General features: G+C 41.4%; 61 protein-coding genes and 1 pseudogene (2 of these 62 running past the window's edge). 23 read left to right on the forward strand and 39 right to left on the reverse strand.

Annotation, left to right across the window (positions count from 1 at the left end):
- The 6 genes in view from recA to OFN67_RS04435 are tightly spaced (at most 10 nt apart) and all read left to right on the forward strand, a layout consistent with a single transcriptional unit that may run on beyond the window.
- Window positions 1-783 carry the 3' portion of a recombinase RecA gene (gene recA, locus OFN67_RS04410; RefSeq protein ID WP_270858502.1) on the forward strand. The gene continues 255 nt to the left of window position 1, outside the view, so only the last 783 of its 1,038 coding nucleotides appear in the window; its start codon lies off the left edge, out of view; it ends in the stop codon at window positions 781-783.
- Window positions 783-2,033, forward strand: a complete 1,251-nt coding sequence (eno, locus tag OFN67_RS04415) for a phosphopyruvate hydratase (protein WP_270862959.1) — start codon at window positions 783-785, stop codon at window positions 2,031-2,033. The genes recA and eno overlap by 1 nt, the downstream gene beginning before the upstream one ends.
- Window positions 2,033-2,599 carry an FtsB family cell division protein gene (locus tag OFN67_RS04420; RefSeq protein ID WP_270868531.1) on the forward strand — a complete coding sequence of 189 codons (567 nt, stop codon included), beginning with the start codon at window positions 2,033-2,035 and terminating at the stop codon, window positions 2,597-2,599. Before eno ends, OFN67_RS04420 begins: the two co-directional genes overlap by 1 nt.
- Window positions 2,596-3,330: a hypothetical protein gene (locus OFN67_RS04425; RefSeq protein WP_270868532.1), complete on the forward strand. Its 735-nt coding sequence runs from the start codon at window positions 2,596-2,598 to the stop codon at window positions 3,328-3,330. The genes OFN67_RS04420 and OFN67_RS04425 overlap by 4 nt, the downstream gene beginning before the upstream one ends.
- Before the next feature lie 9 nt (window positions 3,331-3,339).
- Window positions 3,340-3,972, forward strand: a complete 633-nt coding sequence (locus OFN67_RS04430) for an NAD(P)H-dependent oxidoreductase (protein WP_270865815.1) — start codon at window positions 3,340-3,342, stop codon at window positions 3,970-3,972.
- Between the two features lie 10 nt (window positions 3,973-3,982).
- Entirely contained in the window at window positions 3,983-4,600 is a 618-nt protein-coding gene (locus tag OFN67_RS04435) for a hypothetical protein (protein WP_270865816.1), read from the forward strand.
- Window positions 4,601-4,675: 75 nt separating this feature from the next.
- Here OFN67_RS04435 and OFN67_RS04440 read toward each other — a convergent pair whose 3' ends face one another.
- The 7 genes from OFN67_RS04440 to rpmJ all read right to left on the reverse strand — a co-directional run bounded on the left by OFN67_RS04440 (window position 4,676) and on the right by rpmJ (window position 9,565).
- Window positions 4,676-6,481, reverse strand: coding sequence for a Na/Pi cotransporter family protein (locus tag OFN67_RS04440; RefSeq protein ID WP_270868533.1), 1,806 nt, complete (start codon window positions 6,479-6,481; stop codon window positions 4,676-4,678).
- 154 nt (window positions 6,482-6,635) lie between these two features.
- Window positions 6,636-6,992 carry a 50S ribosomal protein L17 gene (gene rplQ, locus OFN67_RS04445; protein ID WP_270858509.1) on the reverse strand — a complete coding sequence of 119 codons (357 nt, stop codon included), beginning with the start codon at window positions 6,990-6,992 and terminating at the stop codon, window positions 6,636-6,638.
- A 9-nt stretch (window positions 6,993-7,001) separates the two neighbouring features.
- Window positions 7,002-8,021, reverse strand: coding sequence for a DNA-directed RNA polymerase subunit alpha (locus tag OFN67_RS04450; RefSeq protein WP_270858510.1), 1,020 nt, complete (start codon window positions 8,019-8,021; stop codon window positions 7,002-7,004).
- 10 nt (window positions 8,022-8,031) lie between these two features.
- Window positions 8,032-8,658 carry a 30S ribosomal protein S4 gene (rpsD, locus tag OFN67_RS04455; RefSeq protein ID WP_270858511.1) on the reverse strand — a complete coding sequence of 209 codons (627 nt, stop codon included), beginning with the start codon at window positions 8,656-8,658 and terminating at the stop codon, window positions 8,032-8,034.
- Between the two features lie 18 nt (window positions 8,659-8,676).
- Window positions 8,677-9,069, reverse strand: coding sequence for a 30S ribosomal protein S11 (rpsK, locus tag OFN67_RS04460; RefSeq protein ID WP_270858512.1), 393 nt, complete (start codon window positions 9,067-9,069; stop codon window positions 8,677-8,679).
- A gap of 10 nt (window positions 9,070-9,079) precedes the next feature.
- On the reverse strand, window positions 9,080-9,448 hold the full coding sequence (rpsM, locus tag OFN67_RS04465) for a 30S ribosomal protein S13 (protein WP_270858513.1): 369 nt from the start codon (window positions 9,446-9,448) through the stop codon (window positions 9,080-9,082).
- A 3-nt stretch (window positions 9,449-9,451) separates the two neighbouring features.
- Window positions 9,452-9,565, reverse strand: coding sequence for a 50S ribosomal protein L36 (gene rpmJ, locus OFN67_RS04470; RefSeq protein ID WP_270858514.1), 114 nt, complete (start codon window positions 9,563-9,565; stop codon window positions 9,452-9,454).
- 250 nt (window positions 9,566-9,815) lie between these two features.
- Between rpmJ and OFN67_RS04475 the strand changes: the two genes are divergently transcribed.
- The gene (locus tag OFN67_RS04475) at window positions 9,816-10,421 is read left to right on the forward strand and encodes a lactate utilization protein (protein ID WP_270868534.1); all 606 of its coding nucleotides are present in this window, start codon (window positions 9,816-9,818) and stop codon (window positions 10,419-10,421) included.
- Window positions 10,422-10,578: 157 nt separating this feature from the next.
- Here OFN67_RS04475 and hisIE read toward each other — a convergent pair whose 3' ends face one another.
- The 6 genes from hisIE to OFN67_RS04505 all read right to left on the reverse strand — a co-directional run bounded on the left by hisIE (window position 10,579) and on the right by OFN67_RS04505 (window position 16,314).
- Entirely contained in the window at window positions 10,579-11,379 is an 801-nt protein-coding gene (gene hisIE / locus OFN67_RS04480; protein WP_270868535.1) for a bifunctional phosphoribosyl-AMP cyclohydrolase/phosphoribosyl-ATP diphosphatase HisIE, read from the reverse strand.
- A gap of 63 nt (window positions 11,380-11,442) precedes the next feature.
- Window positions 11,443-12,525, reverse strand: coding sequence for an SPFH domain-containing protein (locus tag OFN67_RS04485; protein WP_270862946.1), 1,083 nt, complete (start codon window positions 12,523-12,525; stop codon window positions 11,443-11,445).
- 8 nt (window positions 12,526-12,533) lie between these two features.
- A complete protein-coding gene (locus tag OFN67_RS04490) occupies window positions 12,534-13,460 on the reverse strand; it encodes a branched-chain amino acid transaminase (RefSeq protein ID WP_270868536.1) in 927 nt (308 codons plus the stop codon).
- Between the two features lie 547 nt (window positions 13,461-14,007).
- Entirely contained in the window at window positions 14,008-14,994 is a 987-nt protein-coding gene (locus OFN67_RS04495) for a phospholipase A (RefSeq protein WP_270867916.1), read from the reverse strand.
- On the reverse strand, window positions 14,984-15,535 hold the full coding sequence (mobA, locus tag OFN67_RS04500) for a molybdenum cofactor guanylyltransferase (RefSeq protein WP_270867915.1): 552 nt from the start codon (window positions 15,533-15,535) through the stop codon (window positions 14,984-14,986). The genes OFN67_RS04495 and mobA overlap by 11 nt, the downstream gene beginning before the upstream one ends.
- 2 nt (window positions 15,536-15,537) lie before the next feature.
- On the reverse strand, window positions 15,538-16,314 hold the full coding sequence (locus OFN67_RS04505) for a hypothetical protein (protein ID WP_270867914.1): 777 nt from the start codon (window positions 16,312-16,314) through the stop codon (window positions 15,538-15,540).
- 161 nt (window positions 16,315-16,475) lie between these two features.
- On the opposite strand from OFN67_RS04505, the gene OFN67_RS04510 reads away from it, so the two are divergent.
- From OFN67_RS04510 to OFN67_RS04575, 14 genes and pseudogenes are all read left to right on the forward strand, one after another.
- Complete coding sequence (locus OFN67_RS04510; RefSeq protein ID WP_270867913.1) at window positions 16,476-16,817, forward strand: formate hydrogenlyase maturation HycH family protein; 342 nt, start codon at window positions 16,476-16,478, stop codon at window positions 16,815-16,817.
- Complete coding sequence (locus tag OFN67_RS04515) at window positions 16,814-17,272, forward strand: hydrogenase maturation protease (RefSeq protein ID WP_270867912.1); 459 nt, start codon at window positions 16,814-16,816, stop codon at window positions 17,270-17,272. The genes OFN67_RS04510 and OFN67_RS04515 overlap by 4 nt, the downstream gene beginning before the upstream one ends.
- A gap of 87 nt (window positions 17,273-17,359) precedes the next feature.
- A complete protein-coding gene (locus OFN67_RS04520) occupies window positions 17,360-18,247 on the forward strand; it encodes an aldo/keto reductase (protein WP_270867911.1) in 888 nt (295 codons plus the stop codon).
- A gap of 10 nt (window positions 18,248-18,257) precedes the next feature.
- The gene (locus OFN67_RS04525) at window positions 18,258-19,367 is read left to right on the forward strand and encodes a carboxymuconolactone decarboxylase family protein (RefSeq protein WP_270867910.1); all 1,110 of its coding nucleotides are present in this window, start codon (window positions 18,258-18,260) and stop codon (window positions 19,365-19,367) included.
- 10 nt (window positions 19,368-19,377) lie between these two features.
- Window positions 19,378-19,929, forward strand: a complete 552-nt coding sequence (locus OFN67_RS04530) for a flavin reductase family protein (protein WP_270867909.1) — start codon at window positions 19,378-19,380, stop codon at window positions 19,927-19,929.
- 24 nt (window positions 19,930-19,953) lie between these two features.
- Window positions 19,954-20,016 (forward strand): annotated as a pseudogene (locus tag OFN67_RS04535) (twin-arginine translocation signal domain-containing protein); the annotation flags it as partial.
- A 90-nt stretch (window positions 20,017-20,106) separates the two neighbouring features.
- Window positions 20,107-20,688 (forward strand): NAD(P)H-dependent oxidoreductase, encoded by a 582-nt coding sequence (locus OFN67_RS04540; RefSeq protein WP_270868175.1) that lies wholly within the window; start codon window positions 20,107-20,109, stop codon window positions 20,686-20,688.
- Between the two features lie 72 nt (window positions 20,689-20,760).
- The gene (locus OFN67_RS04545) at window positions 20,761-22,050 is read left to right on the forward strand and encodes an NTP/NDP exchange transporter (protein ID WP_270867908.1); all 1,290 of its coding nucleotides are present in this window, start codon (window positions 20,761-20,763) and stop codon (window positions 22,048-22,050) included.
- Window positions 22,051-22,089: 39 nt separating this feature from the next.
- A complete protein-coding gene (locus tag OFN67_RS04550; RefSeq protein ID WP_270867907.1) occupies window positions 22,090-23,076 on the forward strand; it encodes an alpha/beta hydrolase in 987 nt (328 codons plus the stop codon).
- Between the two features lie 11 nt (window positions 23,077-23,087).
- Window positions 23,088-24,089 (forward strand): aldo/keto reductase, encoded by a 1,002-nt coding sequence (locus OFN67_RS04555; protein ID WP_270871384.1) that lies wholly within the window; start codon window positions 23,088-23,090, stop codon window positions 24,087-24,089.
- Between the two features lie 96 nt (window positions 24,090-24,185).
- Entirely contained in the window at window positions 24,186-25,157 is a 972-nt protein-coding gene (locus OFN67_RS04560) for an aldo/keto reductase (RefSeq protein WP_333720332.1), read from the forward strand.
- A gap of 20 nt (window positions 25,158-25,177) precedes the next feature.
- Window positions 25,178-25,825, forward strand: a complete 648-nt coding sequence (locus tag OFN67_RS04565) for a DUF4405 domain-containing protein (protein ID WP_270867905.1) — start codon at window positions 25,178-25,180, stop codon at window positions 25,823-25,825.
- The gene (locus OFN67_RS04570) at window positions 25,822-27,351 is read left to right on the forward strand and encodes a flavodoxin (protein WP_270867904.1); all 1,530 of its coding nucleotides are present in this window, start codon (window positions 25,822-25,824) and stop codon (window positions 27,349-27,351) included. Before OFN67_RS04565 ends, OFN67_RS04570 begins: the two co-directional genes overlap by 4 nt.
- 37 nt (window positions 27,352-27,388) lie before the next feature.
- Window positions 27,389-27,784 carry a cyclophilin-like fold protein gene (locus OFN67_RS04575; RefSeq protein ID WP_270867903.1) on the forward strand — a complete coding sequence of 132 codons (396 nt, stop codon included), beginning with the start codon at window positions 27,389-27,391 and terminating at the stop codon, window positions 27,782-27,784.
- Between the two features lies 1 nt (window position 27,785).
- Here OFN67_RS04575 and OFN67_RS04580 read toward each other — a convergent pair whose 3' ends face one another.
- From OFN67_RS04580 to OFN67_RS04650, 15 genes are all read right to left on the reverse strand, one after another.
- Window positions 27,786-28,277, reverse strand: coding sequence for a methylated-DNA--[protein]-cysteine S-methyltransferase (locus tag OFN67_RS04580; RefSeq protein WP_270867902.1), 492 nt, complete (start codon window positions 28,275-28,277; stop codon window positions 27,786-27,788).
- Window positions 28,274-29,437, reverse strand: coding sequence for an MFS transporter (locus OFN67_RS04585; RefSeq protein ID WP_270867901.1), 1,164 nt, complete (start codon window positions 29,435-29,437; stop codon window positions 28,274-28,276). The genes OFN67_RS04580 and OFN67_RS04585 overlap by 4 nt, the downstream gene beginning before the upstream one ends.
- A gap of 41 nt (window positions 29,438-29,478) precedes the next feature.
- Window positions 29,479-30,333 (reverse strand): universal stress protein, encoded by an 855-nt coding sequence (locus tag OFN67_RS04590; RefSeq protein ID WP_270867900.1) that lies wholly within the window; start codon window positions 30,331-30,333, stop codon window positions 29,479-29,481.
- 12 nt (window positions 30,334-30,345) lie between these two features.
- The gene (locus OFN67_RS04595; RefSeq protein WP_270867899.1) at window positions 30,346-32,478 is read right to left on the reverse strand and encodes a polyribonucleotide nucleotidyltransferase; all 2,133 of its coding nucleotides are present in this window, start codon (window positions 32,476-32,478) and stop codon (window positions 30,346-30,348) included.
- Window positions 32,462-33,196, reverse strand: a complete 735-nt coding sequence (locus tag OFN67_RS04600) for a phosphoribosyltransferase family protein (protein WP_270867898.1) — start codon at window positions 33,194-33,196, stop codon at window positions 32,462-32,464. Before OFN67_RS04600 ends, OFN67_RS04595 begins: the two co-directional genes overlap by 17 nt.
- Window positions 33,193-35,400 carry an LPS-assembly protein LptD gene (locus OFN67_RS04605; RefSeq protein ID WP_270867897.1) on the reverse strand — a complete coding sequence of 736 codons (2,208 nt, stop codon included), beginning with the start codon at window positions 35,398-35,400 and terminating at the stop codon, window positions 33,193-33,195. Before OFN67_RS04605 ends, OFN67_RS04600 begins: the two co-directional genes overlap by 4 nt.
- Window positions 35,401-35,428: 28 nt before the next feature.
- Entirely contained in the window at window positions 35,429-35,875 is a 447-nt protein-coding gene (locus OFN67_RS04610; protein WP_270867896.1) for an RDD family protein, read from the reverse strand.
- Between the two features lie 4 nt (window positions 35,876-35,879).
- Complete coding sequence (gene purD / locus OFN67_RS04615; RefSeq protein WP_270867895.1) at window positions 35,880-37,127, reverse strand: phosphoribosylamine--glycine ligase; 1,248 nt, start codon at window positions 37,125-37,127, stop codon at window positions 35,880-35,882.
- A gap of 218 nt (window positions 37,128-37,345) precedes the next feature.
- Window positions 37,346-38,017: a uroporphyrinogen-III synthase gene (locus OFN67_RS04620; RefSeq protein WP_270867894.1), complete on the reverse strand. Its 672-nt coding sequence runs from the start codon at window positions 38,015-38,017 to the stop codon at window positions 37,346-37,348.
- Window positions 37,987-39,384, reverse strand: a complete 1,398-nt coding sequence (gene argH, locus OFN67_RS04625) for an argininosuccinate lyase (RefSeq protein WP_270867893.1) — start codon at window positions 39,382-39,384, stop codon at window positions 37,987-37,989. The genes OFN67_RS04620 and argH overlap by 31 nt, the downstream gene beginning before the upstream one ends.
- 9 nt (window positions 39,385-39,393) lie before the next feature.
- Window positions 39,394-40,695 carry a CAP domain-containing protein gene (locus tag OFN67_RS04630; RefSeq protein ID WP_270867892.1) on the reverse strand — a complete coding sequence of 434 codons (1,302 nt, stop codon included), beginning with the start codon at window positions 40,693-40,695 and terminating at the stop codon, window positions 39,394-39,396.
- On the reverse strand, window positions 40,670-42,253 hold the full coding sequence (gene pckA, locus OFN67_RS04635) for a phosphoenolpyruvate carboxykinase (ATP) (protein WP_270867891.1): 1,584 nt from the start codon (window positions 42,251-42,253) through the stop codon (window positions 40,670-40,672). Before pckA ends, OFN67_RS04630 begins: the two co-directional genes overlap by 26 nt.
- A gap of 159 nt (window positions 42,254-42,412) precedes the next feature.
- The gene (locus tag OFN67_RS04640; protein WP_270873974.1) at window positions 42,413-44,218 is read right to left on the reverse strand and encodes a biotin/lipoyl-containing protein; all 1,806 of its coding nucleotides are present in this window, start codon (window positions 44,216-44,218) and stop codon (window positions 42,413-42,415) included.
- 37 nt (window positions 44,219-44,255) lie between these two features.
- A complete protein-coding gene (locus OFN67_RS04645) occupies window positions 44,256-45,617 on the reverse strand; it encodes a TRAP transporter large permease (protein WP_270873975.1) in 1,362 nt (453 codons plus the stop codon).
- Window positions 45,617-46,174, reverse strand: coding sequence for a TRAP transporter small permease subunit (locus OFN67_RS04650; RefSeq protein WP_270867888.1), 558 nt, complete (start codon window positions 46,172-46,174; stop codon window positions 45,617-45,619). Before OFN67_RS04650 ends, OFN67_RS04645 begins: the two co-directional genes overlap by 1 nt.
- A 96-nt stretch (window positions 46,175-46,270) precedes the next feature.
- Here OFN67_RS04650 and OFN67_RS04655 point away from each other — a divergent pair, with 96 nt between their 5' ends.
- The gene (locus OFN67_RS04655) at window positions 46,271-46,873 is read left to right on the forward strand and encodes a hypothetical protein (protein ID WP_270864706.1); all 603 of its coding nucleotides are present in this window, start codon (window positions 46,271-46,273) and stop codon (window positions 46,871-46,873) included.
- Window positions 46,874-46,886: 13 nt separating this feature from the next.
- Here OFN67_RS04655 and OFN67_RS04660 read toward each other — a convergent pair whose 3' ends face one another.
- Together OFN67_RS04660 and OFN67_RS04665 are read right to left on the reverse strand one after the other, a co-directional pair.
- Entirely contained in the window at window positions 46,887-47,273 is a 387-nt protein-coding gene (locus tag OFN67_RS04660; RefSeq protein WP_270867887.1) for a type II secretion system protein, read from the reverse strand.
- 45 nt (window positions 47,274-47,318) lie between these two features.
- The gene (locus tag OFN67_RS04665; protein WP_270873976.1) at window positions 47,319-48,095 is read right to left on the reverse strand and encodes a 3'(2'),5'-bisphosphate nucleotidase CysQ family protein; all 777 of its coding nucleotides are present in this window, start codon (window positions 48,093-48,095) and stop codon (window positions 47,319-47,321) included.
- A 145-nt stretch (window positions 48,096-48,240) separates the two neighbouring features.
- On the opposite strand from OFN67_RS04665, the gene OFN67_RS04670 reads away from it, so the two are divergent.
- Complete coding sequence (locus OFN67_RS04670; protein WP_270873977.1) at window positions 48,241-48,918, forward strand: DNA alkylation repair protein; 678 nt, start codon at window positions 48,241-48,243, stop codon at window positions 48,916-48,918.
- 28 nt (window positions 48,919-48,946) lie between these two features.
- Here OFN67_RS04670 and OFN67_RS04675 read toward each other — a convergent pair whose 3' ends face one another.
- The 9 genes from OFN67_RS04675 to rpsH all read right to left on the reverse strand — a co-directional run.
- Window positions 48,947-50,662, reverse strand: coding sequence for a DUF262 domain-containing protein (locus OFN67_RS04675; RefSeq protein ID WP_270873978.1), 1,716 nt, complete (start codon window positions 50,660-50,662; stop codon window positions 48,947-48,949).
- Window positions 50,663-50,922: 260 nt separating this feature from the next.
- A complete protein-coding gene (gene infA / locus OFN67_RS04680; protein WP_005869854.1) occupies window positions 50,923-51,141 on the reverse strand; it encodes a translation initiation factor IF-1 in 219 nt (72 codons plus the stop codon).
- Between the two features lie 14 nt (window positions 51,142-51,155).
- Window positions 51,156-51,923, reverse strand: coding sequence for a type I methionyl aminopeptidase (gene map / locus OFN67_RS04685; protein WP_270858558.1), 768 nt, complete (start codon window positions 51,921-51,923; stop codon window positions 51,156-51,158).
- Window position 51,924: 1 nt separating this feature from the next.
- Window positions 51,925-53,190 carry a preprotein translocase subunit SecY gene (secY, locus tag OFN67_RS04690; RefSeq protein WP_270858559.1) on the reverse strand — a complete coding sequence of 422 codons (1,266 nt, stop codon included), beginning with the start codon at window positions 53,188-53,190 and terminating at the stop codon, window positions 51,925-51,927.
- Entirely contained in the window at window positions 53,190-53,591 is a 402-nt protein-coding gene (rplO, locus tag OFN67_RS04695; RefSeq protein ID WP_270867883.1) for a 50S ribosomal protein L15, read from the reverse strand. The genes secY and rplO overlap by 1 nt, the downstream gene beginning before the upstream one ends.
- Before the next feature lie 12 nt (window positions 53,592-53,603).
- Window positions 53,604-54,047, reverse strand: a complete 444-nt coding sequence (rpsE, locus tag OFN67_RS04700) for a 30S ribosomal protein S5 (RefSeq protein ID WP_270858561.1) — start codon at window positions 54,045-54,047, stop codon at window positions 53,604-53,606.
- A 15-nt stretch (window positions 54,048-54,062) separates the two neighbouring features.
- Complete coding sequence (rplR, locus tag OFN67_RS04705) at window positions 54,063-54,419, reverse strand: 50S ribosomal protein L18 (protein ID WP_270858562.1); 357 nt, start codon at window positions 54,417-54,419, stop codon at window positions 54,063-54,065.
- A 10-nt stretch (window positions 54,420-54,429) separates the two neighbouring features.
- Window positions 54,430-54,966: a 50S ribosomal protein L6 gene (gene rplF, locus OFN67_RS04710; protein WP_270867882.1), complete on the reverse strand. Its 537-nt coding sequence runs from the start codon at window positions 54,964-54,966 to the stop codon at window positions 54,430-54,432.
- A gap of 76 nt (window positions 54,967-55,042) precedes the next feature.
- Window positions 55,043-55,229, reverse strand: partial view of a 30S ribosomal protein S8 gene (rpsH, locus tag OFN67_RS04715; protein WP_270858564.1) — the final stretch only. It continues 209 nt past the right edge of the window; 187 of the gene's 396 nt are visible here — the last part of the coding sequence; its start codon lies beyond the right edge, outside the window — the gene reads right to left on this strand; its stop codon occupies window positions 55,043-55,045.

Below are 55,229 nucleotides of genomic sequence, written 5' to 3' on the forward strand. Positions count from 1 at the left end.
GGCGGAATTTGCGCATTTGTCGATGCCGAGCACGCGCTAGATGTCAAATACGCCGCAAATTTGGGCGTAGATACAGACAATTTGTATGTGAGCCAACCTGATTTTGGCGAGCAGGCCCTTGATATCGTCGAAACCCTAGCCAAAAGTGGTGCAATTGATTTAATAATTGTAGATAGCGTCGCAGCACTTACGCCAAAGAGCGAAATCGACGGCGATATGGGCGATCAGCATGTAGGACTTCAAGCAAGGTTAATGAGCCAAGCGCTTCGCAAACTCACAGGCGTCGTGCATAAAATGGGAACAACGGTGATTTTCATCAACCAAATTCGTATGAAAATCGGTATGACAGGATACGGCTCGCCAGAGACCACCACAGGCGGAAATGCGCTGAAATTTTACTCATCAGTGCGTATTGATATCCGCAAAATCGCCACACTCAAACAAAACGAGGAGCCAATCGGCAACCGCGCGAAGGTAAAAGTGGTCAAAAACAAGGTCGCTCCGCCGTTTAAAGTGGCAGAATTTGACATTATGTTTGGCAAGGGCGTTTCCAAAGTCGGCGAGTTAATAGATTATGGCGTCAAACTCGACATTGTCGATAAAAGTGGCGCGTGGTTTAGCTATGGCGATACGAAGCTTGGTCAAGGTAGAGAAAATGCCAAAATTTACCTAGAAAATAACCCGAGCGTAGCCGATGAAATTCTAGGCAAAATAAAAGAACAAATGGGAAGCGAAGGCGTGAATTTAAGCGATTCTAGCGATGATGATAAAGGAGAAGAATAATGGTATTCGTAGAAAATGTGTATGCAATCGAGGTTTTAGATAGCAGAGGTAATCCGACAGTCAAAGCCACAGTCGAGCTAAGCGACGGCACGGTAGCGAGCGCAGTAGTGCCAAGTGGGGCAAGCACTGGCAAAAGAGAGGCTTTGGAGCTTAGAGATAAAGACGCGAGATTTGGCGGAAAAGGCGTGCTAAAAGCAGTCGCTAATGTAAATGAAGCAATCGCTGAGGCAATCGTGGGAGCCGATGCGTATAATCAAAAATTTATCGATGATACTATGTTAGAGCTTGACGGCACCGAGAATTACTCAAATTTAGGCGCAAATGCTGTTTTGGGCGTCTCTATGGCGGTTGCAAGAGCGGCTGCAAAAAGCCTAAATATGCCACTATATCGCTATTTGGGTGGGGCAAACGCTAGCATTTTGCCTGTGCCGATGTTTAATATCATCAATGGTGGCGCACACGCAAACAACAGCGTGGATTTCCAAGAATTTATGATTATGCCGTTTGGTTTCGATAATTTCAGCGACGCTTTGCGCGCAGCAGCCGAGATTTATCAAACTTTAAAGAAAATTCTAAATGACGCAGGTCATAGCACGGCCGTGGGCGATGAGGGCGGTTTTGCGCCAAATTTAAAAGACAACGAAGAGCCGATTAAAATCATTATGAGCGCGATTGAAAAGGCTGGATACAAACCAGGCGAGCAGATTAAAATCGCCCTAGATGTCGCTTCTAGCGAGCTTTACGAGGACGGAAAATACAAATTAGAAGGCAGAGAATTCACAAGCGAAGAGCTAATCGAATACTACGCGAATTTGTGCGAAAAATACCCGATTTTCTCTATCGAAGATGGCCTAAGCGAAGACGACTGGGACGGCTGGAAAAAGCTAACCGAGCGCCTTGGCAAAAAAGTGCAACTCGTGGGCGATGATTTGTTTGTAACAAATGAGAAAATTTTGCTAGAAGGTATCAAAAAAGGCGTGGCAAATGCGATTTTGATTAAACCAAATCAAATAGGCTCTGTTAGCCAAACCATGCAAACTGTCCGCCTAGCGCAACGCAACGGCTATCGCTGTATTATGAGCCACAGAAGTGGTGAGAGCGAGGATGCGTTTATCGCTGATTTCGCGGTCGCGCTAAATACTGGCGAAATCAAAACTGGTGCTACTTCAAGAAGCGAACGCAACGCAAAATACAACCGCTTGCTTGAAATCGAGTGCGAAAGCGACGAATTTTTGGGCAACAAACTATAATGCTTTTTAAAAAAAAGGGTAGTGGTGCGCGCGAGCTTGGCTCTTACGCCCAGCGCGCACAATTTGGCGATGATAGCGAAATTTTAAGCCAAATCGGGGCTAAATTTTACGATGAGCAAGAGGGCAAAAGTGAAAATTTAGCCGGGAATTTCTACGAACAAGAATTTGGCGCGAATAGCGCAAATTCGGCGCAAAAGCCAAATTCGGGCGCAAATTTTACGCCAAATTCTAACCAAAATTCAGGCGCGAAAACGCGCGCCCCGCAAAGCCCAAATTCGCAAAATTCTCAAAATTCGCCAAAATTTAGCAAACCTAGAAATTTCAGAAAAATCGAATCGCCATTTAAAAAGATCGCCATTGCGCTTTGCGGGCTAGTGGCTATCGCTTATGCTGGATTTTTCTTATACGATGTGCTTTTTGGCAAGCGTTCGTTGGAGGTTTTGCGCGATTTGCAAAAGCAAAAGGCATTTTTGTTTTCGGATATCGAGAGGCTAAAAAGCGAAAACGCCGAGCTTCAAAAGACATATTTGGAGCGCAGATTCCTAGATCCGGATTTGGTTGAATGAAAATTTTACTACCCTTTTTATGCGCAGTTTTACTGCTAGCTGATACAAATTCTAGCGCGAATTTAGACGCAAATTCCACAAACAAAGACAAAAATTCAAGCGCAGAACAAAATTTAAGCGCGCCTAAATTTCAGGTCATAAAACCCATAATCCCGCCAGATGACTTTACCTCGCAGCTGTTTTCGCTCCCCTCAAACGCCAAGGTAATCGAGCAAATCGTGGTGCGTTATAGCGACGAAAACGGCGCAACACAGGAAAAAATCATCGACATAAATCGCTCTGTGGATTGGCGAGATGATTTTATGCTAAGTGCGCGAGCTAAACCTGCGCTTTCTAAAATTTTAGATGTTTCTGTTACTTCAAATGACCCAAATTTGGAGCAAAACGGCGGTATTTCTATGCCTAAGCCATACTTTACGCCACGCCTTGATTTGCCGTTAGAGACGATTAAATTTGACGATAAATTGCAGTTCGTTATTAAAAATCATAGTCTTGAAATCATCACAAAAGATGAGCTCAAATCCCTCGACACAAACAAAAGCAAATTTGCAAAAATCGAGCTTTTTAGGGACGAAATGAAGCTTAGTCAGGCCGGATTTATGGTAAATGTGGGCGGGTTTTATGACATTAATATCACCAGAGATGAGGGTTTTTACACCCTCGAAATCAGTGGCGAATCAAACGCTAGCTTTGAAAATTTCGCCAATGGCTACATAATCAAACTAAAATAAGGAGAGAGTATGACACATACAGAAATTTTAAATTTTCGCCACGCATGCAAAATTTTTGACGAAAACAAAAAAATATCAGACGAGGATTTCAGAGCAATCCTAGAAGCTGGAATTTTAGCTCCAAGCTCGACTGGGCTTGAACAATGGGATTTTTTGGTTATACAAAATGATGAAATGAAGCAAAAAATTTGCAATCTTTGCTGGAAACAGCCTCAAATCACCACCTCAGCGCGCCTTGTCGTAATCATGGCGAAAATTTCTGAGCTCAAAAACGGTAGCGAATACATCGCCAAAATGATTTCTCGCCGTGAGGACAAAAGCGCAGAAGAGCGCGAAGCGAGGGTGAAATTCTACGATGAATTTTTAAATGCAAATTTCAAAAATGACGATGAATTGCTATTTGGCTGGTCGCACGCTCAGTGTATGTTCGCAGCGATGACTATGATGAACGAGGCCGCAAGTCGTGGGATCGATAGCTGTGCAATCGAGGGGATTGATGATAGGGCTGAGCTTACAAGAGTGCTAGGATACGAGCCAAACGACCGCCGCGTGGCACTCGTGCTTCCGTTTGGATACCGCGTAAATCCACAGCCTAAAAAACTGCGCCGTGCATTTGACGATGTCGTAAAAGTGATAAAATAAAGGAAATTTCGTGAAAAAGCTTTTTTCTTTTGCCCTTGTTTGCGCGCTTTTTGCTGGTTGTGCGCACAAGGCCGAGTTCAAAAACGGCGCAGATGTCGCCCCGTATGATGAAAATATCCTAGTCGCAAACGCCATGCAGGAAGCCCAAATTTATATCCCGGCTGAGATTATGAGCGAGCAAACTTTCGTCTCTTCAACTAGCCTTGGTAAGAAAAAGGATCTAACCCTTAGCCTTGGCGAGTTTGTCGGAGGCGAGACAAAGCGATTTATCGGCTCGTATTTGGTGCGAGCAAATACGATAAGCGATGAAAAACTTATAAGCCCTAGCGCGCTTTTAGTCGTCCCGCAAATCAACGATTTTAAATTTGGCTTTTATAGCGCAGACGGCTTTGATGTGACGGCAAAACCATTTATCAGCTACGATTTGAAGCTTAAAATTCTAAAAAACGGCAAGCCGATTTATAATAAAACAATCTCTACAAACGAGAGAAATTTCGGTGATAGCGAGTTTTTCGGCGGTGGAGATGGCTCGTATGAGCAACTAGCTGAAATTTTCCAAAAAGCCCTTGCTAACGACTATGCAATCCATGCCAGAGAGATTATCGATACGATAAATTTGGCAGATTAATCCAAATGCCCCTTTACCAAAAGGGGCTAAATTTGGTGCGAATTTACTACTTAAATTTGACACAAAAGCGAAATTTCACGCCTCTTTTGGGCGCAGATTATCGCGAATAATTTCAAAATCATCATTTTCTTTGCCGTAATTAAATGTAATTTCCACGATTTTTAAAAGCCTAGAAGTGATTTCATTGACGATTTCCATATCGTTCATCAGCGAGGTCGCCATTTTGTTTGAAATGAGCTTTTCGGCTAGAAGTTTATCGGGTGCAAGCGCACTTTTGCGGTATTCTTCAAAAAGCGCCCTAAGCTCCTTCATACCCTCTTTGCTATCAATTTCGAAATCGCGCAAACTCTCCATAATGCGAAGCATTTTTACGATTTTTGCGCGCAGTTTGTCGTATTCGGCGCGGATATGTTCGTTCGATGAGCTCATAAATTTAAAGATATTTGGCTGGATTAGTTTGACATCTTTTAGCGTTTCGGCTAGAAGCAAGCTTGCCCTGCGGATATTCATAAAGCGCGCCAAATCGCTGTCTTTGGCGTTTGCGCTAGCGCCGATGAGGTAGTCTGTGATTTGCGAATAAAGCTCTTTGAAGCGGTTTTCGTAAAGCTCGTCGAAATTTATCTCCTTTGGCTTCGAGCGTTTGGCGATAATCTCAGCCGAGCCAAGCTCCGAGCTAAGGTCATTTTTGCTAATGCTGATTGATTTTGCCACGATTGAGACGGTGTTAGAATACAGCCTGCCCATTTCTTTGATAAGCAGGATAAATGCCGTATTTGGCACCTTTTGCGCGTTTTCATCGAGAAATTTTGCCTTGATGATTTTGGCGCGTTTGACCTTGCCGGTAATGATTTTATTTAGTAAAATTTCTAGTTTCGAGATCAGCGGATAAAAAATCATGCACCCAAAAGTATTAAAAATCGTGTGAAAAACAGCGAGTTTGATTGCGTAATCATCGCTTTTTATCCCCACATACGCGCTTAGTAAATCCGTAGCTAGCACGAAGTATTTTATCAGCGCGATTACCAAAATAGCCGTGGCGACATTGAAAATCACATGGCCAAGCATTAGCTTTTTTCCGTCGAAATTCGCAGAAAGTGAGCCAATTACTGCCACGATTGTGCTTCCGATATTTGAGCCAATGGCGATTGCGATTGCGTTTTCATAGCTTATCTGCGACGCACCAAGAGCTGCGATGACAAGGGCGAGTGTGGCGTGCGAGCTCTGGGTCAGTATCGTAATGACAATACCCACAAATGTGTAAATCAAAAGCCCGCCAAACCCGCTCATTGCGTATTTTGCTAGATCGACCGTCTCTTTGATCTCCTCAAATCCGCCTTTCATATAGTGGATTCCTAAAAACAAAAGCCCTAAACTAAATAAAAAATAGCCAAAACTTTTGGAATTTTGGTTTTTGGTGAATAAAAACAGCGAGCCTAGGATTATCAGAGGCATTGCGTAGTATGCAATTTGCGTTTTTAGCCCCAGGGCAAAGAGCCAACCACCAGAAACCGTGCCTAAATTTGCCCCGCAAATGATAGCTAGCCCAGCACTAAGCCCGATTAGCCCCGCGCTTAAAAACGATATCGCAAGCACGCTAACTAGGCCACTTGATTGCATGATAAAGGTCGTGATAAACCCAAAAAGGAAGCTTTTAAATTTGCTAGAAGTTACGCTGTGCAAGAAATTTTCGATTATGCTTAGACCGCTTAGGGCTTGATTTAGCAAATTTATCGCAAAGATAAAAATGCAAATTCCAAAGGCGATTGTCATAAAGCTCTTTGAATACGCCATTAGCGCACAAGCGATTATAAGGATAAGGCCAAAGGCGATTTTGCGCCTTAAATCAATTAGTTTTTTTAAAAAATCATTTTGGATTTGCAACTTTTTCCTTTTTTTATTTTAAGGCTTTTAAAAGTCGAAATATTACAATATTTTGCGTAAATTTGGGATTAAAATCTAAATTTAAAGGTTGAAATTTAAAGGGAAATTTGAAGAATTTTAAAATTTAAAATTCGGGATTTCTCCCGAATTTCGATTATTTGCTAATTAGCTCGATGTATGCCATCTCAGCTGCGTCGCCACGGCGAACGCGAGTTTTGATGATACGAGTATAGCCACCATTTACACCCTCGTATTTTGGAGCGATTTCGGTAACTAGTTTGTTTGTTGCGCCTTTGTCTTGTAATGCAGCGAAAACAAATCTATGAGCTTCGCTATCGCCTTTTCTAGCTCTTGTGATTAGTTTTTCAGCATAACTTCTAAGCTCTTTTGCCTTAGGAAGCGTTGTCTCGATTTTGCCGCTATTTACTAGTGCGATAGTTAAATTTTTTAGCAGTGCAGCACGATGAGACGAAGTGCGACCTAGCTTTCTATATCCGTGATTGTGTCTCATTTATTATCCTTAATTTTTTGATTGTGCTTTAAGCTCTTCAAGCTTTTGTTTAAGGCTATCTTTTTTGCTTAAAAATTCTGGTTTATCATTACTCAATGGATAACCGATTTCTTCCATAATGCCTTTAATCTCTTCAAGAGATTTTTTACCTAAATTTTTAAGGTCTTTTAGCTCTGATTCGCTCATAATAGCGATTTCACCGACAAATTTAATATCGGCTTTTTCTAAGCAGTTAAAGCTTCTTGCACTTAAATTCAAACTATTAATGCTTTCAAATAATTTAGCAAATTCTGAATTTGTAGGGATTTGTTTTCCCAAAGTATCAGAAATATTGATATTTACTATGCCTTTGAAAACGCTTAGTTGTTGATACATAGCCTCTAACGCATTTTTAAATGCGTCGATTGCGCTTACTTGTCCGTCAGTTGTGATCGTAAATACTACTCTTTCGAAGTCTGGGTTATCCTCGACTAGGATATTTTCGATATCATACACTGCTTTTGTAACAGGCGTAAAGAAAGCGTCAAGCGCGATATAATCGCTATCAAGAGTGTCTCTTATCTCTTCGCTTGGAACATAACCAATGCCCTTTTCTACGATTAGAGTAAATTTCAAATCGGCATCTTCGTTAATAGTAGCCAAATATGCGCTAGGATTTACTACATCGACCAAATCGTTAGCAAGATCGCTTCCGCAAATCTCTTTTGGTCCTTTGAAGCTGTATTCTACAACCTCTCTTTTTGAATCGCCTTTGATTTTAAATCTTAGGCTTTTCAAATTTATAATAAATGCAGCAACATCTTCGAGCATACCTCTCATACTATCAAATTCGTGGGTTACGCCCTCGATTTTGACAGCAGTCGGAGCGAATCCGACGGTGCTAGTATATAGCAATCTTCTTAAAGGGTGAGCCAGAGTGACGCCGTATCCTGTCTCAAAAGGATATGCTACGATTTTAGCAACATTTTCGCTGACATTTTCAACCTTTAATTCAGTTGGCATATGAGCTGATGTTGTAATTTTTCTCATGTTTCACCTACTATTTAGAGTAAAGCTCTACGATAAATCTTTCCTCGACAGGAATAACTATTTCATCTCTTTCTGGAACGCGTGAGAAAATTCCATATCTTTTCTCTTTCTCTACATCGACCCAAGCAACGATACCTGTTTGAGCTGTCAAATCAACCGCTCTTGAAATTTGAGGATTGTTTTTGCTTTTTTCGATAACTTCGATTTTTTGTCCAGCTTTTACATTGTATGATGGGATATCTAGTCTTTTTCCATCGACTAAAATATGTCCGTGAGTTACAAGTTGTCTTGCAAAACGGCGAGTTGTAGCAAAGCCCATTCTATAAACTACATTATCAAGTCTTTGCTCTAATAGTTGGATTAAAATCGCACCTGTGTTTCCATCGCGACGAGCAGCTTCTGCGAATAGTTTGCGGAATTGTTTCTCGCTAACGCCATACATAAATTTAGCTTTTTGTTTTTCTCTTAGTTGTGAGCCGTATTCGCTAAGTTTAGCGCGTCTTTGTCCGTGTTGGCCTGGCGCATAAGGTCTTTTTAGAAGAGCGCTTTTTCCAGCTAGTCTTCTTTCGCCTTTCATAAATAAATCAACGCCTAGTCTTCTTTCTAATTTTTCAACTGGTCCTGTATATCTAGCCATTATATTCTCCTAAATTTATTATACGCGGCGGCGTTTTGGTGGTCTGCAACCATTGTGAGCCAAAGGAGTAATGTCTTTGAAATATGTAACTTTAATACCCTCAATAGCACCCACGCTCTTTACAGCAGTTTCTCTACCGCTACCTGGACCTTGAACTTTGATACCAACTTCTTTAATGCCATGCTCTTTTGCTTTGCCAAGCGCATCTTCTACTGCTTGTTGAGCTGCGTATGGAGTTGATTTTTTGCTGCCTTTAAATCCTAGTCCGCCAGCACTGCTCCATGCGATAGCATTTCCCATTTCGTCTGTAACTGTAATCATTGTGTTATTAAATGTAGCAGAGATATAAACGATACCTTTTGCTATATTTTTTCTAACGGTTTTTTTCTTAACAACTTTTCTTTTTGCCATTTCTTAATCCTTATTTAGTTGCCGCGCCGACAGTTTTGCGTTTGCCCTTGCGAGTTCTAGCATTTGTCTTTGTTTTTTGACCGCGAACAGGAAGACCTTTTCTGTGTCTTAAACCTCTATAACCACCCAAATCCATCAAAGCTTTGATATTCATCGCAACTTCTTTTCTAAGATCACCCTCAACCATATAGTTTTCTTGGATCTCTTTGCGGATTGTAGCAGCCTCATCTTCGCTTAGATCAGCAACTCTTTTGTCGTAAGAAATGCCAGTGGCATCAAGAATTTTTCTTGAAGTGAAAAGACCTATACCATAGATATAAGTTAGGCCATACTCAATTCTTTTTTTCTTTGGTAAATCAACACCTGCGATACGAGCCATAACTTATCCTTGTCTTTGTTTATGTTTTGGATTGTCACAAATTACATGGACAACACCTTTGCGTTTGACGACTTTACATTTGTCGCACATCTTCTTAACAGAAGGACGAACTTTCATCCTACACTCCTAAAATTTTATTCCGCTTAATGCAACTTGCACTTAGGTTTAACGAATTTCAGGTGAAAGTATCAAACCAACTGTTTTCAAAATAGCGGTGATTTTGAAAACACTTCTTCACGCAGTTAGTTGCAAAAAATGGCAAATTTATCCAAATTTAGCTTTAAATTTACTTATTTAACGCACAAAATTTAAATTAAATTTTTGCAAATTTTGATAAAATACCAAAATTTTATTTCAGGGGGCAGGTATGAATTTCGACAAAATAACCAAAAATTTGGAAAAATTAGGTTACAAGGTCAGCGCTTTTGAGAGCAAAGAAAAGGCTGTGGAGTATCTAAATATCTATATCCACGATGTCAGTGTGGGCTTTGGCGGTTCGATGAGCGTCAAGGAAATGGGGCTGTATGAGAGCCTCAGAGAACACAACGAAACCTACTGGCACTGGCTACTTGACAAAAATCTCAGCGTCGATGAAACGCGCAAAAAAGCCCTTACGACCGATGTTTATATCTCGTCTGTCAATGGTATTTCAGAAGACGGCGAAATCATCAACATCGACGGCACCGGCAACCGCATAGCAGCGATTTGCTACGGGCACAAAAAGGTCTATTTCATCGTAGGCAAAAACAAAATCGCGCCAGATTTTAATAGCGCGATGAGCAGGGCTAGAAACATAGCCGCCGTGAAAAATACAAATCGCTTTAAATCAAAAACCCCATGTGTCGCAAACGGGGATAAATGCTACGACTGCAAGAGCAAAGAGCGCATGTGCAGGGGATTTAGCATATTTTACTATCCGCCGTATGGCTGTGAATACGAAGTGATTTTGATCAACGAAAATTTAGGATTTTAAGCAAATTTCGCTGTTTTGTCATTGCGGGCACACCTTGCTCGCAATGACAATTTACGAGTGTGAAATTTAAAAGCCCATAGCTTAAAATTTTCAAAATTTATTCGAATTTCCTTAGATTACAACACTTTGCCCATAATGACAACAAATTCGCAGGATTTTATTTTTCCTGCCTTGAATTTTTCTCCTCTATCCCGCTGATACCCTCACGGCGTGCAAGCTCGCGCAAAATCGTCTCAGGGTGGATTCCATGATCCCCCAAAGCCACAAGCATGTGAAAAATAATATCCGCGCCCTCGTAAATCGCATCGTATTCTGGCTCGCCTGCTCTATGCTCGCCAAAACGCGCCCGTTCGGCCTCTGGTGCAGATTTTGCGCGGGTTAGATCCTTGCAAGCTAGCGCGAACTCGCACGCTTCCTCGGCGATTTTTTTGAGATAGCTATTTTCGCCCTTTTTATACAGGCTTGCGACATAGGATTTTGCAGGGTCTGCGTTAAATTTCCTATCTAGGCAAACATGGTAAATTTCATCTAAAATATCATAAGGCGAAATTTTGCAAGCAGTTTTGGGCGCAGTGTTTTCATTACCCAAAATTTGCGAATTTTGCTCCGAATTTTGCGTCAAATTTGCCAAATTCTCGCCAAATTTTACTTTATTAAAAAAACAGCTCTTCTCTCCCGTATGGCACGCCACACCGCCCTTTTGCTCGACTTTGAGTAGTAGCGTATCATTATCGCAGTCTAAAAACGCAGATTTTATGATTTGCTCATTTCCGCTTGTTTCGCCCTTTTTCCAAATGCGATTTTTCGTGCGCGAAAAATAGTGCGCTAGCCCCGTTTCTAGCGAGAGAGATAGCGCCTCTTCGTTCATATAGCCAAGCATCAAAACAGCCCCATCGCTGTAATCTTGCACCACAACTGGAAGCAAGCCAGCGACCTTTTGCCAATCAACTTTAATCATAAAATCTCCGTTTTTGATAAATTTACGCAATTTTGCAATCCTAGGAAAGGATTGCAAAATTTATTATTCGCTAATCGCCGATTGTTGCGGTTTGTTTTTGGTATCGACCCAGATATTTGGCACCGCACCGCCTGGGGTTAGGAAAATCTGCGCGTCTTTGTTTTCACGCAAAGCCTCGTTGAATTTCGCCTGAGTTTCGATTTGCTTTAAATTTAGCAAATTTTGATTTAGGCTTTTTGCGATTTCAGTGTTTGCATACGCCTGTGCGTCAGCCTCGATTTTCACGGCGTCCGCCTTGCCTTGGGCTTCGATTTTTACAGCATCAGCGTTACCTTTGGCAAGGGCTGCTTTTTTAAGAGCCTCTTGGTTAGCGCGCTCGACCTCGTATTTGGTGCGCTCTGCCTCTTGTTTAGCGATTTGCACGCGCTCGATTTGCTCTTTGATTTTTGGCGGAAGTATAATCTCACGAAGTTGCACCGCTCTTAGCTCCACAGGAGAATTCGATAGAGCGTCTATATTTGAGCGGATTCCTTGATCGATTGCCTTAGCGATTTCCTCGCGTTTGGTCGGAAGCTCCTCGGCTGGGTAGTTTCCTATGACGCTACGCACGACATCTTTGACGCGAGGATCGATGATTTTATCCTCCCATAAAAGCCCCCACTCCGCAATCGTCGCAGGCGCGGTGCTCTCGTTTAGTTTGTATTGAACAGTAATATCAACACTAACTGGCAGGTTACGAGAATCCAAAACAGAGAGCGAATTTTTGCGGATGATTCCGCCGATACTTCCGCCACTTGCCCTGCTTGTAGCCATATCCTCGTTGCTAGTGTAGTTGATGATTCTCACGCGCGTATCAATCACAAAAATATCTTGGATAAACGGCACGAAAAAGTGGATTCCAGCGCCCAGCGGTGTGGGATCGTATTTACCCAAATTTGACTTAATGCCAACCTCGCCTGATTGGATAGTGGCAAATGGTTTTGCAATGATAAAAAGCGCGATAATAGCGATTAAAAAGTAGAAAAATCCGCCGAATTTAAAGCCGCCTAAATTCTGCAAATTTGGCCCCTTAAAGCTAAATCCACCATTTTCGTTGCCACCATTTTTTTTATTTTTGTTGAAATAATCATTTAAATCTGCCGGCATAATTATCCTTACTTGATATATGTGAGCCAGTGCTCAAATTTAGGGTCTTTGCCAGTAACGACCGCAAAATACGCTTTTTGCAATTTGCTTGTGATCTCGCCCATTTCGCCCTTGCCGATAATGCGTCCATCGATATTGCTAATCGGCGTAACCTCAGCGGCTGTGCCTGTGAAAAACGCCTCATCGGCTGCATAGACTTGATCGCGCGAAATGCGTTGGCGAAGGACTTTTATGCCCAAACTCTCGGCGATTTGGATAACTGAGTTTTGAGTGATTGACTCCAAGCTAGTATCGTTTGGCGGAGTGATTAGCGCGCCGTCTTTTACGATAAACAAGCACTCGCCCGGACCTTCTGCGACGAATCCTTGTGGATCAAGTAGTAGCGCCTCATCGTATCCAGCATCGACAGCCTCGAAGTTTGCCATTTGTGAGTTGAAATAATTCGCACTCGCTTTTGCCTTTGCCATCATTGAGTGTTGAGCAGGTTTCGCCCAAGATGAAATTTTGACCTTAATGCCCGCTCTTAGGGCTTCCTCGCCCATATACGCGCCCCATTGCCACGCAGCTACGACTGTATCGACTGGGACATCTTTTAGCGAAACACCCATAGAGCCGTATCCTAGGTAGATTAGCGGGCGGATATAGACGGTTTGATCGAAGTCGTTTTTGGCTACGACATCGATTTGCGCCTGACGCAACTCATCGAAGCTATAAGGGGTTTTGATTAGGCAGAGTTTGGCTGAAACTAAAAGTCTTTTTGTGTGCTCATCAAGGCGAAAAATCGCATAACCTTTGTCTGTCTTGTAGGCTCTTACGCCCTCAAATACTGCGTTTCCATAGTGAAGCGAGTGAGTTAAAACGTGAGTGGTAGCCTCAGCCCATGGGATTAGCGAGCCGTTTTTCCAAATTAAATTTGCCGGTTGAACCTTTGCCATTTTACATCCTTTTTTGAAATTTAAACCTGTGATTTTATCTAAAATTTTATAAATTTTGACTTTTCGAAATTTGGGCTTTTTTAAATTTGTTTAATCTGTCATTGCGAGCTTTCGCAGAAAGCGAAGCAATCTACGAGCGAAAATTACCAAAATGCAAATTCCGTGTCATTGCGAGAGCCGAAAGGCTCGAAGCAATCCAGAAAAATTTAAATTCAAAATTTAACCTAAATTTAGCATTGAACGATTTTTTTAAATTTTAAGCGAAATTTGAAATTCTCTGTAAGGGGGAGGGCGCGCTTTTTAGGAGACGCTACCCTCCCCCTTACCAACCCCCACCCCTGTAAAACCTTAGAAGTGGCTAAATTTAGAAAAACTGCGTTTTTCTAAATTTAGCTGGTTTTATTTTTACGGAAATGCTTCGCATTTCTTTGCAATGACAGAAAATTTGCAAAATTTAAATTTTAAACTCATAGATTGCCACAAATTTTGTTTCGCATTTCTTGCAATGGCAAATTATACAAAATTCAAGGTCAGTATTTGGCGAAATTTAAAATTCCACAAACGAGACACCAAGGCCGATTTTATCGACACTTTTTTTATAATCAGCTAAGCTTTCAGCGTATCCGCTAAAATACCTAAAATACCCATAAAGCCCACTGTTAAATAGCGGAAATATAAAATCAAGCTCGATTGCACCGCGATTTTGCGAGTTTAAGCGCAGATTGTTGCGCCATTTGGCCATGACTTTGTGTCGCCCGAAGCTATACGAAGCGCGCAAATCCCCATAGCCCATATACTCGCTAATGTCCTTGTTGCGCTGATCTAGCCCGAAAGCATACCAAAGTCTTGGCGTGATTTCAAAGCCCCCAAACCTCCACGAACTTTGCGCATAAAGATGATTTATCGAGCGTGAATCCGCCCCGTCCTTGCCGTTTGATTCGTGCAAAACGCCAAGTTTTAGCTCGTCGGCAAAATCTGGCGTCAGACTCATAAAAAGCTCTGGCTTGTAGTTATTTTCCCTAAATGGCGCGCTATCAGCAGTGATTTGCCACCACGAATTTTGCGTATAAGCAAAAGAAATTTTCTCGCCAAAGCCAAAATAATCATAGCTTATAGGCCGTTCAAAACTAAACGCAAAGTGCGCTTCATTGGGGCTACGACCCTCTTTTTTATGGTGATCGTGAGTAAAGAGAGCATAAATTGGCTCGTAATATTTAATACCCAAAAATTCGCTAAAATTTTGATTTTTGCTTGGTTTTGGCGTAGAATTCAAGTCTAAATTCGCTAAATTTTGCTTTAAATTTTGCTTTTTTGGATACCGCGCCGAATTTTTGCTAGAATTTGACGATAAATTTGGCTTTGAAATTCCGCTTGAATTTTGCGCGCCAGTGTTTGCAAGGGCTAATTTTTTATAATAAATCATAGCGTTTTTATAATCGCCCTTTGCCTCAAAATCCCTAGCTTTCGCCAAAATTTCGCCATCATCTGCGCACAAAACGCTAAATAGCGCCAAAAATAAAATTTTAGTTTTCAACTTTTTCTAAATCGCTTTCGTAATTGATATTTAAAAACTGCGCTTTGTCTTTAAATTTTAAAATTTCACTATCGCAAGAAGTAATAAATTCGCCGATTTTATGGTTTTTCGCGTGGTAAAATTCCAGCGCACGCTCCGCCAAATCCCCACTAAAAAATCCGCATAAATTATGCGTTTTTTCGCCATCACTTGCAAGCGAAATCTCAGCCCTGCTCTCCCAAAGCGCGCGGATTGCCTCTTCGCTCACAAATGGCGTATCAGCAGGCACGATGAAAACCCTTTCCCCAGCAAATCCCCTAAGCGCCGAATACAGCGCGCCCATAGGCGAAAAATCCTTAAAATCATCTTTTATCAAAGGAAGTGCGGGGCTAAATTTTTGCGATTTTGCGCAGACAAAAACCTGCGAAAAAATGCGCGAATACCTTTTGAAACAAAAATGTGTCATGCTAGGCTCGCCCGAAAATGGCTCTACTGCCTTATCTCTGCCAAAACGAGAGCTTTTGCCACCGCACAAAATCACGCAAATTCTAGGCTCGCCCAAGCCTATCCTTCTTGCATATATTTTGCCTTGCCAAGTGCGTTATTTCCGATGAAATGATACAGGCTTGGGGCTTGAAGTTTGGCTAGTTTTGGGTATTTTTGCCTTAGTGTTTTCCATATATCATAGACCCTCATGCCACTTTTATACAAGCTCATAATCTCGTCGAAATGCTCATCATACAGGCTTGGTTTTTTAAGAAGCGAAATTTTGCGCCCCATATCGAGTTTGGCGTTAGCTTCGATAAACTCATGGATTTGCGCCTCTGTGATTTTGGTGAAATCCTCAGGGTATTTTTCCCTCATTACTCGCAAAATATCTTTGTCTGAAATGCCCTTAAAATGGAGCTTTTTAAGCTCAAATTTATACGCTTGCAAAAGCTCGTTTTTGCTCTTTGCGATTGCGCGAATTTTGTTTTTTTCGTCCTTACAATTCGTAGCTATGAAGTGCGTTAGCCCCGAAGCGCTCACAGATTTTTTAAACTCCGCGTCCTTCTCGCCGATATGGGCTAAAATCGCTTTGACCGTGTATCCTTTTCCTACCAGCTCCTCGATATCTTTCGCGTATGGAGTATAGTCAAATTTCGCGCGCGAAAACCCAGTTTGCGCGGTGATTTTTTTGTAAATTTTCGTATATTGCGACTTGTTAATATAATTTTTTTTCAGGGCTTTTCGAAGCTCTGCGCTAATCGCGCTAAAATCATCATACGACGCAATACTTGTAATCAAATCAGATTCATTTACGACACTGCCATCTACTACAACAATACTTACAACCTTCATACCGCCCTCCTTAAAATTTGTCCTAAAAGCCTTTTGCTTTTAAGTGAAAGATTATACTACTTTTATAGCAAATAAAGGGCAAAATTTTGGATTTTTTTAAATTTTAATAATTAAGAATTTATCTGTATAATTTCGCAAAATTTCAAATTTAAGGCAGGATTATGATAGAGGTTTGGAAGCTGACAAAACGCCATGTAGATGAGCCGGAGCGTGCGCCGAAATTTAGGGATATCACCATTTTTACGAGCCTTGGGCATGGGGTTGGCACGATTGATTTTAGTGAGAAGATTTGCGAATTTAGCGAAAATGAGTGGGAAGAGATACTAAGCGCGGGCGATGAATACGCGAAATTTAAGCTAGGAAATATCGCTACGATAAATGAAATCGAAATTTTCCCAGAACACGCCATAAAACTTTTGCAAAGCCTTAAAAATTCGGCTTTGGGTGAATTTTTAAAGAATTTAGATGAGGGTTATTTAACGCTTAGGAAAGTTTTTAGATGAAAAAAGCGATTTTGTGCGTAGGAAACGAGCTTCGTGGCGATGACGGCGTTGGCATAGAAGTCGGTAAAATCGCCATGCGTGAGCTTCCTGACTGGGAGGTGTTTTTTGGCGGGGACATGCCAGAAAATGAATTTTCCAAAATCAGAGCTTACGCGCCAGAAATCTTAGTCGCTGTCGATGCAATCGGCGTGATAATGGACGAAAACGCCAAATTTGAGTGCGAATTCGTGGATTTAAGCGATGATGTGAGTTATTTTTACAGCGCGCACAATATCCCAGCGTGCGTGTGGATCAAATACCTGCGCGAATTTATCCCAAAAATACTATTTTTAGGCATTAAGGTTGATTTGCTAAATTTGGGCGAATTTTCCTCCGCGCTCTCGCAAACAGCCAAAACTGGCGCACTTCTTGCAATCGAAAAAATCAAAGAATTAGACAAAAATTTGCAGGATTAGGCAAGGGATTTGGAGGATTGTTCTACCAAATTCCACCCCAAATTTGGTAAAATTTCTGCGAAATTTTAAAATTTTCAAGGAAATTTTATGCAAAGACGAAGTTTTTTGAAAAATTCTGTAATTTTTGGCGCAGGCGTGATTGTGAGCGCAAATTCGCTTTTTGCAAACAAGGGGGCAAAAATGCAAAATTTAGTTCCAAATTATGAGTTAAACAACGGCGTGAAAATCCCAATTTTGGGCTATGGCACTTGGGATATTCGTGGCAAAGACGGGCTTAGAGCCATAGAAAATGCCCTAGAAGTGGGCTATCGCCACATTGACTCGGCGCAGTATTATCGCAACGAAGATATCGTAGGCGAAGCTGTGCGAAATAGTGGCATAAAACGATATGAAATTTTCGTAACTTCAAAGCTTCAATGGGGCGCAAATGTGGGCAAAGAGGGTGCAAAAAGGGCAGTTTATGAAAGCCTAGATGCGCTTAAATTTGATTATATCGATTTATATCTAATCCACGCTCCTTATGGCGATATTAAGGGCATTTGGGCTGGGTTTTGTGAGCTAGTGGAGCAAGGATTGGTAAAATCAATCGGCGTTAGCAATTTTAGCGTGGATTTAGTGCGAGAGCTTTGCGATGAATTTAGCATAAAACCTGTGCTTAATCAAATCGAGCTTCACCCTTTCAAACAGCAAATTCGTGCGCAAAACGGGCTTGATAAGCTTGGTGTCGCCACTCAGGCCTATTCGCCTTTTGGCTCAGGTAGTTCTAAAATTTTGAAAAATGAAACGCTTCAAAAAATCGGCGAGAAATACGGCAAAACCGCGGCGCAGGTGATTTTGCGTTGGCAAATCCAAAGAAATATCATCACTATCCCAAAAACTGCGACAAAGTCCCGTATGATCGAAAATATCAGCATTTTTGATTTTAATTTAAGCGATGATGATATGAAAAAAATCGCAAATCTTGAAAAATTTTAAAGGAGAGAGTATGTTTTTTAAAAAATCAATCTTAACACTAGCTCTAACTTCGCTATTTTGCGGGGTTTGTATGGCAAATGAAACGGGAGGAAATATGCAGATTTCACAAAACGAAATCAAAAATTTAAACCAAAAAGAGCTAAATTTAACCAAAATTTCAGCGTTTTTGGCTAGTTCGAATTTGACCGAGTTAAAAAACGCCGTAAATTTTGCCCTTGATAATGGCATGAGCGTAGCCGAAATCAAGGATACAATGGCGCAACTTTATGCGTATTGTGGCTTTCCAAAAGCCCTAAATGGACTTGGTGTTTTAAGCGTTTCGCTTAAAGAGCGCGAAAAATCTGGCGCAAAAACCACGCAAGGCACGGAAAATAAAATCATAGAGAAAAATTTAAATAGCCTAGAAATTGGCTCTAAAACACAAACCGATTTAGTGGGCTCAAAAGTCGATTTAAGCGCACTTAGCGCAGATGTGGATTATTATTTGAAGGCGCATTTATTTGGCGATATTTTTGCGAGCGAAATTTTTTCGTGGAAGGAGCGCGAGATCATCACGGTTGCAGCATTAGCGGCGATGAGTGGCACCGAGCCACAAAGGGACGCTCACATAAAAATCGCTAAACTAAACGGCGTTAGCGATGCGCAAATAAATGAAATTTTAAAAATTTCAAATTCGGCTAAATTTGGCGATCCTAGCGCCATGAGCAAGGACGAATTCGCCAAAATTAGCCCATTTGGCGTGGGCGAACTAAACAGCGCGTATGCGAAGTATTTCAGCGGAAACAGCTACCTAAACGCCGTCTCAACCGAACAAGTCAAAATGTATAATGTGGTCTTCGAGCCGAGCTGTCGCAACAACTGGCATATTCACCACGCCAAAAGCGGTGGCGGTCAAATCCTAATCGCCACAGCAGGTCGCGGATACTACCAAGAATGGGGCAAGGAAGCCGTGGAGATGAAAGCAGGAGATGTCATAAATATACCAGCTGGCGTCAAACACTGGCACGGCGCGGCAAAGGATAGCTGGTTTGCACATATCGCCGTAGAAGTCGAGGGCGTGGAAACTAGCAACGAGTGGCTAGAACCAGTAAGCGACGAGCAGTATAAAAAGCTAAAATAAGGAGCAAAAAATGGCAATAATTAATGTCGATATTCAAAAATCTTACCACATTTTAAACCACGGTGCTACGACGATAGTCTCGGCTGAATTTGAGGGCGTAAAAAACGCTATGGCGGTTACTTGGGCGTGTCCGCTTGATTACGACAAAGTTACGATAGTGCCGCACAACGGCTCATTTACACGCACCTTAATCGAAAAAAGCGGATATTTTGCTGTGCAAATCCCGGTTTTTACGCAAAAAGATCTGCTTTTAAATTTGGGTGATGAAAACAATTCTCGCTTCGACAATCCACATAAAATGGATGGCGTGGAGCTGTTTTATCAAGGCGATTTTAAAGTCCCGCTAGTCGCAGGTTGCGCTGCGTGGATTATTTGCAAGGTTATCCCAGAGTCTCACAACGAGCAGGCGTATGATCTTTTTATCGGACAGGTTGTGGCAGCTTATGGCGACGATAGGATTTTTGACGGCAGCCACTGGCATTTTGATGAAGTGGGCGATGAGCTAAAAACACTCCATTATGTCGCAGGGAAAAAATTTTATCTTGACGGTAAGGGCGTGTGAAATTTAAAATTTAAAAGAAAAAAAATGAAACGCAGAGATTTTATTAAAAATTCCGCTGTGCTGGGAAGTGCTATGGCTTTTGGCGGTGTGTTAAATTTAAACGCTCAGCAAAATTCGGCAAATTTAAATCCAAAATTTGCAAATTTAAAAATTTCAGAAGAAAATCAAGGAGAAAAAATGCAAAAATTTTACATTATCGACGGCTCAAAGGAATTTTGGGGAAGCAAAGGTGAGCTTAGTAAGCTTTTGTGCGAGACAGCAAAACAGACGCTTGAAAGCCTAGGCAAAAGCGTAGAAATCAAAAAAATCGACAATGGATATGAGCAAAAAGTCGAGTGCGATAAAATTTTAGAAAGCGATTGTGTGATTTGGCAAATACCTGCGTGGTGGATGGGCGAGCCATGGATTGTGAAAAAATATATCGATGAAGTATTTATGGAAATCACTATGAAAACGGGCGGAAACGACGGCAGACACCGCACTAATCCTACCAAAGACTACGGCAAGGGTGGCAAACTCACAGACAAAAAGTATATGTTTAGCGTGACATGGAACGCCCCGCTTGACGCGTTTGAGGATAAGGACGAATTTTTCGGCGGAGTGGGTGTGGAGGCTGTGTATATGCACCTGCACAAAACAATGGAATTTGTGGGAATGACGGGCTTTCCTACATTTATGTGCAACGATGTCATAAAAAATCCGCAAGTTGAAAAATATGTGAGCGATTACAAGGCGCATTTGCAAAAGATTTTTGGGTAAATTTATTGAAATTTAGCGCAGTTTTGGCGCGTTTATAATGCCAAAATTTGCACAATTAGGCAAAATATAAAAATGAAATTTAAAGAGAAATTTTACTCGATTTTTGAGATAAAGCACGAAGAATTCAAGCTTTTGCTTTACAGTGCGTTTTTTATTTTTTCGCTTTTTTGCTCGTATGCGCTTTTGCGCCCGATTCGCGATGCGCTTGGGATTCATGGCGGAAGCGACGAGCTAAAATGGCTATTTTTAGGCACTTTTGTCGCCACGATTGTTTGCTCTATTTTAGCTATGTGGCTAAGCGGAGCTATCAAGCGCAAACTCTACACCGACGCCATTTTTATCTTTTTTGCCCTAAATTTGCTAGGATTTTTCGTGGCTATGAGATTTATTGACGCCCAAAGCCCCGCGTTTGCCACACTTTGCAGGGTTTTTTACATTTGGGTGAGCGTTTTTAATCTCTTTGTCATAAGCTCGGCTTGGAGCGTTTTGGCTGATGTTTTTAGCAAAGAAACTAGCAAATCAATGTTTGGCATAATCAGCGCAGGAGCGAGTTTGGGCGGGATTGCGGGGGCTGGTTTGGTTAGCTTTTTGCGTGGAGTGGAGACTGGGAATTTCATATTTTTGTCGGCGTTTTTGCTACTTTTTGCCTTGATTTTGAAAAATTTAATCATAAAAGAGGGGCTAAATTTGCTCCAAAACGAGAGCGAAAAAGCAAATTTCACTCAAAAATTCAGCACTCCACTACCTAGCAAAAATCCGCTTGATGGCTTTAAAATCATCTTAAAATCGCCCTATTTGCTATCTTTTGTAGGCTTTGTTTTGTTGCTTACAAGTGTTAGCACATTTTTATACATGGAACAAGCTAGGATTGTGCGCGCGGTTTTTGAGACGCGCGAAGCCAGAGCCGCAGCCTTTGCAAACATCGATCTTATCGTGCAAAGCGCTAGTTTTTTTATACAAATTTTCCTAACGGCAAAAATCGCTAAATTTTTTGGCATAAAGTGGCTTTTGGCTCTGCTTGGATTTGTGATTGCGCTCGGATTTATTATGCTAAATTTCACGCACCCAGCATTCTGGGGCATTGCGTTTGTGATGAGTCTGCGTAGGGTCGGCGAATACGCCCTTGTGAAACCGGCTCGCGAAATGCTTTTTGTCCCGCTTGATAGCGAGAGTAAATACAAGGTCAAAAACTTCCTTGACACGGTCGTTTATCGTGGCGGAGACGCGCTCTCATCGCAGGTCGAGGGCATAGCACTAGCTAAATTTGGCGTGAGTGGAGTTTTGATTTTGGGCGCAATAATTTCGTTTGTTTGGGGAATTTTGGGTCTGAATTTAAGTAAAAAATATGAAAAATTAAAATAAAATTTGCAGAATTAGGCAAAATTTAATGAAAGGAAAAATATGAAAAATTTAAATAAATTTTCGCTTTTTTGTGTGAGCATGGCTGTGGCACTAAGCCTAGCCGGGTGCGCCAAACACGAGACAACTCCCCAAAATTCGGGGCTGAAATTCGAAAATAGTGCGAAGCAAGAGTATATGGTAGCGCAAATGGATAAATTTTTTAACCCTGATAAAAACGCGCCAAAACCTGTGCCATTTAGCGCACCTAGCGGTTGGGAGCACAGCGAGATTATGCGTGGCGAGCTAAAAATCGAAAAATTAGCAAATTTGAAATCAAACTCAAATTTAACCATATTGCAACTCCACGGTGGCGGTTATGTGGGCGGACTAAACGATAGATACCGAAATTTCGCCCTAAAACACGCTTTGGTTACAGGCGCGAAGGAAATTTATATGCTAAATTACCGCCTTGCGCCTAAATTTACATACCCTGCCGCGCTTGAAGATGCGTTTAGCGCGTATGAATATCTGCTCGCTAACGGCGTAAATCCCGAAAATATCGCAATCATCGGCGATAGTGCCGGGGGAAATTTAGCCCTTGCATTAAGCCTATATCTAAAAGAAAAAAATGTCGCTCAACCCCGCCTTATGGTGCTAATCTCGCCATGGACGGATATGAGTATGGCTTTGGCTTCCAAAAAAGACAACGCCAAAAAAGACGCTGTTTTGGGCGAAAAAAACAAATTTCTCTACAAAGAAATCATCGCTCCGCCAAGCTATGCTAAAAATTTCGATTTAAAAGATCCACGCCTTTCGCCATTATACGCCGATTTGAGCGACCTGCCGCCAATGCTAATCCAAGTGGGCGCATACGAGCTATTAGCCGATGACGGCGTCGAACTAGCGCGCAGACTAGCCAAAGCTAACGGCGAGTTTAGCCTGAGCGTGTATAGCGGTATGCCACACGATTTCGCGCTTGTGATGCCAGAGCTTTGGGAGAGCGAGAGCTCGTTTATCGAAATCAAAGATTTTATAAACAGATATTAAAAGGAGAGATTATGAAATACACAAATTTAGGGCAAACTGACATTAAAATTTCGCAAATTTGCCTTGGTTGTATGGGTTTTGGCAGACCAAATCCAAACTTTCTTACTTGGACTGAGGCAGATGAGAAAACCTGCGAAAAGGTCGTCGCAAGGGCGTTAGAGCTTGGTATAAATTATTTTGATACTGCAAATGTCTATACCAACGGCGATTCTGAGATTTATCTAGGCAAGGCGCTTCGAAATTTAGGCGTCAAAAGAGAAGATGTCGTCATCGAAACTAAGGTATTTTTCAACGAAGGCAAACTAAGCAAAACGGCAATCATGCGTGAAATAGAAGGCTCACTAAAACGCCTAAACACGGACTATGTCGATGTGTATATGATACACCGTTTCGACTACGACCACGAAATTTTTGAGACTATGAGTGCACTTCATGAGCTAGTTCAAGCCGGAAAAGTCCGTGCGCTAGGGGCTAGTGCGATGTATGGCTATCAGTTTTTTAACATGCAACTATGCGCCGAGCGTGAAAATTTAACCAAATTTAGCGTTATGCAAAACCATTATAGCCTGATTTATAGGGAAGATGAGCGGGATTTGATCCCCGTGTGTAGGCAGTTTGGCACAAGTATCGCGCCGTATAGCCCGCTAGCTGGCGGTCATCTAGCTCACACTTCGTGGGACGGGTATTCAAAGCGAGTAAATGAAGATAAAGTCTTACGCGTAAAATACGACGAATTTAAAGAAAGCGACCTTAAAATCATCGCTAGGATTGATGAAATAGCGAAAAATCGTGGCGTAAATATGGCGCAAATCGCTTTGTCTTGGCACTTTGCTAAGGGCGTGGATAGCCCAGTTCTTGGCGCAATTAAAACAGAGCATTTAGATGACTGGGCAAAAGCCCTTGAAATCAGCCTTGATGAGAGTGAGATCAAATACCTTGAAGAGCTGTATGTCCCACACAAAGTGGTAGGCGCTATCAACAAAGGCGGTCCAGAGCGAATCGAGCGAAAATAAAATTTGCAGGATTAGGCAAGGAATTTGGAGTATTGTTCTATGAATTTTACTCTCAAATTTGCTAAAATTTAATCAAATTTGCCAAAAAGGATTTTTATGCAAAGGCGAGAATTTTTAAAAAATTCTGCAATCTTGGGTAGCGTGGCACTGCTTGGCGGTGCGCTAAATTTAAACGCAAATTCGCAAAATTTAAAAGGAGAAGCTATGAAATTTATCACTTTAAATGACGGCAACAAAATGCCTATTTTAGGATACGGCGTGTATCAAATCCCACAAAACGACACCCAAAGGTGCGTTGAAGACGCCATTAGCGTAGGATACCGCTCTATCGACACGGCTCAGGCATATCAAAATGAGCTTGGCGTGGGTGCGGCGGTAAATTCGGCTATTAAAGGCGGGATTAAGCGGGAAGAGTTTTTTATCACAACCAAAATTTGGGTTAGCAACGCGACAGAAAGTGGCGTTTTACGCAGTTTTGAAGCTAGTATGAAAAAGCTGGGCTTAGATTATCTTGATTTGCTTTTGCTCCACCAGCCATATAACGACATTTACGGAGCGTGGCGCGCGATGAGTAGGCTAAAAAACGAAGGACGCATAAAATCAATCGGCGTTAGCAATTTTTATCCCGATCGCTTAGTGGATTTCGCCATAAATAACGAAATTAAACCGGCTGTTAATCAAATCGAGTTAAATCCGTTTCATCAGCGTAAATTTGACCGCGAAATCGCCAAAAAATATGGCATTGCGGTGCAAAGCTGGGCTAGTTTTGGCGAGGGACGAAACGATATGTTTAACAACCCAATTCTCAAAAAAATCGGCGAAAAATACGGCAAAAGCGTAGCCCAGACCATTTTGCGTTACCTTATCCAAAACGACATTATCGTTATCCCAAAAACTACTCGCAAAGAGCGTATGGTTGAAAATTTCAGCGTTTTTGACTTCGAACTTAGCACAAACGATATGCAAACAATCGCTAATATGGACGAGCAAACATCGCTATTTAATGATTTCAACCATTTAGACCCAAAAACAGTAGAAATGCTAAACAGCTGGAAACTGCCTGATTAAGGGGTTTTGCAAGGCAAAAAATGAGTAAAAAAAGCAAAAAGCAGTTAGTTGATATTTTCCTGGCGTTTTTGTTAATTTTGCTTATGAGTTCGCAATCTACCGAGCAAAGAGCGCACGAATATATCGGCGTTTTTGCTCTTTTTGTGGTTTTAATCCACCAAATTTTAAACTCGTGGTGGTATAAGCTCAAAATTTTAAAAAATTCATCAAATTTGGCTCAAAATTTCATAAATTTAGCCCTTGTAATTTCTTTTACAATCTCCATAATATCGGGTTTGGCGATGAGTAAATATGCCCTGCCTTTTGCGAGTGGATTTATGAAAATTTCATTTGCCAGAGTGCTTCATCTGTGTGCTACGCACTGGTTTTTTGTATTCGCAGGACTTCATATCGGTTTTCACGCGCTAAATTTAGCCAAAAAACTAAAACCAAGCACTTTCGCAAATGCCTTAATCATCGGTTCGTGGCTAATTTCGCTTTATGGATTTTGGCTATTTTTAGATACTGGCATGATTGATTACATGCTAGCCAAAGTGCAATTTGCATTTTTGGATTTTAAAATTCCGCTTTACCAAAGTATGCTAAGCGGTGCTACAATGCTCTTTTCGTGGGCGTTTATCGGATTTTTACTAGCAAAATTTATCAAAAATTTAAAGGAAGCAAAATGAAAAAATTTATGCCTATTTTCGCGCTTTTGGCGATTTTTATTTTTGGCGGGCTGATTTATAATTTTACTGGCTCAAAAAAGGGCAATATCATCGAAAATACCGCCACAGCGAGCGTTTCAAACGAAAATGAAAATTTAGAAAAACTAAAAGCCTTAGATGAAAAATCAAAGCAAATTTTAAGCGATACGCAGAAAAATTCCACAAATTTAGATAAAAATTTCGTTTTGATTAAGGGCGGAAATTTCATCATGGGAAGCGAGAAAAGCGAAAACTGGCGAAGCGATGATGAGATGGCGCATGAAGTGGGCGTGAGTGATTTTTATATCGGCACTCACGAAATCACGCAGGGCGAATACGAACGCATCACAGGCGTTAATCCAAGCGAAAACAAGGGCGTTAATTTGCCTGTGGAAAATGTTTCGTGGCTAGATGCGGTAATGTTTGCCAACCTAAAAAGCCTTAGCGAAGGGCTAAACCCAGCCTATGAAATCACGCCAGATTCGGTCATTTGGGATAGGGGTGCGAACGGATACAGATTGCCAAGCGAAGCCGAGTGGGAATATGCAGCCAGAGCAGGAACTTCAACGCCATTTAGCTCAGAGATCCCGCCAAGCGGAAATGAGGCAAATTTTTACTCAAACTACCCTTATGAAATCGAAGAAAATTATTTTGACAACAGCAAACTAAAAGCAAAACCCACAAGCCCACGCTATCGCACGATAGAAGTGGGTAGCTTCGCACCAAACGGCTTTGGGCTTTTTGACATACACGGCAATGTAAATGAATGGTGCTGGGATTTTTACGGCGCTTACGAGAGTGGGAACGCGCTAAATCCCACAGGGGCAAGTGTCGGCACAAGGCATGTTTATAGGGGCGGTGGCTGGAACGACTTTGGTAAAAATTTACGCAGTGCTTACAGAGCAGCGGCTCAGTCAAATTATAAAAATCACAATCTTGGAATTCGCCTTGCAAGAAATGCCGAAAATTCGCCAAATTTAGGCAAAATCGAAGCCAAAAACGAAAGTTTTATCCAAAGCAAACACGAAAAAATCCTAATCGTATTTTATTCGTGGGGTGGAAATACGCGTGGCATAGCCAGAGAAATTCGCAAAATCACGGGTGCAGATATTTTTGAAATTCGCCTAGAAACGCCGTATTCTGATGATTACAATACTTGTTTAATGCAGGCTCAAAGCGATCAACACAAAAATGCAAGACCAAAAATAGACTCCCAAATCAAAAATTTCGAGCAGTATGATACGATACTACTAGGCTATCCAAACTGGTGGGCGAGTATCCCAATGCCCATTGCAACGCTACTACAAAGTTATGATTTTAACGGCAAAATGATAATTCCGTTTGCTTCGCATGGTGGGGGCAGAATGGGGGCTAGTGTCACGGCAATCGCCAAACTTGCGCCAAATTCGCCTATCGGCAATGCACTATCGGTGCATTATTCAGGTGGTGCGACTCTCGGCGATGATATAAGAGCATGGCTAAATGCTAACGAAATTTTGGTAAAATAAAATTTGCAGAATTAGGCAAAAATTTTAAAGGAAAATTATGAAAAAACTGATTTTTTTGTGTTTGAGTATAATTTTTGCATTTGGAGGCGAGATGAGAGTAAAATTTAACTGTGAAAATGTCCGTGCGGTGGCTGTTTTGAGCGATACTAGCGCGGCAAAGAGTTTTTATGAAAATTTGCCATTAGAGTTAAATTTGAAAGATTACGCAGGGCGAGAAAAAATCGCGGATTTGCCTGTGCGACTAAATTTTGCCGGCGATCCCAGCTCGGACGGCAAAGTCGGAGATTTAGGCTATTTCTCGCCGTGGGGGAATCTGGTGCTTTACTACAAACCTCAGCCATACTACGAAGGCGTCATAAATCTCGGTAAATTCGAAAGCGGTTTTGATGAAATCATAAAATGCGAGAGAGTTTTAATCCAAAAAGCGGATTAAATTAAGCCCTAAATTTCGCATTTTCTAAATTTAGCAAAAACTCTTTTTTATCCAGCCCGTATGCGTAGCCTGTGAGTTTGCCTCCCTTGCCGATAACTCGGTGGCAAGGGATAATTATCGCAATTGGATTTGCTCCCACTGCTCTACCTACGGCTCTGGCGGACATTTTTGGGATTTGTCTTTTTAGTGCGATTTTGCACGCAATTTCGCCATAAGTCATAGTTGCGCCAAAAGGAATTTGCATTAAAATGCGCCAAATTTCAAGCTGAAATTCGCTGCCAATTAGTGAAATTTTAGGCGTGAAATTTGGCAAATTTCCACTAAAATAAATGTCCAACCAAGCGCAAGTATCCCCAAAAATTTGCAAATTTTGCTCCCTAAATTCTGCGCCAAAATCGCTAAATTTGCCAAATTTAAGTGCTGTTAAATTTGCTCCATCGCTTTGCATAAAAATTTCACCAAGCGGCGAGCTATAACGCCAAAAATATTTCATAAGCCTTGCTTTTTTTCTAAATTTGGCAAGAAAAACGCCATACAAAGTGGCAAAACGCAAACCACGCAAAGCGTGTATAAAACATATCCTAGCCCAAATTTATCGGCAATCAGCCCCAAAATCGGCGCAAAAATCCCACCAATACTAACAGTCAGCCCAAATGTAACGCCAGAAGCAAGCCCAACGCGGTTTGGCAAATAGCCCTGCCCAAGTGCGATAATCGGGCTATAAGAAAGAGCTAGAAAAATGCCAAGCGGTGCTAATAAAACCACGGCAAAGCCCAAATTTTGCGCGGTTGCTAGCATTATCATAATCGGCAAAAGGCAAAGAAATGAGATTTTTATCATCTTTGTGAAGCCGAATTTATCGGCAAACCTGCCACCAAGAAGGGTAAAAATCGCGCTCACGCCGATATATGCGCTTAATAGCGTGTTTGCATAAGCCTTGCTTTGGTCAAATTCGTAGATAAAATAAAGCGCCAAAAATGTATTAAATCCGTGAAAAATGATAGAACGCCCACAGATTAACGCCATGAGTTTATAAAATCCGCCCCAGTCATCGACGCCGTTAGTTTGGGTGTTTGTGGCTGTTTTGGGTGTAATTTCGCCAAGTCTTTTAAATTCGGCGTAAAAAAATCTATACACAATACTAACGCAAATTTGTGGAATTATAAAAATTAGTGTCCCTTTTAGCCCAAACGCACTAATAATCGCTGTCATGAAAAGCGGTCCCAAAGAAAATCCCAAAATCCCACCAAATGAGAAAATGCCGATATTTTGGGCTTTGTTGTGCGGATTAGAGCATTTATTTATGGCTCTTGCGGCTTGTGGGTGAAACATCGCCACGCCAATTCCTGTGATCATCACGACCGCGCAAAGCACGGCAAACGAGGGCGCAACGCCACTTAGCGCGATACCGCCACCTGCTAAAATAAGACCTAGCGGGATAATGTAAGGTGTGTTTTTCTTATCAGCTAGTGAGCCAAAAACGGGCTGGATTAGCGAGCCAACGATATTTGAGACCATGACTAGGCTAGCCGCGGTTGCGTAATCATAGTGATAGCTGGCGATTAAAAACGGCAAAATCGCCACGAGTGCGCCTTGATTTATATCACAGCACAAATGCGAAAATGCCAAAATATAGACAAATTTATTTTTCATTTTAAATTTAGGATTTTATATGGGAAAATCCCATATAAAATTTACATTAAAACAGGAATTTGCGTATTTTGCAAGAAAAATTTGCTCGTTCCTGAAAGCAGAATTTCCTTAATTCCAGTGTTTGAGTGAAGTCCAGCGACGATTAAATCGTATCCGCCATTGTTTGCATAGTCTATCAAAACCTGTCCTGGAATTTTGCCGTCAATGTTTAAAAGCTCGAATTTATCGACTTTCACATCGTGCAGTGCTAGATACTCGGTGATTCTGCGCTTAGTCTCATCTGCGCTATCTTGGAGATAGTGATTGGCTGTGATGATTGTGACATTTTGCGCTTTTTTGAGCAAGTCTAACGAGTGATCGAGCGCTCTGGCACTTGCAGCCGTGCCTGTAAGAGAGACCAAAATTTTATCAGCTTTGAAGCTTTTTAGCTCTCTTGGAATTACGATACAAGGCTTGCCACTTTTTGAGACAGCCGCCTCGAAAGTGCCTGTAATCGTGCCTGTTGGTGGCACTGAGACCACGACAAGATCGCAGTATTTAGAGTGCTTTTCAACTAGCTCAGAGCGAATTCCTACCAAATGGCGCAAGCAAGCGCTATTTCCCACTCTCTCATCTTCGTGCATATCAAGACCGATTTTTTTGCACTCTGCCTCGAAAACTGCGCCGATTTCATCGCGCTCAGCCTTCATCTCCTCGTTTGCCGACTCCAAAAACTCGTCCATTAAAACTCCGCCTTTTAGCGTCATACGGACATTATAAATCATCTTAGGATCTAGCTGGCACGCCATGATATTCATGTGTGTGCCAAAAAATTTATTCACAAGCAACGCACCACGAATTCTGCCCTCTAACTCTTCGCCGCCACCGATTGGGAAAAAAAGTTTTTTAAGCTCCATTTTGCCTCCTTTTTACACTAATTCAAGTGAAATTTTACTGCCTTTTTGCTCTGTTACGCGCACTCTAACCACATCGCCCGGTTTAAATGGAGTTGTGATAAATTTCGCTCTTAAAAGCCCATCTACGCCGTCACGAAGTGAAATAAATGTGCCAAAATCTAGTGAGCTTTGCACTACGCCGTCAAATTCCTCGCCGATTTCAAATTTTACCTCTTTGCGCTCGTGCCTATCGCCTCTATCGCCACGCGGTTTGCGGAAATCTTTCGCATTTGAAACGATAGAGAGAATTCTCTCTTTTGCGCCATCGACGCCGTCTTTGTTCGCGCCTTGGATTTTAACCTCACCTTTTTCGCGATCTAAATCAATGCTAACGCCGAATTTTTCGGTGATTTCCTTAATCGTTTTTCCACCTTGACCGATGATATCGACGATTTTGCTAGGATCTACGCTGAAAATTTCAAGTTTTGGAAGCACGGCTTCGTTGATTACGATATTTGCGTTTGCTTCCTCCATTAAATTTAATATATGCGCCCTGCCCTCTTTGGCCTGCGCTAGCGCCTCTTTTAGCACTTCTAGACTAATTCCGCCAAGCTTGATATCCATTTGAAGCGCAGTGATTCCGTCGTTGCTACCAGCGACTTTGAAATCCATATCCCCGTCGTGATCTTCTAAGCCCATAATGTCAGTCAAAATCGCGTGTTTTTCGCCCTCAAAGATTAATCCCATAGCTACCCCTGCGACTAGTTTTATGGTTTTTACACCAGCTGCGCGAAGCGATAGTGCGCCACCGCATACTGATGCCATTGAACTAGATCCGTTGCTCTCTAAAATTTCGCTTACTACGCGCATTGATTGAGGAGAGTTTATATCAATGCTTGGAAAAATCGCTCTTTTGGCTAAATTTCCGTGTCCTAGCTCCCTGCGACCTGGGCTTTTTAGCGGGCTTGCTTCGCCTACGCAAAATCCAGGGAAATTGTAATTAAACATAAATTTCTCAGCTATCGGCTCTGGGCTAGTTAGGCTATCGCTAAGCTGAGCGTCGCTATCCCCACCCAGAGTTGCCACCACCAAAGCCTGTGTTTGACCACGGGTAAAGAGGCATGAGCCGTGCGCGCGTGGCAAAATGTTTGTTTCGATTGAAATTGGGCGCACCTCATTTAGCGCGCGTCCATCGGCTCTGCGACGCTCTTCGATGATTTGAGTGCGTATGATTTGGCGTTTGTATTTGCCAATGACATTTGTTACTACTTCTTTTTGCCACTCGTTTTGCACCGCGATTTCATCGGTTAAAATTTTATCTACGATTTTATTTAGCTCGGTTGCGCGCTCGCTTTTTGCCATTTGATTAATCGCCTCTTTTACAGCGTCTTTGTAGTTTTCATCGATGTATTTGGCGATATTTTCATCTTCGATTTCTGGTTTATACTCTAAATTTGCGTCTGGTTTTTTAAGCGCTAAAAACGCTTCCTCGTATTTGCGCGAGCCCTCTTCGATAGCCTTAGCAGCGAAATTTATCGCCTGGGCTGTCAAATCCTCTGGTAGTTCGTTCATGCTTTGGACGCCATCTACGATTTGAGGGAGCGAGCGCATCTCAATCATCAAAAGCTCATCGCCCACGCCAGCTACATACAGATCAAGGGCTGATTTTTTAAGGGCTGAATTTGACGGATTTAGCACAAACTCTCCGTCTATTTGGCCTACTCTGACACCACACACTGGGGCTTTCATAGGGATATCGCTTAGATATAGCGCCACACTTGCCGCATTTAGGCTCACGACCTGCAAATCCACCTCAGGATCTGCTGAAAGGACATAAACTACGATTTGGGTAGGATAGGCATATCCTTTTGGAAAAAGGGGGCGAAGCGAGCGATCTATAATACGGCTAGTTAGCGTCTCAAAATCGCCCGGCTTGGTCTCTCTTTTGATATATCCGCCAGGGATTTTTCCCACAGCATACATTTTTTCGATATATTGCACGGTTAGTGGCAAGAAATCTTCCTCTACCTGTCTATCTTCCCTAGCGACCGTAGCTAGCACCACAGTATCACCCACACGCATAAGCGCAGCACCCGCTGCTTGTTTTGCGACCTTGTCTATGTCAAAAATTTCTAATTGATTATTTACATCAATCTTGCACTGCATTGTTACTCTCCTTGTTTTCGTTTTTATCAATGTTTTTTTCTTTGTGAAATGGTAGGTAAAATTCGCAATTATTTAAAATTTGCATAATATCCTCGGCTTTTTCCTCTTTTTTCTCTTTGTAATAAAAATCCACATTTACAAAATCTTTTATTTTATGCACGGCGTATAGCCCATCTACCGCAGCTTCTATCTCTTCGGCATTATCAGTGCTAATAACCGGCGTAGCATAAAAAATCGTCTTTGCATTTAGTTTGATTAGGGTTTTTATACATGTCATCGTCGTAAGCCCACTCTCGCAACCCTCATCGACCAAGATTACATTTTTTCTAGCCAAATCAGGCAAGAGCGCGCCCTTACGAAATTTATAGACATTTTTTAAAATTTTTTCCTCATATTTGCGGTTAGCCTGCCCGTAAATATAATCCAAACTTATCCCAAAGCTTTTTACAAGTTCATCTATGAAAACTATCTCTTGCGTTTCACTCACACAGGCTATCGCGCACTCTGGATTATTTGGCGCATAAATCATCTCGCTAAATAAAAATTCATAGCTTAAATTTAGCTTTTCAGATAGTCTTTTTACCAAATAAATCGATGATAACGACTGGGCTATGATTAGGAAATTTTCGTTTTTTACCGCGTTTGAGGGCAAAATTTCAGCTAGCTTTTCGGCTGCTTCTACTTCGTTTTCAAACATCAATTCCGCTCTTGGTATCATTGCGCTTCACCATACTCAGTATCAACCGAAAAATCATATCCAACCCCGCCAAATGGGTAGAAATTTACGAAAAAGTAAAATCCATGCTCTTTTTTAGCCCTGGTGTAATCAGCGTTGCTCGTGTTTTTTGGCTCGATGTCTTCTTGATAGACGAAAGAGTAGTTCCAGCACTTTCTCGTATGCGTGATACCTAGCCTCCACATTTTTGAATACGACCTAGCCAAATCATACTCCCAGCGCCCAAAAATTTTGTTATTTCCTGGCAAATTCGCGCTTAAATTTGCGATTGTGTAGTTGTCTTTTTTGTAGCGTTTTTCGTTTTTGTCGCCGAATTGATCGTAGGTATAAGCGTGGCTTATGCTCGCGCTAAAATCAGAATTCGAGTAGTTTGCGTAGGTTTGAACCTTGCTAAAACTATCGTATTTGTGCGAGTATGTGAAACGATTGCCTAAATTTAGCCCATTTGCGAAATAAATATCAAATCTATGGTCGAAATTTCCCAGCTCTTCATCGTCAAAATCATAGCTTTGTTTAGCCGAGTGGCGGATAAATTTACGCCCATTTTCGTCGTAAAAATACTGCGTCATACCAAGAGCGATATTTTCGTGCGTGTATTCTTCGCCAAGCTCGCCAAGGAAATTATCCTCCCAATACAGCGAATCTTGTAACCTTGCCAAGCGAGATTTGCGTAAATTTCCATTTTTTTCATCGTATTCGTATTGATGAGATTTTAAAATTCTCTTATCAATCTCGCCCTTTTGCCAGCCAGGAATCCTTAAATCAGCCCTCCAATTCATAGTATGATAAAAGCTCTCATACGCCTTGGCCAAATCCGTAAATGCTGAAAATTCGGTGTATTGATTGGCGTAAAATGTGCTTTTATCAGCTTCTAGCTCGCCGTTTGCATAGTAGTATTTATCGCTCCAATCTATATGCGTCATATACACACGCTCGCTCACGCTAAGTCCCAAATAATCGCCCAAAAATTTATCGCTATAACTAAGCGGAATATCAAGCTCGTATTGGCGCGCGGTTACGCCTTCTTGGCGGGTGAAATTTCGCGCCTTTAAATCCACAGAGTAGAGCAAATTTGGCACAAAGATATCATCGATAAATTTATGATATTGCGCAGTCGGTAGCTCTTGGACTGTGTCGCGGTTTTGGAAGACGCTATCTTGGTTGAGCTTGCTAGTGTCGATATAATACCTGCCATAAAGCCCGAAATAATGGTCATCTGTCGTCAAATAATAATTTAGCTTAGAGGTTACTAGCGCGTTATCGTCCTCATCGACACCGCCTTTGCTCTTTAAATCATAGTATTCAAGGTCGTTTAATTTCGTAAAGTCAATCCATAAATTTTCTTTGAAATTTCCGTCGATTAGATATCCAGCTAGCTTGCTTCTATCGTATTCGATCTCGTATCCATGGTGTTTTTCGTTTTTATACTCTAAGCGTTCTTGGGCGCGGGTAAAATTATCAAACACACCGCCACGAATTTCGCCCCTTGAATACGGCGAATCCGCAAACCTAAATGTCCCATACACACCAAAACCACGGCGCAAACGAACCTGTGGGTCTAACTGCAAATCCCAGCTATCATACGGCGCGAAATAAATTGGCTGTTTATAATACACGCCCTCATCGCCGATATATCCGCCCTCTGGTGGCAAGAGACCGGTTCTGCGGGTAGTATCAGTAGGCACGCCAAAATACGGCAGATAAAACACAGGCACATCGCCGATATAAAATCTAGGGTTGAAAAGGTGTAAAAATTTGCTCTCTTTATTTAGCTTGCCACTGCTAAATTTGATTTTCCAGTCTGGATCATTGACATTACAACTAGATATCACAGAGCCCTTGACACGGTAATACTCGCTATCACTGCAACTCTCATCATTTTGCATCCAAAGCTCAGCGTCTTTATCCATCATAAAGGTCGCTTTGCCCTCTTGGGTATTATTTTTCAAATCAATTTTAACGTATTCGGCTCTGGTGGTTTCGTTATCCCCACGCATAGCATTTACATTGCCAAAAAGCTCGATTATTTCGTTTTTTTCATCATAAGTGGCGCGATCGGCTGTGAGGAAATAGTCCTGTGAATACACGGTTACATTGCCTCTGGCTATGGTTAAAAAGCCGTTTCGCTCGACATTATCAGCGATTAACTCGACATTTTGCACCTTTGCGTTAAGCAAATTTGCCACTAATGCACCAAATGTTAATATTAAAATTTTACTTTTTTTCAATTTCTACCACCAAGGTTTTTGCTGCCAAATCCTGCAAACTCTGACGAAATTTCGTCCAAAATGCAAACAAAAATCCGATATAAAATGCCGTTTCACTAACAAGCCTAACGCCAGATCTAAACGCGCAAACGCCAAAGCTAAGCCTCTCGTTTTCGTCCCTAGCGCTGATGACTTTTATTTTTAGGGCTAGTTTTCCCAAAGTCGCGCCATAAAAATATACAAATATCGCGTGATATAAAAATTTCACCATTACTAAATAAGGCAAATATGGCGCGATTGCGTTATTTAGCGCCATTGGGTCGCTTCCGCTCATCTGTGAGGCCGCAAGCAAGGGCTCGGAAGCCACGCTAATGAGCATAAAGGTAAAAAGCACGCCCATAATCACCTCATCTAAAATAAAGGCGAAAATTCTCTTAGGAAGACTAGCTAACACCTACTTAGTCCCTAAGTGCCTGATATGCGATATCGCTGCGGTGTTGAGAGCCTTCGAATTCTATATTTTTGACTAATTCATAGGCTAAATTTCGCGCTTCTCTGATATTATTAGCTACACCCACACTTACCAAAACTCTTCCGCCGTCTGCGTAAATTTCGCCGTTTTCTTCGCTAACGCCAGCATAACAAATGTGAGTGTTAGCCGGAATTTTGCCTAAATTAATCTTTGTTTTTGGCGTAGATTTGTAAGGATAGTTTTCGCTAGCACTTACGACGCCAACGGCAAATTTATCGCGGAGTTTGATGTCTGTTAGCTTGCCGGTGGCTGCATCGTATAAAATTTGGCTTAAATTTCCGTCGATTAAAGGCATCAAAACCTCGCACTCAGGGTCGCCGAATCTGACATTGTATTCGAGCACATACGGCACTCCGCCCACGATCATAAGCCCCACAAAAAGCACTCCGCAAAACGGATTGCCGTCTTTTTTCATACCTCTTAAAGTCGGAGCTACGATTTCGTTTTCGACCCTTTTTATCAGCGCCTCATCTGCTAGCGGGCTTGGAGCGTATGCGCCCATACCGCCTGTATTTGGACCCTGATCGCGGTTTAGCAATCGTTTGTGATCTTGGGCTACTGGCAAAGAGACGAAATTATCCCCGTCGCAAATCGCAAAAAAGCTAAGCTCAAATCCGTCTAAATACTCCTCGACAACCACGGTTTTACCAGCATCTCCGAAACTGCCTTTTAGCATTTCCCATGCCGCGTCTCTGGCCTCGTCATGGTTTTGAGCGATTATTACACCCTTGCCTGCGCAAAGCCCGTCGGCTTTGACAACGACTTTTTCATCTAGGGTGTGGATAAATTTAGAAATTTCCTCGAAATTATCGCTGTTTAAAAATCTAGCGGTGCGGATAGCGTTACGAGCCAAAAACTCCTTCATATAGGCTTTTGAGCCCTCTAAACGAGCCGCCGCTTTGCTCGGTCCAAAAATCACTAGACCTTTTGATTTAAATACATCGACAATGCCCTTTGTAAGCGGATCTTCTGGGCCTACAATCGTCAAATCGATTTTGTTGTCTTTCGCAAAATTTGCAAGTTCCTCAAAAGTTTTCAAATCCAAATTTTCGCCAAGTGCGCTAGTCGCGCCATTTCCTGGGGCAAAATATAGATTTGAAACATTTTTATCCTCTTTTAGTCTAAGTGCGATAGCGTATTCTCTGCCACCACTGCCGATGATTAAAATTTTCAAGGTAAAACTCCGTGTAAAAATAGCCCAAGTGAGCGTTGCGTGAAAAAGATTCGGCCTAAAACAAAGCCAATCTTGCAACTAGGACAAGCCCTTAGGTCGCAACCCGTAAGCTCAGAGCCTCAAACCGAGCCGCGTCACACCGGCACATCACATCGTCGCCTACTAAAATATGTTAGACCCTCATAAATAACGCTGGCGCATCACCCAGGCAAGCGAAATTATATGTTTTTTTGCCTTAAAATACAAGCAAACGCCAAATCCACACACGCTTTTATGCTTTGATTTTCGCTGATTATGGGCGTTGTAAATTTGGATAAAATTTTAGCCGTGCTATTTCCTATGCAAATCGCCTCATACGAACTATCCCAACCAAAATTTGAGATAAAACTTTTCGCATTTAGTGGCGAAGTAAAAATTATCACGGAATTTGTGGCTGGTTTTTGCGAAATGCTAGCTTTTTTGGGTCTGTTTTCATAGCCGATTATATGGACTAAATTTACGCCATTTTCGTGCAAAATTTGGGGCAAATTCGACACTCTGTCTTTGGCGCTGATATAAAGCACGCTTTTGCCCTTTAAATGCGTGGCAATCTCGCGCGCAAACTCATCGCCATGGGAGTTTTGCGCTACGAAAATATTTTTGTATCCCTGGGCTCTTATCTCGTCAGCGCACGCTTTGCCAATGGCGTAAATTTGGATATTTTCATCAAATTTAATGCCGTTAAATTCCAAAGATTTTACCCCGTTTTTCGAGGTAAAAATAAGTGCGTCAAATTTGGAATTTATGCTAAATTTATGAAATTTTATCTCGCATAAATTTAGCCAAATCACCCTCTCATCGTCAAATTTAGTGTTTGAAACTAAATAGAGCTGCTCTTCTCGCCCAGCCACTTTTGCACACTCGCGATCTGTGCTAGCACGCTAGAACTGCTAGCCCCGCCGAAAGATTTCCTAGCGTCCATCGAAGCTTTTAGCCCCAAAAATGCAAGCGCATCAGGCGTGATTCGCTCATCGACCCCGCAAAGCTCTTCTGCGCTCATTTGGCTTAGATCCTTGCCCGCTCTCTCTGCTGCGGCTACGCATTTTCCGGTGATGAAATGCGCCTCGCGAAATGCCACGCCCTTTTCTCGCACCAAAAAATCCGCCAAATCAGTCGCGCTTAAATGGCCACGCTCAGTCGCACTTAGCATATTTTTTTTGTTAAATTTGGCTGTTTTTAGCATTTCATTTAGGATTGCAACACTCTCCAAAATAGCTTTTACGCTATCAAACACGCCCTCTTTATCCTCTTGCATGTCTTTGTTATACGCCAGAGCAAGGCCCTTCATAACGGTTAAAAGCCCCATTAAATTTCCATAAGCCCTGCCAGTTTTGCCCCTTATTAGTTCGGCCACATCGGGGTTTTTCTTTTGTGGCATTATCGAGCTTCCAGTCGAATACGCATCGCTGATAGTGATAAAGCCAAATTCGCTCGAACTCCACAAAATCAGCTCTTCGCACAGCCTTGAAGCGTGCATGAAAAATAGGCTAATGTTAAATAAAATTTCAAGGGCGAAATCTCTATCGCTCACGCCGTCCATTGCATTTTCCATAGGGGCATAAAATCCAAGCGCACTAGCCGTGGCGTGGCGATTTATGCGGTGCGGGGTGCCTGCGAGCGCAGCCGAGCCAAGCGGGCTGAAATTTCCGCGCTCGAAGCTTGACACAAACCTTTCATAATCTCGCTTAAACATATAAATGTAAGCTAGCAAATGAAAGGCTAGGCTCACAGGCTGGGCGTGTTGGAGGTGAGTGTAGCCTGGCATTAAAGCGTCTGTGTGGGAGTTTGAAATTTCAAGCAAGGTTTTGATTAAATTCAAAATTTGAACCGAAATTTCGCGGTTTTTTCGCATTACAAAACGCCTGAAATCAAGGGCTACTTGATCATTGCGAGAGCGCGCCGTATGGAGCTTGCCACCGATTTCTTTGCCTACAATTTCGCTTAGGCGTTTTTCTACTGCCATGTGGATATCCTCATCGGCGATTTTCCACTCAAACCTCCCCTCATTAATCTCGGCTAAAATTTGCTCCAAACCAGATTTTATCGCGCTAGCTTCGTCTTTGGTGATGATTCCTGCATCGCCTAGCATGCTCGCATGAGCGATTGAGCCTGCGATATCGTCCTCGTAAAGCTCCCTATCGAACATAATCGAAGCGTTAAATCTCTCCAAAAGCTCGCTACTAGCCTCACTAAACCTGCCTTCCCACATTTTTTTCATCAATAATCCTTAGAATAAATTTATAATTTTGCGTTTCAAACTAGAATTTTTTGGCTCGTCTGTTAGATACAATCTCACCACCCTGCCATTATCCGTGCTGATTTCGAGCTTGGCGCCCCGTTCGCCATTTACGCGCACCCTTAGCATATTTGTGGCGATGTTTTGGATTTCGGGCTTGTCGATCGCGCCGTTGTAGCTGGTTTTGTAGTTTTTGACCTCATCGTTGCAATCTTTTGGCGCAAAAAATATATCGTAAAATTTGCCATTTTTTATGGCTAAATTCTCGCCTCCACTAACCAAAAAATAGTCGTATTTTGGGGTTTGAGTAGTGAAATCCCAGCGAATAATATCTTGCTTTTCGCCCTGTTTATAGCTAAATTCCGCCGTGTAAGTAGCGTCGAATTTAAACACTTCCTTGCTAAAAAGCGCGAATTGTTTGTCGTTAAAACGCCTATTTGGATCGCTTTTTTTATCCAAAATTTTAGTATCTTTAATCTCTGCTCCCTCGCTATCAAATAGCCTAAATTCGAGCATTTCCACAGGTTTGGCTTGGGGGTGAAATTCTATGCTAATAGGATTTGCTGTAATCGCGCACTCTGGCACGGGATCTGGAAGCTCGTGGCTAAAAAAGGCAAGTGCTGGCTCTTTGTTTGGATAATGCGCGTAAAGCGTGGTATTTAGCGATCTGGTGCGCTCGTAGTTTTCGTTTCGTATGGCAAGGCTTTTGTTTTTGCAAAGCCCTATGATAAATTTGCCGTCCCCACTCTGGCTCTTTCCGCCACCACAAATTTCCTCTAAATACTCATTTCCCATTTCATAGACATAAGCAGATTTTTCGCCCTGCTCATAGTATCCCACGCCAAGGAGATTTGCGTCAAATGTCAAAAACCCAAAACGATGATAAATCGCGCTTAATAGCCCATCAATTGAGGCCTTGATATCGTGGGCATTGTAAGAGAGATTTTCTACAATCCCAGAGTTAAACCCTACCGCAAATGCGCGATCACTTGGGGTTTTGCCGCTAAATTCAGCCCTTCCCTCGCTCTCATCGTGGGTAATTTCATCGTTTGTAACGACATATTTGGCGTGATTTAGCGCAGCCTTGTCTAAAAGCGAATTTGGCGCAAATGGGTTTAAATTCGAGCTTTGGCGGATATAGTTTATGTAATTTATCGGCGTATCATAAAAAGAAAAACCGCTTTTACTAGGAAGCGGTTCTTTTAAATTCGCAGGCTCGCCTTTGCAACCCAAAAACAAGCCCGCAGTGCCTAACAAAAGCCAAATTTTAAGCTTTTGGGCCGGCTTTTGCATACTCTACGCCCTCTTTGACATCTTCGTAGCGTTTGAAATTTTCTACAAACATTTTCGCTAATTTCTCGCGAGTTTTTGCGTATTCATCTGCATTTTCCCAAGTGTTGGCTGGATTTAGAAGTTTTGTCTCAACACCAGCTAACTCTTTTGGAACGGCTAGATTAAATTTTTCAAAATTTTCAAATTCGCATTTTGTGATACTTCCATCAAGGATTGCATTTATACAAGCACGAGTTGCCTTTATGCTCATGCGTTTGCCAACGCCATAAGCACCGCCGCTCCAACCTGTATTTACTAGATATACATTTACGCCGTGTTTGTCGATTTTTTCGCCTAAAAGTTTTGCATAAACTGTCGGGTGAAGCGGCATAAACGGCTCACCAAAACAAGCACTAAAAGTCGCCACAGGCTCGGTAATACCGCGTTCAGTTCCTGCGACTTTGGCAGTATATCCGCTTAGGAAATAATACATCGCTTGTTCTTTTGTAAGCTTCGCAACAGGCGGTAAAACGCCAAATGCATCAGCGCTTAGGAAAATGATATTTTTTGGGTGTCCTGCGCTCAGGCTTGGTTCGTGGTTTGCGATATGCTCGATTGGGTAGCTTACACGGGTATTTTCTGTCTTGCTACCATCGGCGTAATCGACCTTGCCGTTTGCGTCAGCTACGACATTTTCTAAAAGTGCGTTGCGTTTAATCGCACCATAAATTTCAGGCTCTGAGCTTGGATCGAGATTTATACATTTTGCGTAGCAACCACCCTCGAAGTTAAACACGCCCTCATCGTCCCAGCCGTGCTCGTCATCACCGATTAGCGCGCGGTTTGGATCAGTAGAGAGCGTAGTCTTGCCGGTGCCTGAAAGTCCGAAAAATAGCGCAGTGTCGCCGCCAGCTCCGACATTTGCTGAGCAGTGCATTGACATTTTGCCCTCTAATGGTAGCCAGTAATTCATCATAGAAAAAATTCCTTTTTTCATCTCGCCACCATACCATGTGCCACCGATGACTGCGACATTTTCCTCGACATTAAAGATTACAAAAACATCTGAGTTTAACCCGTCTTTGGCGTAATCCTCATTTACGCATTTGCAAGCGTTATAAACCACGAAATCTGGGTGAAAATTTGCTAACTCATCATCGCTTGGGCGAATAAACATATTTTTTACAAAATGCGCTTGCCACGCTACTTCGGTTACGAAGCGCACGCTTTTACGGCTTTTTAGGCTAGCACCACAATACGCGTCTTGGACATAGATTGATTTGTTTGAAAGCTGATTTTTGGCCTTTGCTAGAAGTTTATCAAATAGCTCTTTGCTAATCGGTTGGTTGATTTTGCCCCAGCTGATATATTTCGCGCTTGGATCTTGCTTTACAAAATACTTGTCTTTTGGGCTTCTACCTGTAAAAATGCCAGTATCGACCATAAAGGTGCCATTATCGCTTACCTTGCCCTCGTTTGCGCGTTTTTCGTGCTCGAAAAGCTCATCATAGCTAAGATTATAAAAAATTTCTTTTTCGCCGCTAATTCCTAGTTTTTCAAAATCATTTGGAATTCTCATCTTAAATCCTTTTTTAAAAAATTATAAATAAGTAATTATATCGAAATTTGATTAACCTTTATTAGGATTGTGGAATTTGAAGTAAATTTATCGTTTTTGTAAATTAAAAAAGGGGCGAAACCCGCTAAATTCCGCCCCTGTGGTAGTTAAATTTAAAAGTTATTTTAAGTGGATTAGTGGCTCGCCCGCATCGACGCTTTGACCTTGGAATACCAAAATTTCAGCGACTTCGCCGTCTCTTGGGCTTTCGATGTTTATCTCCATTTTCATAGCTTCTAGCACGACTACTGTTTGACCAGCTACGACTTTTTCGCCAGGTTTGACTAAAATTTTAAACACATTACTTGGCAGGCTAGCCACGATATCATCGCTATTTGCACTTGATTTCGCCTCAGTTTTGGTCTCGCTAGGCTCTACCATGCCAATGCTGACATTGTAGCTATCGCCATTTACTAAGACCTTATTTCCGCTAAATTCCACTGCATAGGCTTTGCCATTGACATTAATGTCAAATTTATCAGATTTTGCCTTTTTCTCACTGCTCTCGCTAGATTCTTTTGCTTCGTTTTTGCGGATCATTACCTTGCCCTCGCCTTTTAAGAAGGCAATGCCCTTTTCACGGCACGCAAGAGCGATAAAAATATTTTCCTCGCTTGGCTCGATATTTTCATCTTCTAGCTGTTTTTTAGCATAAGCAATGCTCTTTGTCTCGTCCAAATCAGCCAAATCAACGGCATTTTTGGTAGTAGGCTCTAAGCCAAGTTGCTCGCTAGCTAATCTTACGACCTCGCTATCAGGGGCAACTGGGGTCTTACCAAAGTATCCAAGCACCATTTTGCCGTATCCCTCAGCGATTTTTTTCCACTCTCCAAACATTACATTATTAAATGCTTGTTGGAAATAAAATTGACTTACAGGCGTTACACTCGTGCCATAACCGCCCTTTTCGACGACTTCGCGCATAGCTTTGATGACAGAGGGGAATTTATCCATGATTTTGTTATCGCGCATCATTTGCGTATTTGCGGTTAGGGCACCGCCCGGCATAGGCGAAAATGGGATTATCGGACTTACCATTGTCGCTTCTGGTGGCAAGAAATAATCCTTCAAACAATCCTCCAAAACCTCTTCGTATTTTAAAATTTTCTCAGCGTCAAAGCCGAAATCAAAATTTTGCCCCTTTGTCGCGTGCAAAATCGTCAAAATATCTGGTTGGCTAGTTCCTCCACTGACTGGATAAGCAGCTAGATCGATTCCATCGACGCCTGCTGCTAGGGCTGCTTGATAGCAAGCCACGCTAACACCAGCTGTTTCATGGGTGTGAAGTCTGATATGAATATCGTTTCCTAGGAGTTTGCGCGCTCTTCTTATGGTCTCAAAAACCTTTTGTGGGCTTGAAGTTCCGCTAGCGTCTTTAAAACAAACGCTATCAAAAGGAATTCCAGCCTCTAAAATTTTGCGTAAAATTCCAGCATAAAATTCAGGATCATGCGCGCCAGAGCAACGAGGTGGTAAATCCATCATAGTAACGGTAATTTCGTGTTTTAAGCCATGCGCTTTGATACGCTCGCCACTATATTTTAAATTTTCAACATCATTTAGGGCGTCAAAATTTCGAATAGTCGTAGTTCCGTGTTTAGCAAAGAGTTTGGCATGCATGTCTATCATTTCGCGCGAACCAGTATCAAGCGTAACGGTATTTACGCCTCTGGCTAGGGTTTGCAGGTTTGCCTCGTCTCCCACGGTTTCGCGGAATTTATCCATCATCGCAAACGCGTCTTCGTTTAGATAAAAATACAGACTCTGAAATCTAGCTCCACCGCCAAATTCAAAGTGTCTAATCCCAGCCTCTTTTGCCGCGCTCACCGCTGGCAAAAAGTCCTTCATCGCTACACGCGCACCAAAGACAGATTGGAAACCATCGCGAAATGTAGTGTCCATAACATCAATAAATTTTTTGCTCATGCTAACTCCTTTAAAATAATTCTAAATTCTACAATTTCTAGCCTAAAAAAGCTTTTAATCCAAAAATTTCTGGATAAATCGCAAGGGCGAAAAGAACTAAAATTTGAAGCCCGATAAACGGCAATACTCCACGATAAATGTCTGTCGTGCGCACTGATTTTGGCGCGACGCCTTTTAGGAAAAATATCGAAAATCCAAAAGGTGGCGTCATAAATGATGTTTGTAAATTTACAGCGATTAGTATCGCAAACCAAACTGGATTTATATTCATCGCTTCGACTATCGGGAATAAAATCGGCAAAATGATATATGAAATTTCAACATAATCAAGGAAAAAGCCCAAAATTATGATGACAATCATAGTTAGCGCGATAAATCCCCACTCTTTGCCAGGAAGCGCGTGCATGAAATCCTCCACGACATAGTCCCCGCCCGTGTATGAAAAAATCATAGAAAAGGCTGTTGCGCCCATTAAAATCATAAAAACCATGCCCGAAATTTTCACGCTTTGGCGAAGTGCGTCGTAAAGCAAAGAAAATGAAAATGTGCGGTATAAAAATGACAAAATTATCGCGCCCACACAGCCCACCGATGAGCTTTCTGTCGGAGTTGCGATACCGCCAAAGATAGAGCCTAAAACTAGCAAAATCAGCACAAAAACAGGCACGACATTTTTTAGAGCATTAAAAATTTGGCGAGCTTTGGTTTCATCATCGATTTTAGGAAGCTCGGGCGCGCAGTCTTTTTTGGCATACGAGATTATGAGGATAAAAACTATATAAAGTCCCACCAAAACTAGCCCCGGCACGATAGCTGCGGAAAATAGCTCGCCTACTGATACCGAAAAAACATCGCCTAAAATGATTAGCACGATTGAGGGCGGTATAATCTGCCCAAGTGTGCCAGAAGCTGCGATAGTGCCGGTGGATAGGGCTTTGTCGTAGCCGTATTTCATCATCACAGGCAGGCTAATAATACCCATAGCGATCACGCTAGCACCCACGATTCCAGTCGTAGCCGCCAAAAGCGCACCCACCAAAACCGTGCTAATCGCCACGCCACCGCGCACCCCGCCAAATAAAAACGCCATTGACTCCAAAAGCCTCTCAGCTAGGCGCGTTTTTTGCAAAATCATACCCATTAAAATAAAAAGCGGAACCGCTATTAGAAGCTGATTTTCCATAATCGAGTAAATTCGGTTTGGCATAAGAGAGAAAAACTGATTGCTCATTTCGCTTATAGCCTGCGCGAAAATTTCACTTCCGCTCGCGTATTCCCACGCCTCACTCACGCCATAAATAAATCCAAAAATCACCGCCACAGCCCCAAATGTAAAGGCTACCGGAAATCCCAAGAGCAGCATAAAAAGCGCTGCGCCAAACATTATAATCCCTATCATCACACAGCCTTTGCGCTAGAATTTTCGTCTAAAAATTCGCCGTGGTGGTTGTGGATTAGCAAATTTATATTTTTTATCAAAAACCCAAACGAATAAATAAACAAAAAGACATAAGATAGGCTAATAAATGATTTGATTATCCATAAATTCGTTAATCCACCTGGATTTGGGCTGGATTCTTTGCTCTCGTAGGCTTCGAGCGCGAAATCTAGCGAAAAATACGCCACGAGCGCCACAAATGGCAAGATAAAAAAGATTGTGCCTAAAATATTAATAATCGCCTTTGTTTTGGGGCGAAATTTTTCATATAGCACATCGACCCTGACATGGGAATTTTGCTGTAAAGTATAGGTCGAAGAGAACAAAAACATCGCCGAAAACAGCCACCAGCTAATCTCTTGCATTGCCACAGAATTCGCGCTTGGAAAGAGATAGCGCGCAACGACATTGTAAAAAACGCAAAGGACTAAAAGGGCTAAAAAAACAATGCTAAAAAAACCTAAAATTTTCGCAAAACTATCGAAAATTTTTTCTAAAATTTGGAGATTTTTCCTCAAATTTGAACCTTTTTGTATTAAATTTCAAAATAAACCTGCGATTTTATCGAAATTTAGCGCAAAAAATAATAAAATAACGAGCAAAAAAGGATAAAAATGGATTTAAAATTTAACAATAAATATTCTCGCAAATTTCTGCTATTTTGCGCAGTTTGGGCGGGTTTGTGGGTTTGCTTTTCATACTGCTTTTTGCAAAATTTCTTGTTTATGTATCCTGAAATTTTCAGTGCTAGGCTTAGGTTTGATCTGTGCGTTTTAGCTCTGGGCGTGATTTTTGTGGCATTTAGCAAGGAGGGCCTAAGCGCGATTTGTGGGTATTTTCTGTGGTTTTATGGCGCGCTTGGCGGGCTAATTTGTGCGAAAAGCCTATCGTATCTGCACAAAGCAGTGCGCGCTAGTAGCGATATGGACGGCGTGATGAACTGCGCTGGAGCGAATAAATTTTTGAGTTTTGATTTAAATAAAATTTCGCTTTTTAAATCATATAATTCTTGCGCTTTTGATATACCCACACCGCCTGCAAATTTCGAAATCAGCGGTATGCGCGCGAATTTAATTAGCGCTTATAATGATGGCTGGTATCTTTTTGTAAGCTCAAAAAGCCTAAGTTTGCCTACGCTTTGGTTTATTGTATTTGGGTTTTTTGCTTTTGTCTGTGTTTTGGGAGTAGTTTTGGGATTTATCAGGCGCAGGGGATAGCCCCCTGCGTGAGTTATTGAACGATAATTAGCGCATCGGAGCTATACACATCTTCTAACGAAGACAATCCGTTCATCGCCCAGACCTTTTTGCATAATCCGTCATAGCCTTTTGTAAGGATAATTTGCTTCTCATCAACGATTTCATAAGTAGCACAAACATCGTTTCTAATCTTAATCGGGTTTGTAACATTTGTCATCGTTGCGATAGAAGAAGAATAATGCGCTTGCGATGTGTAATACGCCATCAAATCGCTAAGAGATGTAGTGATGTTTTGCGCCGCTTTGACAATCTCTGCGTCGTCTCTGGTAGCAGCTAGTCTAGGGATAGCTACCGCCGCCAAGATACCCAAAATAACAATCACGAAAATTAATTCGATCATTGTAAAAGCCTGTTTCATTTCTTATCCTTTGATAAAAATTTTGCAGGCGTATTCTACCACAATCTATAAATTTTTCGCAAATTCTACCATTTTTGATAATAAATTTATTGTATTTGCATCGACGACAATGTAGTGATTATTTATCAGACTTTTGCCGTTATACAGCGGAGCGACACCTGTTTTGAGGTCGATTATCGCGCCGCCGCTTTGGTGGATTATAAAATCCCCAGCTGCGATATCCCACAGCGAACAATCGCTAAACCTACCATACGCGCTCGCCCCATTTTCCGCCATTATGCAAAATTTCAGCGCAGAGCCAAGCCTAGTAAATTCAAGTCCAAATTCCTCGCAAAAGGGCATGTATTTTGAGCCTCTGCCATGATGACCTATCATAAAGGTCTTTGGCGAATTTGGTTTTCGCTCGATTTTTTCGCCATTTTTATAGACGATACCACCGCCATTAGAGCTATACACATCGCCGCTTACAGGCGATGAAATCACCGACAAAATCGGCCTTCCGTCCTCTATCAGCGCGATACAAACGCAAAATTCGCCATTTCGCGCGATAAATTCCTTCGTTCCATCAAGCGGATCGACTAGCCAAAACCTCTTTGCGCTCATACGCTCATCTGCACTCATCACGCTCTCTTCGGAACAAATCGCAATCCCACTAGGTGCTAGCGTGCTAACAATCGCCTCGTTTGCAGCCAAATCTGCGGTTGTTAGCGGAGATTTGTCCTCTTTGACATAGACATCAAATTTCTCATAATGTTCCATAATCGCCTTGTTTGCACGCTTCGCCGCAATCACGGCTAAATTCAAAAGTTCATCTTTATTCATTTTCGCCTCCAAAAATAAGCGGTAAGAAATTGTTGTAATCGTAGAATTGAAAGATTTTTTATTTTAGCACAACAAAGCTTTAAAAAAGCTAGATTAAATTTTAAGGGCAAAATTTATAAAATTTTTGCAAATTCAAGGGGCAAAAATGGAAATTTTAGAGAATTTGCGAAATTTAAGCGATGAAAAATACGCCAAATTTAGCGCGAAAATTCTGCCTGGGGCGCGAATTTTGGGCGTGAAAATGCCACATTTACGCGCACTTGCAAAGCAGGTTTTGCGCGAGCAAAGCGAGGGTGAAATTTTAGAATTTATCCGCGCCAAGGGCGAATTTAGCGAAGAAATGACCCTAAAAGCGATTTTGATAAATTCGCTAAAAATCAGCGAAAAAAATCGCATAAATTTGGCGCGAGATTTTATCCCTCGTATCACAAACTGGGGCGTTTGCGATACATTTTGCACCAAACGCAAAAAAGATTTAGAGCTTTGGTGGAAATTTACGCTTGGTTTTAGGAAAGCTAGGGGCGAGTTTGAGAAGCGGTTTTTTTATGTAAATTTGCTGGTAAATTTCGTAAATTCGCGGGATTTGGCGATTTTGCTAGATACTGCGCGCGCTGAGCGAAGCAAGAAATACTATGTCCAAATGGCAGCGTCTTGGGCGCTGTGCGAATTCGCCGTGAAATTTGAGGGTGAAATTTACGAGTTTTTGCAGGGATATGAAAACGAAAAAATCAAAAATCTTGCGATTAAAAAAATCTGCGAAAGCCTGCGTTTCACCGAGCAAAGCAAGGCAAAATTTAAGACATTAAAATCCGCGAAATCCTAAAATTTCGCGGAAAATTTAGATTTTAAATTTATTGTGCCCACTGATTAAATTTTTCTTTTACAAATTTTACGATTTCGCCGTTTCGCTCGATAATATTTTCAGGTTTCCACTCGTTATAATTTTTATCAATTCCATTTGTTATCGCCACTTTTGATTTTGCATACTCGGTTTTTTTCTTGTCAAAATACCCATTACTCGCCACAATATTTAGCTTTTTTTCAAGTGGCGTAAGATTACCAATATTCCACAACAGCTCTTTTAATTTCGCATCCGTCCAGCCCAAAGTTTGCTCGATATAGGTGTTTTGCCATTTTTGCGGAAAAATGTGTTCTAGCTCCCAACGCTCAGGCAAAATCTCGGTTTGATTTGCCATTTCGTATGCCACAAACAAAACCAAAGCATAGCGCAAATTTACATGTGGCGCGATAATTTTGCCCTTTAAGATATTTTCTTCATCGCCCAAAATTTCTTTAAAATCAAATTTCGGCTCTGCGTTATTTGTGATTTCTACATTTAGCTTCAAAACAGGCGCTTTAATCGAATTTATCGCGTGTTCTATGCTATATCTTTGGAAAATACTCACAAACAATTTTCGCAAAAATTTCAAATACAAATTTTCGAAATTTGGACTGTTTTTGTGCGTCAAATAATATATTATACTAGGATATTTCCACCACTCGTTATTTGTAAGCACAAGGAGAGAAAAAACCTGTTTTATCTGCAAATTTTCGCTCCAAACCTCATCATCAATATCTTTCAAATCCTTGCTAAATTTTAAAATTTTCAAAATTTGGCGTAAATTTTCGAGCAAATCATCATCTCTTAAAAATTCGGGTTTCTTTTTTAATAAATACGAGCGAAGTTTTGGCGTCGTGGTGTCTTTATCATCAGCTTTTGCCCTTAGATAAAACATATACATATAAAATAAATTTTGCATTTTTTCATTTGCTAGTTCAGTTTCGTTTTCTAAAATTTTCCACTCTTGGATAAATTTTACTTTTTTATCATCATCTAAATTTTTGTAAATTTTCCCCTTAAAAATGTCAGCATCGCTTAGCGGCATACCACGGTCATTTAAGGTGTTAAATATCGTAAGAGCGGTATCTTGGGTTTTGGCTTTGATTGGGATTATGGTTGTGTAATTTAAAAGATTGTTTATGAAATAATAAATCGCTTTTGGGTCTGAATTTTGCGAAATAAACTCATCGTATAATTTAGAAAAGCTCTCATAATTTTTGCTGTAATTATCCTTTGCCCCGCTTTGCGTTTTACCAGTTTTTAAAATTTGATGAAATGTGTGGTTTTGACTATCTGATACGACATCAGATCTAATCAATATATCGTCTTTATCGACTTGCCCAGTCATTTCGTTTTTTATGAAAAGTAATGGCTCGATTTTATTTATAAAATTCAAACCCTCAGGCGTCGTAATCTCGCTAGTGGATAATTTTTCGTAAATTGCTCGCAAAAGCAACATTATAGAAGTTAAGCGTTGCTGTCCGTCGATGATTTCCTTTTCGCCATTGTCATTGACAAAATAAACAATCGTGCCTAAAAAATATGTTTCTTGGGTTTTATCTTTGATTTTATCTATTGTAAAATCTTTTAAATCACTAAATAAAGCTTCTATTTGGTCAAATCCCCAAGCATAAGGTCTTTGATACTCTGGGATTAGAATTTTCTCTTTTTGCGTGGTTTGCAAAAATTCAGCGATAGTTTTAAACTCATCAAAAACATTTGCCATTTTTATCCTTTAAAATAAATTTCGGCTAATTATACGGGGGGGGTTAGAGTTAGCTGAAATTTAGCAAATTTACGGAGTAGAATTTTGAAATTTGCGTAGAATTTCAAAAAAACAAAATTTTAAAATTTAGGTGAAATTTGGAAGCTAAAATTTTAAAATTCAGGCAAAATTTAAAAGCAAAAAATTTAAGAATTTGGGTTAAATTTTAAAAGCGAAATTTTAAAATTTAACCACTTGGTTAAATTTTACAAATGCAAAATTTATTTGTAGCGATAAGTGATTCTGCCCTTATCAAGGCTGTATGGCGTAAGCTCGACTTTGACGCGATCGCCTGGCATGATTTTGATATAGTGCATACGCATTTTGCCTGCGATATGGCACAAAATCACATGCTTGTTATCAAGCTCGACCTTAAATGTCGCATTTGGCAACGCCTCAATTACATTGCCATCAATCTCAATGACATCATCTTTTGCCATTAAATTTTCTCCTTTTAATCTTTCAAGCTTTTGCTTAGAATTTCGACTTTGTTATTTACCACAGCTAAGCAATGCTCATAATGAGCCGTCCTAAGGCCGTCTTTGCTCGTCGTCGTCCATTTGTCTGCGCCCACGACTGGGGTGCCGTCTTTTTGGCAAATCATCGGCTCGATACAAAACACCATGCCATTTTTGATTTTTGGTCCTGATTTTGGATTGTTGCCCTCTAAATAATTTGGGATCTCAGGCTCTTCATGCGGTTTTTTGCCGATTCCATGCCCGCAAAATCCATATAGTGGCACATATCCGCGCGCTCTGATAAATTGCTCGATAGCTAGGCATAGCTCTTTGAAGTGCATGCCGACCTTTATCGTGTCGATAGCATGATACAGCGCGTCTTTGCTGCATGCGATGAGCTCTTCGTCTGATTTTGAAATTTTGCCAATCGGCAAAGTGCGCGCACTATCGCCGTAATATCCATTTAAGCGAGAGCCTAGATCGATGCCTAGTATGTCGCCCTCTTTTAGGATAGTGTTATCAGGTATGCCATGGATTATAACTTCATTTAGTGAAAGACAAGCTGCGTTTGGGAAACCATAAAGCCCTTTAAATGCTGGATATGCGCCCTTGCTAGTGATAAAATCATCGATTTTTTTATCCACTTCTAAAAGCGTCATACCTGGTTTTATGAATTCTTCCGCATAATCAAGGGCAGCGGCGACGATTTTATTCGCCGCCCGCAAACCCTCTAAATCTTTTTGATTTTTGAGTAAAATTGCCATTTTATAGTCCAACGGCACTTAGGGTTTGGTATTTGTTCATATACACTTGCGCTTCGATTCTTCTCATAGTATCAAGTGCGACCGATACTACGATTAGCACGCTCGTGCCACCGAAATAAAATGGAACACCCATAAATTTGACTAGCAACCATGGAATAACGGTTACTAAACCCAAATAAATCGAACCCCAAAATGTAAGGCGAGATGCAACATCGTTTAAAAATGTCGCTGTGCCCTCACCTGGACGAATTCCAGGGATAAATCCACCTTGTTTTTTCAAATTTTCGCTGATATCTTTGGAATTAAACGCGATTGAAGCGTAAAAATACGCAAAAAATACAACTAAAATAAATGTCAAAAGATTAAAGAAATAGCTACTTGGATTGATAAAGTCAGCTACTTTTTGGACAAAAGAATTTGTGCTAGCAGTCAAAATCGTGCTAGGAAACATCAATACCGCACTAGCGAAAATCGGAGGAATAACACCACTTAAATTTAGCTTGATTGGCACATAATTCATAATGCGTTTGTTTTGGTTCGCCATTAAAATTTTGCGAGGAAACGAGATTGGAATCCTGCGCTCGCCTAGCTCGACATACAAAATCGCCGCGATTGTAGCAAAAATAATTAAGGCGATTGCGATTAATTTTAAGATATTAAGTTCGCCGTTATTTACGAGCTGAACTGTGCCGCCGATCGCCGTTGGTATCGCGCTAACAATACCGGCAAAGATGATTAAGCTCGTGCCGTTTCCAACACCTCTTTGAGTAATCTGCTCGCCAATCCACATCAAAAGCATAGTGCCTACAAGCATAGAAATACACGAAATAAATATAAATTCGTTTGTATTTTCTGCCATGATTGCCTTCGCGCCATTTACGCCCGTAATGCCCTGCAAACCGATACTAACACCGATTGCTTGCACAAGCGCAATAGCGATTGTAGCGTAACGAATAATTTGCATATATTTTTGCATACCGTCGCGCTCTTTTTTTAGTTTGCCTAAATTTGGAAATGTAGCAGATAATAGCTCCATAATAATCGAAGCTGTAATGTATGGCATAATGCCCAGCGAAATGACGCTAAATCTTTCGACCGCGCCACCGCTAAACATATTAAACATACCAAAGGCATTGTCTTTGTTTGTATTGAAAAATTCTTTTATCACCTCAACATCAACGCCCGGCACTGGCACATAAGCCAGTAGCCTGAAAGCAAATAGAAAACCCAATGTAATGAGTATCTTGTTGCGAAGTGTTTTGTTCATTAGTTTTGTCCGCTAAATTTTACATTTTCGTCTTTTATCTTGCTAGCAAGATCTTTTGCACTTGCACCGATAAGTTTTACTACTTTTACAGAGCTAGACATTTTATGAACAGTTCTGATGCTATCAACTGTAATCTCGCTTAGCTCTTTTACAGCTGAAATTTTTTCTACATTGATTACATAAGGTTTTTCGAATCTTGAATAAAAACCAACCTTTGGTAATCTTCTTTGAAGTGGTTGTTGGCCACCCTCAAAACCTCTTTTTTCATGTGAGCCAGTGCGCGCAGTTTGACCTTTGCCACCGCGACCTGCTGTTTTGCCAAGACCGCTACCTTGACCACGACCTAGTCTTTTGGTGCTATGAGTAGAGCCTGGTGCTTTTTGAAGATTTTCTAATCCCATCTTAAATCCTTGTTAGTGTTTTAGCATGCTAAGAGCCTTCATTGTAGCTCTTACGACATTTGATGAGTTGTTTGAACCAAGAGACTTAGTCAAAATATCTTTAACGCCTGCAAGTTCTAAAACAGGGCGAACAGATCCGCCTGCGATTACGCCGGTACCTTCGCTAGCTGGTTTAAGTAAAATTCTACTAGCGTTATATTTAACCTCTACATCGTGAGTGATTGTCGAACCGTTTAGTTTAACCTCGATGATGTTTTTGAACGCATCATCTACGGCTTTTTTAATCGCGTCTGGAACCTCTTTTGATTTTCCAAAACCAAAGCCAACTAAACCATTTCTGTTACCAACAACGATTAGGGCAGTAAATCTAAATCTTCTACCACCTTTTACGACCTTTGTAACCCTACCGATATTAACGATTACTTCTTCAAATTCTTCTCTATTATATTTTTCCACGATAATTCCTTTGGTTTATAGTTTGATGCCGTTTTCGCGTAACGCATCAGCAAAACTTACAATCACTCCGTGATATAAATAACCGTTTCTATCAAAAAGCGCCTCAGAAATGCCTTTATCTTTTAGCTTAGCAGCCAAATCTTTGCCAAGGCTAGCAGCGCCTTCTTTGTTTGCTTTCACACCCAAAGTTTTACCGCTGGCAGCGCATATTGTTTTTCCCTCAACATCATCGATTACTTGCGCATAAACTGTTCTATTTGATTTGAAAATAGAAATTCTAGGGCAAGAGCTAGTGCCGGAAATTTTTGCACGAATTCTTCTTTTTCTCTTAATTCTTAGAGATATTTTTCTTTTTAATACATTTGCTGTCATTTCTCAACCCTTATTTTTTAGATGTTTTACCGGCTTTGCGGATAATATGCTCTTCGACATATTTTACACCTTTGCCTTTGTATGGCTCAGGTGGTCTAAATCCTCTAATCTCAGCAGCAACTTGACCAACTTTTTGTTTATCGTCGCCTTTGATTGTGATGATGTTTTTATCTACTGAAATTTCAATACCTGCTGGTGAATCGAAATTTATCGGATGAGAAAAACCTAGGTTTAGCTCTAAAACTTTGCCTTTCATCGCAGCTCTGTAACCAACGCCGTTGATTTCAAGCTGTTTTGTAAAGCCGTCAGTTAGGCCAATAACGATGTTGTTAGCTAGCGCACGGTATGTTCCCCAATACGCTCTGCTTTGTCTATCTTCACCTTTTGGTGAAAATAAAATTTGGCCATCTTCGATTTTAACATCGACATTGCCCTTTAAATCAAGGACTCTTTCGTTGTTTGCTTTTTTAAATTTTAAAGATGAACCATCGATTTTTACCTCTACTCCGTTTGGAATAGAGATAGGTTTTTTACCAATTCTTGACATAATTTTCCTTTTTATTTGTCTAGGGTATGACTACTTTTACGAATGGATACCACAATGCCATAAAAAGTAGAACTTTTTACCAAATAGTGCAAAGCACTTCGCCGCCAACGCCAGCCTTACTAGCTTCGATACCGCTCATAACGCCTTTGCTAGTGCTAACAACTACTGTTCCATAGCCATTTTTAAATCTTTTGATCTCGTCTTTACCTTGATAAACACGGCGTCCAGGTTTTGAAACTCTTTTTACTTCGTTGATTACACTT

The sequence above is a fragment of the Campylobacter sp. JMF_11 EL3 genome, assembly GCF_027736965.1.
GTDB lineage: Bacteria > Campylobacterota > Campylobacteria > Campylobacterales > Campylobacteraceae > Campylobacter_B.

Excerpts from the sequence above, each read along its gene's own strand:
- rplF (WP_270867882.1), bottom strand. The coding sequence starts at position 54,966 with ATGTCAAGAATTGGTAAAAAACCTATCTCTATTCCAAACGGAGTAGAG.
- pckA (WP_270867891.1), bottom strand. The coding sequence starts at position 42,253 with ATGAGAATTCCAAATGATTTTGAAAAACTAGGAATTAGCGGCGAAAAA.
- OFN67_RS04420 (WP_270868531.1), top strand. The coding sequence starts at position 2,033 with ATGCTTTTTAAAAAAAAGGGTAGTGGTGCGCGCGAGCTTGGCTCTTAC.
- OFN67_RS04565 (WP_270867905.1), top strand. The coding sequence starts at position 25,178 with ATGAGTAAAAAAAGCAAAAAGCAGTTAGTTGATATTTTCCTGGCGTTT.
- OFN67_RS04580 (WP_270867902.1), bottom strand. The coding sequence starts at position 28,277 with ATGAAATATTTTTGGCGTTATAGCTCGCCGCTTGGTGAAATTTTTATG.
- OFN67_RS04660 (WP_270867887.1), bottom strand. The coding sequence starts at position 47,273 with ATGAAACAGGCTTTTACAATGATCGAATTAATTTTCGTGATTGTTATT.
- OFN67_RS04450 (WP_270858510.1), bottom strand. The coding sequence starts at position 8,021 with ATGAGAAAAATTACAACATCAGCTCATATGCCAACTGAATTAAAGGTT.
- OFN67_RS04550 (WP_270867907.1), top strand. The coding sequence starts at position 22,090 with ATGAAAAATTTAAATAAATTTTCGCTTTTTTGTGTGAGCATGGCTGTG.
- infA (WP_005869854.1), bottom strand. The coding sequence starts at position 51,141 with ATGGCAAAAGATGATGTCATTGAGATTGATGGCAATGTAATTGAGGCG.
- secY (WP_270858559.1), bottom strand. The coding sequence starts at position 53,190 with ATGAACAAAACACTTCGCAACAAGATACTCATTACATTGGGTTTTCTA.
- OFN67_RS04430 (WP_270865815.1), top strand. The coding sequence starts at position 3,340 with ATGACACATACAGAAATTTTAAATTTTCGCCACGCATGCAAAATTTTT.
- rplQ (WP_270858509.1), bottom strand. The coding sequence starts at position 6,992 with ATGAGACACAATCACGGATATAGAAAGCTAGGTCGCACTTCGTCTCAT.
- eno (WP_270862959.1), top strand. The coding sequence starts at position 783 with ATGGTATTCGTAGAAAATGTGTATGCAATCGAGGTTTTAGATAGCAGA.
- OFN67_RS04475 (WP_270868534.1), top strand. The coding sequence starts at position 9,816 with ATGAATTTCGACAAAATAACCAAAAATTTGGAAAAATTAGGTTACAAG.
- map (WP_270858558.1), bottom strand. The coding sequence starts at position 51,923 with ATGGCAATTTTACTCAAAAATCAAAAAGATTTAGAGGGTTTGCGGGCG.
- OFN67_RS04555 (WP_270871384.1), top strand. The coding sequence starts at position 23,088 with ATGAAATACACAAATTTAGGGCAAACTGACATTAAAATTTCGCAAATT.
- argH (WP_270867893.1), bottom strand. The coding sequence starts at position 39,384 with ATGAAAAAAATGTGGGAAGGCAGGTTTAGTGAGGCTAGTAGCGAGCTT.
- OFN67_RS04510 (WP_270867913.1), top strand. The coding sequence starts at position 16,476 with ATGATAGAGGTTTGGAAGCTGACAAAACGCCATGTAGATGAGCCGGAG.
- OFN67_RS04520 (WP_270867911.1), top strand. The coding sequence starts at position 17,360 with ATGCAAAGACGAAGTTTTTTGAAAAATTCTGTAATTTTTGGCGCAGGC.
- OFN67_RS04645 (WP_270873975.1), bottom strand. The coding sequence starts at position 45,617 with ATGATAGGGATTATAATGTTTGGCGCAGCGCTTTTTATGCTGCTCTTG.
- OFN67_RS04665 (WP_270873976.1), bottom strand. The coding sequence starts at position 48,095 with ATGAATAAAGATGAACTTTTGAATTTAGCCGTGATTGCGGCGAAGCGT.
- OFN67_RS04530 (WP_270867909.1), top strand. The coding sequence starts at position 19,378 with ATGGCAATAATTAATGTCGATATTCAAAAATCTTACCACATTTTAAAC.
- OFN67_RS04540 (WP_270868175.1), top strand. The coding sequence starts at position 20,107 with ATGCAAAAATTTTACATTATCGACGGCTCAAAGGAATTTTGGGGAAGC.
- rpsM (WP_270858513.1), bottom strand. The coding sequence starts at position 9,448 with ATGGCTCGTATCGCAGGTGTTGATTTACCAAAGAAAAAAAGAATTGAG.
- rpsD (WP_270858511.1), bottom strand. The coding sequence starts at position 8,658 with ATGGCTAGATATACAGGACCAGTTGAAAAATTAGAAAGAAGACTAGGC.
- OFN67_RS04575 (WP_270867903.1), top strand. The coding sequence starts at position 27,389 with ATGAAAAAACTGATTTTTTTGTGTTTGAGTATAATTTTTGCATTTGGA.
- rpmJ (WP_270858514.1), bottom strand. The coding sequence starts at position 9,565 with ATGAAAGTTCGTCCTTCTGTTAAGAAGATGTGCGACAAATGTAAAGTC.
- OFN67_RS04515 (WP_270867912.1), top strand. The coding sequence starts at position 16,814 with ATGAAAAAAGCGATTTTGTGCGTAGGAAACGAGCTTCGTGGCGATGAC.
- OFN67_RS04560 (WP_333720332.1), top strand. The coding sequence starts at position 24,186 with ATGCAAAGGCGAGAATTTTTAAAAAATTCTGCAATCTTGGGTAGCGTG.
- OFN67_RS04630 (WP_270867892.1), bottom strand. The coding sequence starts at position 40,695 with ATGCAAAAGCCGGCCCAAAAGCTTAAAATTTGGCTTTTGTTAGGCACT.
- OFN67_RS04570 (WP_270867904.1), top strand. The coding sequence starts at position 25,822 with ATGAAAAAATTTATGCCTATTTTCGCGCTTTTGGCGATTTTTATTTTT.
- OFN67_RS04505 (WP_270867914.1), bottom strand. The coding sequence starts at position 16,314 with ATGAAGGTTGTAAGTATTGTTGTAGTAGATGGCAGTGTCGTAAATGAA.
- OFN67_RS04595 (WP_270867899.1), bottom strand. The coding sequence starts at position 32,478 with ATGCAGTGCAAGATTGATGTAAATAATCAATTAGAAATTTTTGACATA.
- rplO (WP_270867883.1), bottom strand. The coding sequence starts at position 53,591 with ATGGGATTAGAAAATCTTCAAAAAGCACCAGGCTCTACTCATAGCACC.
- OFN67_RS04425 (WP_270868532.1), top strand. The coding sequence starts at position 2,596 with ATGAAAATTTTACTACCCTTTTTATGCGCAGTTTTACTGCTAGCTGAT.
- OFN67_RS04525 (WP_270867910.1), top strand. The coding sequence starts at position 18,258 with ATGTTTTTTAAAAAATCAATCTTAACACTAGCTCTAACTTCGCTATTT.
- OFN67_RS04640 (WP_270873974.1), bottom strand. The coding sequence starts at position 44,218 with ATGAGCAAAAAATTTATTGATGTTATGGACACTACATTTCGCGATGGT.
- rplR (WP_270858562.1), bottom strand. The coding sequence starts at position 54,419 with ATGACAGCAAATGTATTAAAAAGAAAAATATCTCTAAGAATTAAGAGA.
- OFN67_RS04545 (WP_270867908.1), top strand. The coding sequence starts at position 20,761 with ATGAAATTTAAAGAGAAATTTTACTCGATTTTTGAGATAAAGCACGAA.
- rpsK (WP_270858512.1), bottom strand. The coding sequence starts at position 9,069 with ATGGCAAAAAGAAAAGTTGTTAAGAAAAAAACCGTTAGAAAAAATATA.
- OFN67_RS04485 (WP_270862946.1), bottom strand. The coding sequence starts at position 12,525 with ATGCCGGCAGATTTAAATGATTATTTCAACAAAAATAAAAAAAATGGT.
- OFN67_RS04670 (WP_270873977.1), top strand. The coding sequence starts at position 48,241 with ATGGAAATTTTAGAGAATTTGCGAAATTTAAGCGATGAAAAATACGCC.
- OFN67_RS04655 (WP_270864706.1), top strand. The coding sequence starts at position 46,271 with ATGGATTTAAAATTTAACAATAAATATTCTCGCAAATTTCTGCTATTT.
- hisIE (WP_270868535.1), bottom strand. The coding sequence starts at position 11,379 with ATGATTAAAGTTGATTGGCAAAAGGTCGCTGGCTTGCTTCCAGTTGTG.
- OFN67_RS04590 (WP_270867900.1), bottom strand. The coding sequence starts at position 30,333 with ATGGAGCTTAAAAAACTTTTTTTCCCAATCGGTGGCGGCGAAGAGTTA.
- OFN67_RS04600 (WP_270867898.1), bottom strand. The coding sequence starts at position 33,196 with ATGATACCAAGAGCGGAATTGATGTTTGAAAACGAAGTAGAAGCAGCC.
- OFN67_RS04585 (WP_270867901.1), bottom strand. The coding sequence starts at position 29,437 with ATGAAAAATAAATTTGTCTATATTTTGGCATTTTCGCATTTGTGCTGT.
- OFN67_RS04490 (WP_270868536.1), bottom strand. The coding sequence starts at position 13,460 with ATGGCAAAGGTTCAACCGGCAAATTTAATTTGGAAAAACGGCTCGCTA.
- OFN67_RS04675 (WP_270873978.1), bottom strand. The coding sequence starts at position 50,662 with ATGGCAAATGTTTTTGATGAGTTTAAAACTATCGCTGAATTTTTGCAA.